At 56.5% G+C, this 55,673-nt stretch carries 62 protein-coding genes (2 of these 62 only partly in view); 23 read left to right on the top strand and 39 right to left on the bottom strand.

The features are described 5' to 3' along the window. On the bottom strand, positions 1–227 hold the beginning of the coding sequence (locus ACR0AY_RS19555; protein ID WP_170515620.1) for an SdiA-regulated domain-containing protein. The gene continues 706 nt to the left of window position 1, outside the view; the window shows 227 of its 933 coding nt (coding positions 1–227); it begins with the start codon at positions 225–227; its stop codon lies beyond the left edge, outside the window. A gap of 212 nt (positions 228–439) precedes the next feature. Between ACR0AY_RS19555 and ACR0AY_RS19550 the strand changes: the two genes are divergently transcribed. Further along, a complete protein-coding gene (locus ACR0AY_RS19550; protein WP_480454514.1) occupies positions 440–1,168 on the top strand; it encodes a DUF4956 domain-containing protein in 729 nt (242 codons plus the stop codon). On the opposite strand, the gene ACR0AY_RS19545 is transcribed toward ACR0AY_RS19550, so the two are convergent. The 7 genes from ACR0AY_RS19545 to ACR0AY_RS19515 form a co-directional block, all read right to left on the bottom strand. Then, a complete protein-coding gene (locus ACR0AY_RS19545) occupies positions 1,169–2,110 on the bottom strand; it encodes a metallophosphoesterase (protein ID WP_170515626.1) in 942 nt (313 codons plus the stop codon). Beyond that, positions 2,100–3,533: a hypothetical protein gene (locus ACR0AY_RS19540; protein ID WP_170515630.1), complete on the bottom strand. Its 1,434-nt coding sequence runs from the start codon at positions 3,531–3,533 to the stop codon at positions 2,100–2,102. Before ACR0AY_RS19540 ends, ACR0AY_RS19545 begins: the two co-directional genes overlap by 11 nt. Before the next feature lie 784 nt (positions 3,534–4,317). Then, positions 4,318–4,491, bottom strand: coding sequence for a hypothetical protein (locus tag ACR0AY_RS19535; protein WP_157054209.1), 174 nt, complete (start codon positions 4,489–4,491; stop codon positions 4,318–4,320). Positions 4,492–4,533: 42 nt separating this feature from the next. Next, the gene (locus ACR0AY_RS19530; protein WP_480454513.1) at positions 4,534–4,893 is read right to left on the bottom strand and encodes a hypothetical protein; all 360 of its coding nucleotides are present in this window, start codon (positions 4,891–4,893) and stop codon (positions 4,534–4,536) included. Beyond that, on the bottom strand, positions 4,894–5,442 hold the full coding sequence (locus ACR0AY_RS19525; RefSeq protein WP_170515633.1) for a hypothetical protein: 549 nt from the start codon (positions 5,440–5,442) through the stop codon (positions 4,894–4,896). 121 nt (positions 5,443–5,563) lie between these two features. After that, on the bottom strand, positions 5,564–6,025 hold the full coding sequence (locus tag ACR0AY_RS19520) for a hypothetical protein (RefSeq protein WP_480454512.1): 462 nt from the start codon (positions 6,023–6,025) through the stop codon (positions 5,564–5,566). Positions 6,026–6,226: 201 nt separating this feature from the next. Further along, the gene (locus ACR0AY_RS19515) at positions 6,227–6,526 is read right to left on the bottom strand and encodes a hypothetical protein (protein WP_170515639.1); all 300 of its coding nucleotides are present in this window, start codon (positions 6,524–6,526) and stop codon (positions 6,227–6,229) included. 571 nt (positions 6,527–7,097) lie between these two features. On the opposite strand from ACR0AY_RS19515, the gene ACR0AY_RS19510 reads away from it, so the two are divergent. The 3 genes from ACR0AY_RS19510 to ACR0AY_RS19500 all read left to right on the top strand — a co-directional run bounded on the left by ACR0AY_RS19510 (position 7,098) and on the right by ACR0AY_RS19500 (position 8,978). After that, positions 7,098–7,613, top strand: coding sequence for a DUF805 domain-containing protein (locus ACR0AY_RS19510; protein ID WP_170515642.1), 516 nt, complete (start codon positions 7,098–7,100; stop codon positions 7,611–7,613). 74 nt (positions 7,614–7,687) lie between these two features. Then, positions 7,688–8,458, top strand: a complete 771-nt coding sequence (locus ACR0AY_RS19505) for a hypothetical protein (protein ID WP_170515645.1) — start codon at positions 7,688–7,690, stop codon at positions 8,456–8,458. After that, positions 8,442–8,978 (top strand): hypothetical protein, encoded by a 537-nt coding sequence (locus ACR0AY_RS19500; protein ID WP_170515648.1) that lies wholly within the window; start codon positions 8,442–8,444, stop codon positions 8,976–8,978. The genes ACR0AY_RS19505 and ACR0AY_RS19500 overlap by 17 nt, the downstream gene beginning before the upstream one ends. Before the next feature lie 191 nt (positions 8,979–9,169). Here the strand turns inward: ACR0AY_RS19500 and gyrB are convergent, their stop codons facing one another. Then, positions 9,170–11,587 carry a DNA topoisomerase (ATP-hydrolyzing) subunit B gene (gyrB, locus tag ACR0AY_RS19495; RefSeq protein WP_170515650.1) on the bottom strand — a complete coding sequence of 806 codons (2,418 nt, stop codon included), beginning with the start codon at positions 11,585–11,587 and terminating at the stop codon, positions 9,170–9,172. A gap of 102 nt (positions 11,588–11,689) precedes the next feature. Then, on the bottom strand, positions 11,690–12,262 hold the full coding sequence (locus ACR0AY_RS19490) for a TetR/AcrR family transcriptional regulator (protein WP_170395383.1): 573 nt from the start codon (positions 12,260–12,262) through the stop codon (positions 11,690–11,692). A gap of 99 nt (positions 12,263–12,361) precedes the next feature. On the opposite strand from ACR0AY_RS19490, the gene ACR0AY_RS19485 reads away from it, so the two are divergent. Next, complete coding sequence (locus tag ACR0AY_RS19485; RefSeq protein ID WP_170423365.1) at positions 12,362–12,928, top strand: carboxymuconolactone decarboxylase family protein; 567 nt, start codon at positions 12,362–12,364, stop codon at positions 12,926–12,928. Here the strand turns inward: ACR0AY_RS19485 and recF are convergent. The 6 genes from recF to mutM form a co-directional block, all read right to left on the bottom strand. After that, positions 12,925–14,022, bottom strand: a complete 1,098-nt coding sequence (gene recF, locus ACR0AY_RS19480) for a DNA replication/repair protein RecF (protein WP_170515653.1) — start codon at positions 14,020–14,022, stop codon at positions 12,925–12,927. The two genes, ACR0AY_RS19485 and recF, sit on opposite strands and share 4 nt — an antisense overlap. Positions 14,023–14,061: 39 nt before the next feature. Next, positions 14,062–15,183 (bottom strand): DNA polymerase III subunit beta, encoded by a 1,122-nt coding sequence (gene dnaN, locus ACR0AY_RS19475; protein WP_010442547.1) that lies wholly within the window; start codon positions 15,181–15,183, stop codon positions 14,062–14,064. 225 nt (positions 15,184–15,408) lie between these two features. Then, positions 15,409–16,791, bottom strand: a complete 1,383-nt coding sequence (gene dnaA / locus ACR0AY_RS19470) for a chromosomal replication initiator protein DnaA (RefSeq protein WP_170408656.1) — start codon at positions 16,789–16,791, stop codon at positions 15,409–15,411. A 543-nt stretch (positions 16,792–17,334) separates the two neighbouring features. Beyond that, entirely contained in the window at positions 17,335–17,598 is a 264-nt protein-coding gene (gene rpsT / locus ACR0AY_RS19465; protein ID WP_010442545.1) for a 30S ribosomal protein S20, read from the bottom strand. 227 nt (positions 17,599–17,825) lie between these two features. Continuing rightward, the gene (locus ACR0AY_RS19460) at positions 17,826–18,602 is read right to left on the bottom strand and encodes an enoyl-CoA hydratase (RefSeq protein ID WP_170395375.1); all 777 of its coding nucleotides are present in this window, start codon (positions 18,600–18,602) and stop codon (positions 17,826–17,828) included. A gap of 66 nt (positions 18,603–18,668) precedes the next feature. After that, a complete protein-coding gene (gene mutM, locus ACR0AY_RS19455) occupies positions 18,669–19,520 on the bottom strand; it encodes a bifunctional DNA-formamidopyrimidine glycosylase/DNA-(apurinic or apyrimidinic site) lyase (protein ID WP_170515657.1) in 852 nt (283 codons plus the stop codon). A gap of 86 nt (positions 19,521–19,606) precedes the next feature. Between mutM and ubiE the strand changes: the two genes are divergently transcribed. Then, the gene (gene ubiE, locus ACR0AY_RS19450) at positions 19,607–20,359 is read left to right on the top strand and encodes a bifunctional demethylmenaquinone methyltransferase/2-methoxy-6-polyprenyl-1,4-benzoquinol methylase UbiE (RefSeq protein WP_170515661.1); all 753 of its coding nucleotides are present in this window, start codon (positions 19,607–19,609) and stop codon (positions 20,357–20,359) included. After that, entirely contained in the window at positions 20,360–21,889 is a 1,530-nt protein-coding gene (ubiB, locus tag ACR0AY_RS19445) for a 2-polyprenylphenol 6-hydroxylase (RefSeq protein WP_170515664.1), read from the top strand. It abuts the gene before it with no gap. 97 nt (positions 21,890–21,986) lie between these two features. Here the strand turns inward: ubiB and ACR0AY_RS19440 are convergent, their stop codons facing one another. Further along, a complete protein-coding gene (locus ACR0AY_RS19440) occupies positions 21,987–23,162 on the bottom strand; it encodes an acetyl-CoA C-acyltransferase family protein (RefSeq protein ID WP_170515667.1) in 1,176 nt (391 codons plus the stop codon). A gap of 112 nt (positions 23,163–23,274) precedes the next feature. Between ACR0AY_RS19440 and ACR0AY_RS19435 the strand changes: the two genes are divergently transcribed. The 5 genes from ACR0AY_RS19435 (at position 23,275) to ACR0AY_RS19415 (ending at position 27,948) form a co-directional block, all read left to right on the top strand. After that, positions 23,275–23,838, top strand: a complete 564-nt coding sequence (locus ACR0AY_RS19435; RefSeq protein WP_170395365.1) for a helix-turn-helix domain-containing protein — start codon at positions 23,275–23,277, stop codon at positions 23,836–23,838. Between the two features lie 109 nt (positions 23,839–23,947). Next, positions 23,948–25,132: a glycine C-acetyltransferase gene (locus tag ACR0AY_RS19430; RefSeq protein WP_170515670.1), complete on the top strand. Its 1,185-nt coding sequence runs from the start codon at positions 23,948–23,950 to the stop codon at positions 25,130–25,132. A 14-nt stretch (positions 25,133–25,146) separates the two neighbouring features. Then, positions 25,147–26,175 carry an L-threonine 3-dehydrogenase gene (gene tdh / locus ACR0AY_RS19425; protein ID WP_170515826.1) on the top strand — a complete coding sequence of 343 codons (1,029 nt, stop codon included), beginning with the start codon at positions 25,147–25,149 and terminating at the stop codon, positions 26,173–26,175. A 33-nt stretch (positions 26,176–26,208) separates the two neighbouring features. Next, positions 26,209–27,114, top strand: coding sequence for a tryptophan 2,3-dioxygenase (locus ACR0AY_RS19420; RefSeq protein ID WP_480454511.1), 906 nt, complete (start codon positions 26,209–26,211; stop codon positions 27,112–27,114). Positions 27,115–27,117: 3 nt separating this feature from the next. Next, the gene (locus tag ACR0AY_RS19415) at positions 27,118–27,948 is read left to right on the top strand and encodes an alpha/beta hydrolase (RefSeq protein WP_170423357.1); all 831 of its coding nucleotides are present in this window, start codon (positions 27,118–27,120) and stop codon (positions 27,946–27,948) included. 59 nt (positions 27,949–28,007) lie between these two features. On the opposite strand, the gene infB is transcribed toward ACR0AY_RS19415, so the two are convergent. From infB to pip, 6 genes are all read right to left on the bottom strand, one after another. Then, positions 28,008–30,482 carry a translation initiation factor IF-2 gene (gene infB / locus ACR0AY_RS19410; RefSeq protein WP_170395359.1) on the bottom strand — a complete coding sequence of 825 codons (2,475 nt, stop codon included), beginning with the start codon at positions 30,480–30,482 and terminating at the stop codon, positions 28,008–28,010. An 8-nt stretch (positions 30,483–30,490) separates the two neighbouring features. Further along, on the bottom strand, positions 30,491–31,114 hold the full coding sequence (locus ACR0AY_RS19405) for an RNA-binding protein (RefSeq protein ID WP_170515676.1): 624 nt from the start codon (positions 31,112–31,114) through the stop codon (positions 30,491–30,493). 22 nt (positions 31,115–31,136) lie between these two features. Next, a complete protein-coding gene (gene nusA / locus ACR0AY_RS19400; protein WP_170395353.1) occupies positions 31,137–32,750 on the bottom strand; it encodes a transcription termination factor NusA in 1,614 nt (537 codons plus the stop codon). After that, positions 32,750–33,340, bottom strand: a complete 591-nt coding sequence (rimP, locus tag ACR0AY_RS19395) for a ribosome maturation factor RimP (protein ID WP_010442531.1) — start codon at positions 33,338–33,340, stop codon at positions 32,750–32,752. The genes nusA and rimP overlap by 1 nt, the downstream gene beginning before the upstream one ends. Positions 33,341–33,500: 160 nt before the next feature. Continuing rightward, positions 33,501–34,313: an ABC transporter substrate-binding protein gene (locus tag ACR0AY_RS19390; RefSeq protein ID WP_170408665.1), complete on the bottom strand. Its 813-nt coding sequence runs from the start codon at positions 34,311–34,313 to the stop codon at positions 33,501–33,503. Next, positions 34,310–35,287: a prolyl aminopeptidase gene (gene pip, locus ACR0AY_RS19385; RefSeq protein WP_170515365.1), complete on the bottom strand. Its 978-nt coding sequence runs from the start codon at positions 35,285–35,287 to the stop codon at positions 34,310–34,312. Before pip ends, ACR0AY_RS19390 begins: the two co-directional genes overlap by 4 nt. 48 nt (positions 35,288–35,335) lie before the next feature. Between pip and ubiG the strand changes: the two genes are divergently transcribed. After that, on the top strand, positions 35,336–36,082 hold the full coding sequence (gene ubiG / locus ACR0AY_RS19380; RefSeq protein ID WP_170515679.1) for a bifunctional 2-polyprenyl-6-hydroxyphenol methylase/3-demethylubiquinol 3-O-methyltransferase UbiG: 747 nt from the start codon (positions 35,336–35,338) through the stop codon (positions 36,080–36,082). A gap of 71 nt (positions 36,083–36,153) precedes the next feature. Here the strand turns inward: ubiG and ACR0AY_RS19375 are convergent, their stop codons facing one another. Genes ACR0AY_RS19375 through ACR0AY_RS19355 form a run of 5 tightly spaced genes read right to left on the bottom strand, consistent with a single transcriptional unit; the run spans position 36,154 to position 39,224 of the window. Continuing rightward, positions 36,154–36,843: a hypothetical protein gene (locus ACR0AY_RS19375; protein ID WP_170515682.1), complete on the bottom strand. Its 690-nt coding sequence runs from the start codon at positions 36,841–36,843 to the stop codon at positions 36,154–36,156. 36 nt (positions 36,844–36,879) lie between these two features. Continuing rightward, the gene (locus ACR0AY_RS19370) at positions 36,880–37,320 is read right to left on the bottom strand and encodes a MarR family winged helix-turn-helix transcriptional regulator (RefSeq protein ID WP_170395340.1); all 441 of its coding nucleotides are present in this window, start codon (positions 37,318–37,320) and stop codon (positions 36,880–36,882) included. A gap of 14 nt (positions 37,321–37,334) precedes the next feature. Continuing rightward, positions 37,335–38,165 carry a carbon-nitrogen hydrolase family protein gene (locus ACR0AY_RS19365; protein WP_170515687.1) on the bottom strand — a complete coding sequence of 277 codons (831 nt, stop codon included), beginning with the start codon at positions 38,163–38,165 and terminating at the stop codon, positions 37,335–37,337. Further along, entirely contained in the window at positions 38,165–38,422 is a 258-nt protein-coding gene (gene grxC / locus ACR0AY_RS19360) for a glutaredoxin 3 (protein WP_170395334.1), read from the bottom strand. The genes ACR0AY_RS19365 and grxC overlap by 1 nt, the downstream gene beginning before the upstream one ends. 37 nt (positions 38,423–38,459) lie before the next feature. Next, complete coding sequence (locus tag ACR0AY_RS19355) at positions 38,460–39,224, bottom strand: ComF family protein (RefSeq protein ID WP_480454510.1); 765 nt, start codon at positions 39,222–39,224, stop codon at positions 38,460–38,462. On the opposite strand from ACR0AY_RS19355, the gene ACR0AY_RS19350 reads away from it, so the two are divergent. Both ACR0AY_RS19350 and hemH read left to right on the top strand, forming a co-directional pair. Continuing rightward, on the top strand, positions 39,205–40,035 hold the full coding sequence (locus ACR0AY_RS19350; protein ID WP_170515690.1) for a methyltransferase domain-containing protein: 831 nt from the start codon (positions 39,205–39,207) through the stop codon (positions 40,033–40,035). The two genes, ACR0AY_RS19355 and ACR0AY_RS19350, sit on opposite strands and share 20 nt — an antisense overlap. Before the next feature lie 55 nt (positions 40,036–40,090). After that, a complete protein-coding gene (gene hemH / locus ACR0AY_RS19345) occupies positions 40,091–41,140 on the top strand; it encodes a ferrochelatase (RefSeq protein ID WP_170515693.1) in 1,050 nt (349 codons plus the stop codon). Between the two features lie 76 nt (positions 41,141–41,216). On the opposite strand, the gene ACR0AY_RS19340 is transcribed toward hemH, so the two are convergent. Continuing rightward, complete coding sequence (locus ACR0AY_RS19340; protein ID WP_010442520.1) at positions 41,217–41,399, bottom strand: hypothetical protein; 183 nt, start codon at positions 41,397–41,399, stop codon at positions 41,217–41,219. A 139-nt stretch (positions 41,400–41,538) separates the two neighbouring features. Then, positions 41,539–42,138 (bottom strand): L,D-transpeptidase, encoded by a 600-nt coding sequence (locus ACR0AY_RS19335; protein WP_170395325.1) that lies wholly within the window; start codon positions 42,136–42,138, stop codon positions 41,539–41,541. 169 nt (positions 42,139–42,307) lie between these two features. On the opposite strand from ACR0AY_RS19335, the gene dalA reads away from it, so the two are divergent. Beyond that, positions 42,308–42,823 (top strand): divisome-associated lipoprotein DalA, encoded by a 516-nt coding sequence (dalA, locus tag ACR0AY_RS19330; RefSeq protein ID WP_255611997.1) that lies wholly within the window; start codon positions 42,308–42,310, stop codon positions 42,821–42,823. Positions 42,824–42,895: 72 nt separating this feature from the next. Here dalA and ACR0AY_RS19325 read toward each other — a convergent pair whose 3' ends face one another. From ACR0AY_RS19325 to ACR0AY_RS19295, 7 genes are all read right to left on the bottom strand, one after another. Continuing rightward, positions 42,896–43,360, bottom strand: coding sequence for a PTS sugar transporter subunit IIA (locus ACR0AY_RS19325; RefSeq protein WP_170395318.1), 465 nt, complete (start codon positions 43,358–43,360; stop codon positions 42,896–42,898). 59 nt (positions 43,361–43,419) lie between these two features. Beyond that, a complete protein-coding gene (gene hpf, locus ACR0AY_RS19320; RefSeq protein ID WP_039541074.1) occupies positions 43,420–43,983 on the bottom strand; it encodes a ribosome hibernation-promoting factor, HPF/YfiA family in 564 nt (187 codons plus the stop codon). Positions 43,984–44,235: 252 nt separating this feature from the next. Further along, complete coding sequence (gene lptB / locus ACR0AY_RS19315) at positions 44,236–44,994, bottom strand: LPS export ABC transporter ATP-binding protein (RefSeq protein ID WP_170395315.1); 759 nt, start codon at positions 44,992–44,994, stop codon at positions 44,236–44,238. Beyond that, a complete protein-coding gene (locus ACR0AY_RS19310) occupies positions 44,994–45,485 on the bottom strand; it encodes an LptA/OstA family protein (protein ID WP_255611996.1) in 492 nt (163 codons plus the stop codon). Before ACR0AY_RS19310 ends, lptB begins: the two co-directional genes overlap by 1 nt. Positions 45,486–45,488: 3 nt before the next feature. Continuing rightward, on the bottom strand, positions 45,489–46,097 hold the full coding sequence (locus tag ACR0AY_RS19305; RefSeq protein ID WP_170515696.1) for an LptA/OstA family protein: 609 nt from the start codon (positions 46,095–46,097) through the stop codon (positions 45,489–45,491). A gap of 4 nt (positions 46,098–46,101) precedes the next feature. After that, positions 46,102–47,064: a KpsF/GutQ family sugar-phosphate isomerase gene (locus ACR0AY_RS19300; protein WP_170515699.1), complete on the bottom strand. Its 963-nt coding sequence runs from the start codon at positions 47,062–47,064 to the stop codon at positions 46,102–46,104. Continuing rightward, a complete protein-coding gene (locus ACR0AY_RS19295) occupies positions 47,061–47,675 on the bottom strand; it encodes a ribonuclease D (protein ID WP_170515703.1) in 615 nt (204 codons plus the stop codon). Before ACR0AY_RS19295 ends, ACR0AY_RS19300 begins: the two co-directional genes overlap by 4 nt. A 143-nt stretch (positions 47,676–47,818) precedes the next feature. Here ACR0AY_RS19295 and ACR0AY_RS19290 point away from each other — a divergent pair, with 143 nt between their 5' ends. The 7 genes from ACR0AY_RS19290 to ACR0AY_RS19260 all read left to right on the top strand — a co-directional run bounded on the left by ACR0AY_RS19290 (position 47,819) and on the right by ACR0AY_RS19260 (position 54,696). Beyond that, positions 47,819–49,138, top strand: coding sequence for an MFS transporter (locus ACR0AY_RS19290; protein ID WP_170423337.1), 1,320 nt, complete (start codon positions 47,819–47,821; stop codon positions 49,136–49,138). A 56-nt stretch (positions 49,139–49,194) separates the two neighbouring features. Then, on the top strand, positions 49,195–49,623 hold the full coding sequence (locus ACR0AY_RS19285) for an Lrp/AsnC family transcriptional regulator (protein WP_170515708.1): 429 nt from the start codon (positions 49,195–49,197) through the stop codon (positions 49,621–49,623). Between the two features lie 72 nt (positions 49,624–49,695). After that, the gene (locus tag ACR0AY_RS19280) at positions 49,696–50,364 is read left to right on the top strand and encodes a lytic transglycosylase domain-containing protein (protein WP_170515711.1); all 669 of its coding nucleotides are present in this window, start codon (positions 49,696–49,698) and stop codon (positions 50,362–50,364) included. 9 nt (positions 50,365–50,373) lie between these two features. Next, positions 50,374–52,461, top strand: a complete 2,088-nt coding sequence (gene flhA, locus ACR0AY_RS19275; RefSeq protein WP_170515714.1) for a flagellar biosynthesis protein FlhA — start codon at positions 50,374–50,376, stop codon at positions 52,459–52,461. After that, positions 52,458–53,231 carry a flagellar biosynthetic protein FliR gene (locus ACR0AY_RS19270; protein WP_170515717.1) on the top strand — a complete coding sequence of 258 codons (774 nt, stop codon included), beginning with the start codon at positions 52,458–52,460 and terminating at the stop codon, positions 53,229–53,231. Before flhA ends, ACR0AY_RS19270 begins: the two co-directional genes overlap by 4 nt. Further along, the gene (flhB, locus tag ACR0AY_RS19265; protein WP_170515720.1) at positions 53,228–54,313 is read left to right on the top strand and encodes a flagellar type III secretion system protein FlhB; all 1,086 of its coding nucleotides are present in this window, start codon (positions 53,228–53,230) and stop codon (positions 54,311–54,313) included. Before ACR0AY_RS19270 ends, flhB begins: the two co-directional genes overlap by 4 nt. Beyond that, the gene (locus ACR0AY_RS19260; protein WP_170515723.1) at positions 54,310–54,696 is read left to right on the top strand and encodes a hypothetical protein; all 387 of its coding nucleotides are present in this window, start codon (positions 54,310–54,312) and stop codon (positions 54,694–54,696) included. The genes flhB and ACR0AY_RS19260 overlap by 4 nt, the downstream gene beginning before the upstream one ends. Before the next feature lie 11 nt (positions 54,697–54,707). Here ACR0AY_RS19260 and ACR0AY_RS19255 read toward each other — a convergent pair whose 3' ends face one another. Continuing rightward, complete coding sequence (locus ACR0AY_RS19255) at positions 54,708–55,202, bottom strand: flagellar basal body-associated FliL family protein (protein WP_170515726.1); 495 nt, start codon at positions 55,200–55,202, stop codon at positions 54,708–54,710. A gap of 11 nt (positions 55,203–55,213) precedes the next feature. After that, positions 55,214–55,673 carry the 3' portion of a flagellar basal body L-ring protein FlgH gene (flgH, locus tag ACR0AY_RS19250; RefSeq protein WP_170395282.1) on the bottom strand. It continues 272 nt past the right edge of the window, so only the last 460 of its 732 coding nucleotides appear in the window; its start codon lies beyond the right edge, outside the window; the stop codon is at positions 55,214–55,216.

Genomic DNA, 55,673 nt, shown 5'->3' with positions numbered 1-55,673 from the left:
CCTTCAGCGTTGGACATTGCCAAACCGGAAGGCTCTGAAAATCCCTCTGATTTGTCTGCCACCTTGAATTTATCGACCAGAACCAAACCAGCACTTTCAGCGTAGGCAAAATCGGTCCAAGGCAAGAAGGCTGCCGCAACTAAGCTGGCCGCAAAAGCGAGTCGTCTAAGTTTGCAGAAACACCGTGAAATTTCAGCTTTTGACGAAAACACTCTGTTTTCTGTCATTGGATTCTCTCGCGCTTGGACCACATCTCTGTATCAGCGTTCGTATCACAGTCCGGATACGATGTCCGAGGAATGCACTGTAATCTCTTTACCTGATCCCGCCTGTTGCGATTGAATTGAATAGGGCACGATGTGCCTTTGGTTAAGCGTAAGCCTTTGGCGCGAGCAGGAAGGAAGACAAGTTGAATACGACCCTCACATTTGTGACCGTGTTGTTGATGCTGCTGTTGCCAGGTGCTGCGGTGTCACAAGTCGACCCTGCGACGATGCTGGCCGGGGCTTCGGGGTCGGAAATCGTTATCGAACGCCGGTGGACGCAGTTTCGTGGCAAACAGGAACTGTATTTCTTTACTCTCGATGTGATCGTCACGATCATTCTGGCTGGCTTGATCGTCTATCATCCGGTGAGACGTAAAGCCCGTAGAAGCGTCCGCGACATAGTTATGCCAAGGCTTTTCTTCCTGTATGCGCTTATCGGCATGGCGGTTGGTTTTCTGGTGGTTCAGCACGGGTCAATGATCGGTTTTGTCATATTTGGAATCGGAGCGTTGCTCAGGTTCCGCTCCAATCTCGATGATCCGGTGGACACTGTCGAAATGATAATCGTGACTGTTTTTGGTCTTGCGGTCGGTTTGGGCTTGCCGCTGATGGCCACACTGGTGGCGGTTGTATGTTGGTGTTTCATTTGGCTCGGTGGACGAAACAAGGGTGTGGAAATTTCGCTCAAAGCTTCAGACGAAGAACACTCATTGAACGTCAGCGGCGCCATTGAAGCTATGGCCGCAGACGCTGGCTGGAAGCTGGTCAGAAAACACCACGTCCCCGGAAAGTCTCGCGTCTCATTGCTTTTCATCACCTCGGGAGGGCTTTCAGAAGCCCGGATAGAAGAGATGATAAACGATCTGGTCCCTGATAAAGTTGAGCTGAAACTCAACCTCTAGTCATTTCACAAGGTCTAAACGTTTCAACACAGCATTCGGGGATCTGATCTCATTTGGGAGCGACTTGAAGTTTACCGACCTTTCGAAATCGGGCCCTCGATATACTGCTATCCCAAACTCTCCGTTCGGCTGGAACGTAACATGAGTGAAGCTGTGAGGTGATCTGGCGCTATCGCCAATAAGCCGCCGCGGACCACCTCCCAAACAAGCTTGAGAGACATAAGCCACACCGTCTTTCCAACCGGGGTAGAAGGCATGATGGTGGCCTGACAGATGCAGAACAACACCGCTATCCAGGTAGATCTTTTCAAGTGTTGGGTCACCGATGATTTCGCGTTCGCGCTGAATCGCGAAGGGCCAGAGTGGGAGGTGACTGAAAGTGACAATCGGGTCTCCATTTGCCCCCAGTTCCTCAAGTCTGTCCTGCTGGTCGCCGGATAGAGGTCCCAAGGTCGTAGCGTCCAAAGACGCAAATGTTACGCCCTGCATCTCAAAAGCGTAGAAGAACGGGTAGTCATCCGAAACCAGGAAATCGACGTCTGGTTTTCTCGGAGTCCATTCCTCTGCGTATATTTTTCTTTCACGCTCGAACCCACGGTACGCAGAGGCATCATGGTTTCCTGGCGTGACCGCAAATGGAATGCCGGCAGCCTCTAAAGGATCTGATACGGCCTCGTGAAACGCCTTCCACATATCCCTGACCTGTTTGTCGGACAAGTTGGGAATGCGCTGTCCCGCAACCATATCTCCGGTCGAAATAACCAGATCTGGATCAATCTCGATTATGCGCTCAATCGCTTTGTCGACGCGGGCATCGTATCTTACCGAACCATAGCTTCCGTTCAGATCCGATATGACTATAACATCCAATGCCGCCGCTTTGCAGGCGAGCAGAGCGGTCCAAATGAACACCGCAAGAAGAGCAGAACACCTACGCTTCATAACAGTCCACAGCCTCTACCTCGGTGTCGTTTCTCAAAAAGAATGCGACAGGATCCAAGTCGAATATCAATTCGCCATTTGAACAATTGTCCTGGAGGATGGATGTTGCCAGCGCAGTATTTTTGACAACTTGTGCAATCTGACTGTCTGACAACCCAAAGCTTTGCGATAGCCAGTCATAGACTGGGCCTTGGGTTTGAAGGTCACTATTCAATGCAACCAAGCGCCGATATGTGCTTGGAGAAAAGTGGCGAATTTTCTCCAGCATTTGAGTAGATTTTGCGAAGTTGGCATACTCGACACGCCCACCAGCATCGTTGTCGTTTAGATTGCTGCGACGGATCAATAATGCCTCGGCGGGAATATCTCCATCGTTCGGCTGATGGTGCTTGGCTTTCTTATGCTTCAGCTTTCCGTCTTCGACCCAATACCAATAGGGTGTGAAGTCTATGTTTCCTACACGGTCCTGTTGGCTGAAGATGAAGTCGAGTAGAACAATCTCGGTAAGTTCTTGCATCCAAAATGCCATCTGTTGGTCGCTGACATCGGGACCGAGATCCTTGTTGATCATCCGGTCTCTTCGACCTTTTCCGACGCCCTCTACAATGGCCTCTGGCAAGGGTTTTGAAGAACGCAAAGCTAAAAAAGCGGGGGTTTCCTGGAAATCACGGTTCTGACCTTTTCCCCAACCAGATTTGCGGGTGCCGTTGATTTCCGAGCCGTATCGATGCCCAGGGCTATCAAGCAGAACACCATATATTTGCGTTCGATCTGCGGTGAATAGATCGTCGGTGGGCTGGTATGAGTCCGGGTCAGCATCTGCGGCTGCGAAGACCCGCCAGCCTTCATGGTTCATACGCCCGCCATGAGAGCCACCAGAAATCGCAAGGCCAGGCTCTGCGACTTCGGAAAAATGCGCCTGGGCGTCCATGCTACGCCAAACGGCGACTGGAACTTTGACGGTCGCGTCGAAATACCTGGAGAAATGATAGTAAAGCAGCGACGAGGTTGAAAACGTTCCACTGGTGCCTTTTTGGTTCATGGTGGACTTGAATTTAGCCACCCTGTCCTTAGCCAGATCTTTTGCCGCCTTCCCCTCCTTGCAAGCGTTTCTCTCGAATTCAGAACGGTTCCCCGTGTAGGGTCCTTCCGAAATATCGTAGACAGCCATTCCTGGGCTGGTGCTCCAGGTTTTTGGACAAATAGCAATTCCGGAGGCATAGAAATCGATCTCGCAATAGGCCGTTTCTTCCTCAAGATCGCTTTTCTTATACGCGCCCGTTGGAACTTTGTTGATCCGAATACAGCGTTCAGTAACGCCGTTGGGACTATCAAATGTCGTGGCTTCAACTAGAACATCGTCGTTCGCCCACAAGACGGTGGGTGCAATGAAAGCAAGTGACCCCAGAAGATTGAACTTCATTTGGATAGTCCTCCCAATATCATTTGGGGCAAATCGCTGCCTGTTGTTCGGTGGAGATCTCCAACTTTGGGTCGACGCTGAAGTTGGAGAATTTTGAGTCAATCCACTGGTTGCATCCGCCTGAACAAGGCGCCCCGTTTCGGGCATCATTCCAATATTCCTTGGCCTTTTCTTCCGACCAACCACAAAACTGAACGAGCGCCATCGCCGACAATGCACCTGAGGAATGAACGCCCCACATGCAGTGCACCAAGACAGGGCCTTTTCCAGGGTTTTCAATCACCTCGTGTATGGACGCCATGACAGTATCGGGTCGGGAGGATCTGGCACTTTGATAGTCAAAGGATCCGCTTCCACAACTGGTGCGACCGTATTCAGTGTTTTTGCCGAAGTCGGCATAAAACCCGGTTGAAAACCCTTCACCGCACAGAGTTTCGCGTTGACCTTCACTTAGGCCAGTTCGATCCTTGTCGCCGCCCTTGAAGCCGGATCGATACAACACTCCGCTTAAGACTGGGCGAAAGAAAGCGACACCATCAATGCCTCCGTCACCACCCTTTGAAAGCATTTGACTGTTGCTTGGACCGCCATTTCGACTGGTCACGTCAGAATTCGCAGCGGTTGCGAAAACAACAATGAATATGAGGGACGCCAAAAACCGCATGCCAAATCCTTTCTATTCTTGAACCTTTAATGCTCAAACTCTTGCGACCTGATAGTCTCTCGGAAAGGCTAGTTCATGACAACCATATCAAGTGGGCAAATAACTTTCCGCTGTGAAACTTTAAATAGGCCACACGAGATTGATGATAACGACGACTACGAAGTAGGCTAGAACAACTTTCCAGTTCCATTGGTGCTTGTTTTCTTCGTTGATCACGCCAGCCGATTTCAATGCCAGGTTAGTGATGATTAAGGCGACAACGATGACCGCCGCGTGTGCCAGGTCGAATTGCAAGTTTGGGCTCCTTCTCTTGGATTTGGGATTGATGGAAATTTGTCAGCAGTCACCTGATGGCAGCATAGCTACATCTGAGTACCTTCCCTCAGACGTTGTGATCTGAGCACATGCACCTGTATCCTTGTTAAACCAATACGAGGTCAGCCCTTCGCTTCGGATGAGTTCAAATCCGAGACTTTGGATGCCCATTTCAGCTTGGCCCGCTCTTGCCCCTTCAAATGGCGAAAGATCGCTAGAACTGCCCACAGTTGGTGCACTTGCATCCACCGATCCGCCACTCTCATCACATGCTGCCAGTGCAGAAATACATACCGCGCCGATCACCATTAGGACATTGGTTCTCATGTGTTTTTTTCCTGGCTGTTTTGGGAACGTGTTCAAGGGCTTCTGGTCGATCACCTATTCAATTCCGAAAATTACGTTGTAGTCGACAGAAGAGTTGCTGCGATTGATAACCTCCACAACATGATCACCGGATTGCCAAAGCTGCCCTCGATACTCCTTGTCCGCCGACATCAATCCCAACAGTTCAGAACCATCGGGGTTACGAATAACGTAGTCCAAGGAGCCATTTCGCGGAGCAACGCGGACGTAGAGGAACTGTTCGTTTTTGGCACCCAGAACATATTGCTGAGAGGCGCCGGGCGCGAGTTCACCAACTAGTTCGGCGCCGGTGGAGCCAGCATCGAATTTGACACGTTGGCTACCGGTAGAACCGGCGGCGCCTGCCATGGCTCCACCGCCATCATCTATCGCTTCGACAACCGACATCTCGCCGATGCTTCCATCCTTGTACGCGATGCAGCGCCAAAGCGTTCCGCCTGCGTCACGTAGCATGACGAGCGTACCAGCTTCCGAGAACTGAGAGCTTTCAATCGTTCCGGATTGACCGTCTGGTCCACCAACCTGCCGCAAATTGTCGATACAGGCGTCGTCTGCTTCAGACATTGCAAAAGCAGCTGTGCTCGCGATTGCGAACATGGGTGTGAAGAGTTTGATTAATAAGGGTTTCAACAGATGGTTCCCTGTTAGCTTGTTCTTACAGTTTTGTTCCGTACAAAGCGGAACTTCACTTCGCTTCTTGTAACTTTGACAGAAACTCATCGCATGCCTGTGCACTGCCGACGATCTCGCCCGTCGTTTCAATTCCTTGCAGTGATGCCATTTCGGAATTTACGCGGTTGAGGATCTGATCGGCTTGCTCGGCGGTGATCAGGTTCTCGGCTTGCGCTCCTTTCAATGTGGAGCAGACACCGGCGGACAAACCTGTCGCAACGCCGACACCCATCGCGGCCCCGCCACCCAAGGTCATCGCTCCAACCACGCCTAAGACGAGCCCGATCACAATACCCAAGATCACTTTTCCCATGTTTTCCTCCCTTTTGGTGAGAAAGAGTTCAGCCACCACTACTGGCGCAATCTGCGTGCCCATCTGCAAATCAAAACCAGCGCTAACAGGTTGAGCGCCGGAGCAATCGCCGCGAACCACGGCTTGGCGGAATCCGAAAATAAGTCCGCCACAAGTATCCAAGGTAGTCCCAACGGCAGCAGGAACACTCCGGACAAAGGGTCTCGTTCCTGTCCCAACCAGCCAAATGTGCCCGTCAAGAATGCAACCAACGCCAACAGGTACATGACCGCGAATACGATGATGGTGGTTCTACAAACCAAGTCGAGCCTCAGCAGATCAAGCCAGTGCTGCGCAGCCGTTTTCAGCTACGCAGCAGACAGGTCACAATGCGCCTTCGTCGCCCAGGAACTCGATACCAGCTGTCGCGCCATCACTGTAAGCAATGCAATTCCAAGGAGCACGATCCTCGCCAACGCCGACTGTGACCTGTGTTCCTGCCTCGCTAAACGCGGATGAGAGCACCACGACTTGCGAATTGTTCGTCGTGTTGGCTACATCTCGCAAACACGCCTGCTGAGCCGGCGTGAGCTCGTCGGACGCGCTTGATGTACTCGTATCGTCGCAGGCCGCAAGCAGTGCGAAACATGTCGTGCCTGCAATCATCACCATCTTGTTAGACATTTTCTTCTCCCTCTGGTTCCCTTGAAATTAGTGAAATTGGATGGGCTTGTTTGAAGTTCTCGCGTCAGAGCGGGCTATGGAACATACTTCGACCCTGTGATTTCCCTTTCCAACAACTTGTCGCGGGGGGCTTGGCGGGCAGAGCGATTTTACTTTGACTACCGAGACCGCCGACGACGTGTGAAAGCTGAATGACGACACTGGCAAAAGCTCGAGCGAATTCTGGAAATAGGGCGAGTACGTTTAGTCTGAGCATCGCGTCCTCCCAGCGCTCAATCATTGTAAAGTGCCTTCCGACCGCCAGCACTCACTCCAACAGTCGGAAGGGCTCGGCACAGCGAGCAGCAACGACAACAACGGAGTTAAAATAAAGTTGTGTCGAATTCGCATGTTTGAATCTAATTTTTAATAAATCAATATTTTTTCCGCGCGTAAAATTCACTACGCTTTCGTGCGATAGGCTTCTGCTTTCAAACAAAAAGGTAAGTGGGAGCGTCCATAAGGGCGAATGTGATCTTTTGGCTCGGCGAGGCGTTCTGAGGCCGCACAGAAACTGAAAAAGGATTGAAAGATGGGATTTGGTGAAGCCGTTAAAACGTGTTTTTCAAAATACTTCCAGTTCTCCGGCCGGGCTATACGTTCAGAATACTGGTGGTTCTTCTTGTTTGTGGTTCTAGTGAGTGCTGCTTTGGCTGTGCTGGATACGATCCTATTCGGGACTAACCCCGAGACAGGGCAAGGATCTCGGGTTCTGTCCTCTGTTTTTCAACTGGCTGTTCTCATACCTATGCTGGCCGCCGGTTGGCGAAGGCTGCATGATACAGGACGACCTGGCTGGTATTTGCTGCTGCCGATGGCGCTCAGCATTACAACGCTTTTTGTTATGCTGGGTGGCGTGGCGTTCTTTTCGGTATTGGAGCAAGGGACCGAGAACCCTGACGCATTACGAGGACCCGCGGCAGTCCTGGGCGTGACCGGTATTGTTGTTGTCTCAATTCTTCAATTGGTTCTGTCCATTCTGATGATCTGGTGGTTGACGCGCCCTTCGGAAGAAGGCGCAAACGAATACGGCGAACCTGTTTCCTGACCTGGTTGCCGGGGCAATTGGCCGGAATCTCAGGCTGAATGACAGTGCGAACCGTAACACCATGGAGAGAGAAAATGAGTTTCAAAACGATTTCCACTGGGACGCTAATGATGGTTATGGCGACCACTGCATCAGCGGAGTGGTCGTTCAACTCTGGGCCTATTCCCAATGCATTTATTCAAACCGGAAACATGACGCTGGAACTTCAGTGTAACCGTATTCGCTTTGCTCCGGCTGGATATGAGGACAGCCAGGACATTACGGACAAGCAGGGGCTTTCCATTCGTTTCTTGAAGAACGGAGCCACCGAAGTTGGAGCATTTCAGGTTGGCGCAGAAAACGCTGCCGTACAGATCGTTGATAACTATCCCGTCGAGGTCAGTTTCAATAGTCAAGAGGACTATGGTTTTGTACTGGGCCAGCTTGCGGCCAATGCATCTGTTAACCTGTCGATGATTGATCAAGATGTCAGCTACGGAATCTTTGACTTGAAAGGTTCCAGCGCGGCAATTCGGTCCCTTCGTTCCGCCTGCGATTCAGATCCTAGCCAGCGGTCCTCCTACGAACCCCCCGAAGGCATCGTATATTGTGGTGGCGGAGCGATAGAGCGCGTGATCGAACCCGTAATTTTGGACAACTCGGGGGAAGAGTGGGACGCGCGAGTAACAGTCAACGGCGAGTCGATCAGAGCCATGACTGCTTACAGTTACTTCGGAAATTCTGAGCCGCCAGCCGGATTTGTCGTGGCCCTGCTTGGGGAGGACAGGTCCGAGTTTCTGATTTTTAACGAAGGCTCGGCAAACTGGCTGGAATACGGGGACTACAGGAATGAACAATGCAACTGAAGCCACCTTCCAACCGGCTTCCCAATTGGCAAGCTACTTGAAACGTTTGGTATCTGCGATCCTGCTTGGTTCGGGCCTGGTTTGGACCTCACCAGTTGTCGCGGCTGACGTTTCGCAACTTCCAACCGGTTTGCGAGCAAAGGTTGATCTGGCGGCGCAGGCATGCGCGGAGTTCAACGACGGTCAGTTTGACTTAGATTGGGGTGCGGTTGAAAGGGTCGATCTCGACGGAGATCTACAACGCGACTGGGTTTTGAATGAGTCTGATTTTGCGTGTTCGAGCGCCGCATCTCTTTACTGCGGAACTGGCGGATGCATGTCGCACTTCTTGATTGAAGAGGAGGTTCAATCCTTGCTCAACCAGGGCTGGACGGTTGTTGATTTTGGGCGTCAACGCGTTGTTGTTGCGGATATTCATGGATCCAATTGCGACGGAATAAACCCAACGCCTTGCGTCACCGCTAGTATTTGGGATGCGGACGCTAAGACGTGGCGCTCGTCTGCTGGCGATTGGGAATAAGTTGCATTTGAGAATTGCAGATAAGCCATAGGAGCTGGTTTGTTCTATGGGTTCCCTGTGGCACGCAAACTTATGGGCAAATCGTGCAAAGTTATGCGCAAATACCGCGCAGAGTTATAGGCAATCTTCCAAGATTTTCTTCAATGAAATCAATGTTGGGAATGCAGCGTTATGAGCGCACCTACAACCGCTCAAAAATCCAAATTCTCCACGCTCAGAGCATTCTTTTGAATGAATTCACGGCGCGGCTCTACCACATCACCCATGAGTTTGGTGAACAGATCATCGGCCTCGACTATATCATCCACGCGTACTTGCAACAGGGTCCGCGCGTCCGGGTCCAGCGTTGTTTCCCAAAGTTGATCGGGGTTCATCTCTCCCAAACCTTTGTAGCGTTGCAGCGACAAGCCCTTTTCGCCTTCCTCCAGAATCGCGCGCAGCAGGTCGAGCGGGCCGTGTATGACTTGACCCCGATCGCGACGCACCAACGTTGCGGGGGTGTTGTAGACCTCTTGCAGGCTTTGGGTGAAACTGCCGGTTTTACGGGCCTCACCCGAGCGCAACATGGGGCCGTCCAGTGTGCGCACTTCTTCCACACCGCGCAGGATGCGCGCGAGGCGGATGCCGTGATCCTGTGTGATGCGGCCTTGCCAGCCGCGTTCGTATTCCAGTGCAATCAAGTCAAGGCGCGCCGCGACCTTGTCGGCCACGCCCTGCAAATCGGCATCAACAGCGCCGGGCACGAAGGCACCGGCTACAGCAGCCTGCTCCAGAATATGGCGCGGATAATGCGTTGGGAAGGCGTCCAGCACTCGCTTCAGCTGGCGCGCTTCATCCACTATGCGGGTCAGGTCCTGGCCGATGATTTCCTCGCCCGAGCCTAATTTAAGTACTGCGCCTTCGACGCCCTGATTGATCAAATAATCATCCAGCGCGGCCTGGTCCTTCAAGTAAACCTCTGATTTACCTCTAGAAACCTTGTATAGTGGTGGTTGAGCGATGTAGAGATACCCGCCCTCGATCAACTCTGGCATTTGCCGGTAGAAGAAGGTCAACAAGAGGGTGCGGATATGCGCGCCGTCAACATCTGCGTCCGTCATAATGACGATTTTGTGGTAACGCAGTTTTTCGATGTTGAATTCGTCGCGGCCAATGCCGGTGCCAAGCGCCATCACGAGGTTACCGATCTCTTGGCTCGACAACATCCGGTCAAACCGCGCCCGTTCCACGTTCAAGATTTTGCCACGCAAAGGCAGAACAGCTTGTGTCAGCCGATCCCGACCGGTCTGGGCAGAACCACCAGCCGAGTCCCCCTCGACCAGGAAAACTTCGGTCTTGGACGGATCTTTTTCAGAGCAATCCTTGAGCTTACCAGCCAGATAGTTCACATCCATCGCAGTCTTGCGGCGGGTCAGTTCGCGAGCTTTACGGGCGGCCTCGCGCGCTAAAGCTGCCTCGATGATCTTACCGACAATCCCCTTAGCCTCACTCGGGTTCTCTTCGAACCATTCAGCCAGCTTCTCGTTCATCAGACCTTCGACCGCCGGGCGCACCTCAGAGCTGACCAGCTTGTCCTTGGTCTGGGACGAGAATTTCGGGTCGGGCACTTTCACCGATAGCACGCAGGTCAGGCCTTCGCGTGCATCGTCACCGGTAAAGCTGACCTTTTCCTTCTTCGCGATCCCGCTGGACTGAGCATAGTTGTTGATCGTCCGGGTCAGTGCACCACGGAAGCCAGCCACATGGGTGCCGCCATCGCGCTGCGGGATGTTATTGGTGAAGGGCAGTACGGTCTCATGATAACTGTCGTTCCACCACATGGCGATTTCCACGCCGATATCGTCACGCTCGCCCTTGATATAAATCGGTTCGGGCATCGCCGGGGTCTTGGACCGGTCGAGATATTTGACAAACTCTTTGACGCCGCCCTCGTAGAACAGCTCGGTTTCCAGCCGCTCAGCAGGGCGTTCGTCGATTAGGATGATCCGCACGCCCGAGTTCAGGAAGGCCAGCTCGCGCAAGCGCTTTTCCAGCGTCTCAAACGAGTATTCGAGGTTCGAAAACGTGTTGGTCGAGGCCAGAAATCGTACCTCGGTTCCTGTGCGATCGCCGCACTCGCCGACGACTTTCAGATGTTCCGCCGTCTCACCGCCCTCAAAACGCGCCACATGTTCCTTGCCGGCCCGCCAAATGCGCAGTTCCAGCCAATCGGATAGCGCATTCACCACCGAGACGCCCACTCCATGCAGACCGCCTGACACCTTGTACGAGTTGCTGTCGAACTTACCGCCAGCGTGCAGTTGGGTCATGATGACTTCAGCTGCTGAAACGCCTTCCTCGGGGTGGATATCCACCGGGATTCCACGTCCATTGTCGCTGACCGAAACGCTGGAATCCGCGTGAATTTTTACAGTCACATGGTCGGCATGACCGGCCAGCGCCTCGTCAATTCCGTTATCGACAACCTCGTACACCATATGGTGCAGACCCGAACCATCATCCGTATCCCCGATATACATACCGGGACGTTTGCGAACTGCCTCTAAGCCTTTGAGAACTTTGATGGAATCAGCGCCGTATTCTTGGGGTGCCTGTGCGTCTTCGGACATGCCGTTAGTACCTATATTATTTTGGTAACTTATACGTTTTCTGGTGGGGATTGTCACGTGCTCCCCCCATATTTTGTGGTTCTGATCCGCTTAATTTGCGGATCAAAGCCGATCAAGGTCTGCTGCAATATCCTCGGCAATTTCTGCCGCGTTCACATCGTCCCGTTCGGCTGACAATCGCAACCCCAGAAGGTCGGATTGATAGCGCGCCGCCAAGCGATCCGGGTCATGACTTGGCGCGATTTCTCCGGCCTTCTGCGCGCTGCGAAAGAGGTCCGCAAAACAAGCTTTCATGTCAGCCATGTGGGTTTGCGCCTGATCAGCCAAATCATGGTCTTTGGCTTGCAATTCCGCATAAGTCTTCGCCAACATGCAGGCTTTTGTTGGCAGCTCCGACGCCTCGATCACACGACGAGGTTGCACCTTAAGAGCACCAAGCGGGCCCAATTCCTGCGCCAAAGCCTTCATATTGGCAACCCCTTCCTGAGTATACCGCTCTAACGCCAGGGCGTAGAGCGCATCTTTCGACCCGAACGCCGCGTAGAAGCTGCCCGGTTTCAGCTTCAGCTCTCGCTCGAGATCCTTAAGCGACGTCCCCGCCCAACCGTGACGCCAGAAAATATCTCGCGCCTGCGCGATAAGCGCGTCTCGGTCATATGAGGGTTTGCGGGGCATCGTTTCACCAATTCTTGAACGTTCGCTCAAATATATACTTGAGTGATCGCTCAAGAAACCCTAAATACGACTCATCGCGCCAGAAACAGGAGTTTTGACATGGCCAATTTCCCGTCTCACGACCTAGAAACCGCCCCGGAAGGGTCCAAGCCGCTGCTTGAGAAATCTCAGGCTGCATTCGGCCGCCTGCCCGGTCTTCATAAAGTAATGGCCGAAAGCCCCCAGCATCTGGAAGGCTATCAGGTTCTGCACGGCCTGTTTCTGCAGACCGATTTCAACAACGACGAAAAAACCGTTGTCTGGCAAACCATCAATGTCGAAAACGAATGCCATTACTGTGTGCCTGCGCATACCGGCATCGCAAAGATGATGAAAGTCTCTGACGAGATCACCGAGGCGCTGCGCAACGAAACTCCGCTGCCCACGGCCAAGCTGGAAGCGCTACGCACCTTTACCCTGCAAGTGATGGAAACCCGTGGAAACCCGACTGAGGAACAGCTGCAGGCCTTCTTTGACGCTGGCTATTCCCACCGTGCGGTCCTGGATGTCGTACTGGGTCTGGCACAAAAAACCATGTCGAACTACGTCAACCACATGGCCAAAACCCCGGTCGACGAAGTGATGCGCGGCTTCCTTTGGGAACGCAAAGTCGGCGAGCCTGCCTAAACGCTGACGACCGAGCCCTCGTCGCCTTCGGTAACGACCAGCGTTTGGGCTCGATCCCCCAATTCCGCAAATAGCTCAGGCCCGGTGCCCGTCATCCAGGCCTGTGCACCCAGCGCACAAATCTCATCATACAACGCAGCGCGCCGACCCGCATCCAGATGCGCGGCCACCTCATCCAGCAATACAATAGGAGGTGCTCCAACCATCTCCGCCAACGCTCGCGCGTTTGATAGGATCAGCGACACCAGCAGTGCTTTCTGTTCACCGGTCGAGCAATCTTTGGCTGGAACGCCCTTGGCGGAATATACACCATACAGGTCTGATCGATGCGGGCCGACCAAAGTCCGCCCGGCGGCCAGATCGCGAAACCGGCTTTCATCCAAAGCTTCTCGCAAGTCTTCCGCCGTCTCAGGCATTGCACCTTCGGTTTGAACCAATTCAAGATCCGCTGACGGAAAGGCCGTCTCAGCTTTATCCTGTGCTGAGCGCAGATACTCCAACGCACTCAACCGCGCGGCGTGGATGCGATGCCCCATCTCGGCCATCTGCCCTTCCAGCGCCGCGTACCAATGGGCATCGCGAACTTGTTCTTTCAGCAACCGGTTCCGCTCGCGCATCGCTTTTTCATAGGTCAGAGATGCCTCGGCATGTGCCGGATCAAAACTCAGCGCAATCCGGTCGAGGAACCGCCGCCGCCCTTCAGCCCCTTCGATCCAGAGACGGTCCATCGATGGGATTAACCAAACTACCCGCGCCAGCTTTCCCAATTCAATCTGGCTTGATGTTTTCTCATCAATCCGCACTTGCCGCGCCGCACCACCTTCGGACCAGGTTTCAATCTCGAAATTCTGTCCTTGCGCATTCAATAGCCCAATCAGCTTCCACCCCAGCGCCTCGGGGCGCCGTGTCATCTCAGCGGCGCTTGCCCGCCGCATCCCGCGCCCGGGTGAAAACAGAGAAACCGCTTCCAGGATGTTGGTCTTACCGGCACCGTTTGGCCCATGGATCGCGACTGGCCGCCCGTCCAACGACAGGCGCGCCAGCTTATGAGACCGAAAATGCGAGACCGTAAGCTCGGTCAGGGCCAATCCCATGACCCCTCTCTTTCGTTAGAGATCACCCAGTCGAGGCAATCAGACGCGCATCGGCATTACGACATATACCGCGCTTTGGTCGTTGCCTTCGCGCATCAGCGTCGGATCACCTGCCGAGTTGAACATAAACACCGCATTTTCACGATCCACCTGAGACGCGATTTCGAGCAGATACTTAGCGTTGAACCCGATCTCCAGGCGCTCATCCCCGTAAGCAACTGCCAGCTCTTCCTCAGCCGCACCACTGTCGGGTGCATTCACTGACAGAACCAGCTTATCCGCATCCAATTGCAGTTTGACGGCCCGCGACCGCTCGGACGAAACTGTCGCCACACGATCCACAGCCTGCGCGAATTCAGCCGCGTCCACTTCTAACTTGCGCGTGTTACCTTGCGGGATGACACGTGTGTAATCCGGGAACGTTCCGTCGATCACTTTCGAGGTGAGCGTGATGTCAGGCGTTGCAAACCGCACCTTGGTTTCACTGACCGAGACGGCGATGTCCATCTCGTCATCATCCAGCAGCTTGCGCAGTTCGCCCACGGTTTTGCGGGGCACGATCACGCCCGGCATATCCGCTGCACCATCCGGCAGATCCGCATCGATCCGTGCCAAGCGGTGACCATCAGTCGCCACGCAACGCAGTACCTTGCCGCCCTCGGAACCATCCGCAACGTGCATGTAAACGCCGTTCAAATAATATCTCGTCTCTTCCGTGGAAATGGCAAACTTCGATTTATCGAACAGCCGGCGCAACAATGCCGCCGACGCCGTAAAGTTCGATTGGTATTCTGAAGACGCCATAACCGGGAAATCTTCTTTCGGCAGCGTGGCCAGAGAAAAATTCGAGCGCCCCGCTTCCACGGTCAACCGCCCAGCTGCACTATCTGCGGTCAGGGTCACCAGCGCCCCATCGGGCAGCTTACGTACGATCTCATGTAGCGTTGTGGCCGCAACAGTCGTAGCGCCCGCTTTCTCGACTTGCGCGGGGGCCTTGTCGACCACTTCGATGTCCAGATCGGTGGCACGAAACAGCGCCTGATCGCCTTCGGCCTCGATCAGCACGTTGGCAAGTATGGGAATCGTGTTGCGACGTTCAACAACTGACTGGGCCTGCGAAACGGCCTTGAGAAGGGTGCCGCGTTCGATGCTGATCTTCATACCCTCTGTTCCTTTGACTTGCGTGCCGAAATAGGCGGGACTGGCACGTTAGCGTCTCAGCCCTGAGGCACAAGGATTTTTTACGGATTTCTGGGTCGGATTGCCTCGGTGGTCAAGAGCAGCGCGCGTGAAACACTCCAGATCATTCTCAACCGTGGACAATAGCGCACAAGAAAACACCCCGAACGCAATAGCCCGGGGTGTTTTTCAAAGATTCAGTGCGGTTTAGGCTTCCAAGGCCCGGCGCAGCATCTCAACATCTTCGGCAATCTGGCCATCGGTCAACTTCAGCTCTTCGATGCGCTTCACGCCATGCATGACCGTGGTGTGGTCGCGCCCGCCAAATCGACGGCCAATCTCAGGCAGCGACCGACTGGTCAGTTGCTTGCACAGATACATCGCCACCTGACGCGGACGCGCATAGGACCGCAGGCGTTTAGGGCCGATGATATCGCTGAGGCGGATGTTGTAATAATCCGAGACCTTTCGCTGGATTTCTTCGACGGTGATCTTGCGCTCGGAAGCGCGCAGTACATCGGCCAGACAATCCTGCGTCAGCTCCATATCGATCTCGCGCCCGACCAGCGAGGCAAAGGCAAAAAGGCGGGTCAGCGCCCCTTCCAGCACGCGCACATTGGTCGAGATGCGGTGTGCAAGGAACTCCAATACACCATCAGCAATGGTCAGATCGGGATAAGTGCTGCTGTACTGCTGCACTTTGTTCTGCAGGATTCCCAGACGCAATTCGTAGTCTGTGGGATGAAGATCGACGACAAGGCCACATTGCAAGCGCGATTTCACGCGATCCTCAAGGTCTTTGATTTCGCCCGGAGCGCGGTCGGCCGAAATGATGATCTGCTTGTTCTGATCCACCAGCGCATTGAAGGTGTGGAAAAACTCTTCCTGCGTCGAATCCTTGCCAGCGATGAACTGCACGTCATCGACCATCAGCACATCGACCGAACGGAACAAGTGCTTGAAATCCATCATGCGGCGTTCACGCAAGGCCTGCACAAAGCGATACATGAACTGTTCCGCTGACAGATAAAGCACGTTCAACTCGGGGTGCTTGGTTTTCAACTCCCACGCAATCGCGTGCATCAGGTGGGTTTTACCCAGTCCAACACCGCCGTAGAGCACGAGCGGATTGAAAGTTACCGGGCCGCCCTCGGATACGCGGCGAGCTGCGGCATGTGCAAGTTCGTTGGGTTTGCCAACAACAAAGCTATCAAAGGTAAACCGTGCATCCAGTGGCGCAGCCTGTAGTGCTTCAAGTGCATCATTGGCTGTATCTGTAACAGCGGGCCGGGTTTCTGGCGCGGGAGATGGCTTGGGCTCTTCCACCAATGTGGGACGGGCTGACGAATTGGCCGCTGTGCGAAACGCCAAGCGCTGAACCTTTTCGCCCGAGGTATTCAGCTCATAGAGAATAAGGTCCGCAAAATTCTGACTGACATAGTTGCCCATGAAGTTGGTCGGCACCGAGAACACCGCTACACCATCCTGCAACTCCTGAAACTCCAAGGGTTCAATCCAGGTGGTAAAATTGTTCTTCCCAACCGCCTTCATCAATTTGCTACGCAGTTGTCCCCATTTCTCTTGTGTCATTCGGCGCCTCACGCATCCCATTCATTATTGGCCTTAAGGCCTTTTTTAATGTGTCCCGAATTACGGGCCTTTATGGCGCTCACACACAAGGAAACGTTTCGCCAAACCTGATGGTCTGGCGGGTACGCTCGAATATCATCGCAGTCCAATACAGCACGGCCCCAAAATGGGGGCGCACCCGGAATCCGGGATGCGCATGATATTCCAATTTATCGACAGGGCCAGGATCTTCGGCTAACCCGAGACCCAGAGCAGATCGTCCAACTGACCGAAGCCAGCTTTCGAACATTCGTTCCTAAATCTTTCCGATGCCCGTCGGTCAGATCCTTGGAACAGCCTGTCCCCCCAAGCGAGTGAATCGCTGATTAAGTCGTAGCAAGAGCCCAAGGGTCCGGGCAACGAAACTCTGATATTGACTCGGGGTTCTGGGCGAAAGAATCTCTCGGCTTCGTGAAGACGCGGCTTTCCGGCAACAATGAAAAAGGCGTCGCAATCAGCGACGCCTTTTTCGCAAATCAACGCTTGACGCGTTTTCCCAAAGAATCAGCCCAGCGCTTTGACGCGCGCCGACAGGCGCGACATTTTGCGGGCTGCGGTGTTCTTGTGGAAGACGCCTTTGGTGACGCCACGCATCAACTCGGGCTGAGCGGCGCGCAGGGCTGCGGTAGCTGCGTCCTTGTCGCCGGATGCGATCGCTTCTTCAACCTTGCGCAGGTGGGTACGGATGCGCGAACGACGCGCTTTGTTGACTGCGAAGCGCTTTTCGTTCTGACGGGCGCGTTTCTTTGCCTGGGGCGAATTTGCCATGTGTCTCTGACCTTTTGTTCGGTACGGTTATCTTGGGTTGCGCGCCACGGACATATCCGCACCGGATCAGAAATCACGAGTGTGAGTCGGGCCAAGCGGGCCGCACGCGCATGTATGACGGCGGTCTCTAACCAAGTTTGGCAGGTTTGCCAAGCTGATTCTTCCAGTATGTGATGAGGGAAAAAGGCGGGGTCTGCCCGCCTAATATCACTAAGCGACGATTATGATCACTTGTCGCGGAACTGAGCCGCACGTTTTTCCAGAAACGCGGCCATGCCTTCTTTCTGGTCCTCTGTCGCGAACATCGAATGGAACACCCGACGCTCAAACAGCATGCCTTCGCTCAGCGGCAGCTCATAGCTGCGGTTCACAGCCTCTTTGGCCGCGATGGCCGTGATCTGCGATTTCTCTGCAATCTTCTGCGCCGCACCGGTTGCCTCTTCAATCAGCTTTTTGGCGGGCACGACACGACTGACCAATCCGGCGCGCTCGGCCTCTTCAGCGTCCATGAAGCGGCCTGTCAGGTTCATGTCCATCGATTTGGACTTACCAACGAAGCGGGTCAGACGCTGACTGCCACCAAGCCCCGCGATGACGCCCAGATTGATCTCGGGCTGGCCGAACTTGGCGGTGTCGGCAGCGATGATGAAATCGCACAGCATCGCCAGTTCACAGCCGCCGCCCAGCGCGTAACCGGCAACGGCGGCGATAATAGGTTTACGGATCGCGGAAACCCTATCGTTGGCGTCTGCAAACAGATTGACGTCGAATACATCGACAAAACTCATCTCGGACATTTCCTTGATGTCCGCACCGGCGGCAAAGGCCTTGTCCGAGCCGGTGATGACGATGCAGCGCACTTTGTCATTGCTATCCGCATCTTCCAGCGCCTCGCACAGCTCACCCAGCAACTGGGTGTTCAGCGCGTTCATCGCATCGGGGCGGTTGAGCTTGATAAGGGCGACGTGGTCTTCGATTTCGACGATGATCGTCTCAAAAGCCATGAGGTGTAAGCTTCCGGTTGTTCCGTTCAGGTACGATTCCTTATCACGCGATTTCGCTGGATCAAGTTATCTTTGGCATTGCGCGCAATAGAAGGATGAGCGACCGGACTGGGTGATTCTCTTGATTTCAGCGCTACAACCCTCAGTTCGACAAGGCTCTCCTTCGCGGCCGTAGACGTCGAAACTGTGTTGAAAATATCCAAGTTCTCCATCGGCTTGGCGGAAATCGCGCAGCGATGACCCACCCGCTTCAATCGCGTCCTGCAACACTTTTCTGATGATCGGCACAAGGGCCGCAACGCGTGGCGCAGAAATCTGTCCCGCTTTGCGACGTGGCGACACCTTGCCGCGATAAAGCGCTTCGCAGACGTAAATATTACCCAAACCGGCAACGATTCCCTGATCCAACAACGCCGATTTGACCGGGCTGTTCTTGCCTTTGAAGGCGTCTATCAGGTGCTGTTCGTGAAAATCATTACCCAACGGTTCAGGTCCCAGAACCGATAGCAGCTTGTGCTGCTCCGCCGTTGCCGTCGGCAGCAGGTCCATTGCCCCGAACCGGCGCGGATCGTTGAAGGTGATGCGTGCGCCATTAGCCATATGTAACACCACGTGATCATGTTTCTGCGCCATCGGATGCTCATGCGCATACTGTCCGAGCGGAGCGCCAGAGACCGTCATCCGCCCCGACATGCCCAGATGGATCAACAACGTCTCGCCACTGCTGAGATCCGCCAGAATGTACTTCGACCGTCGCCGCAGCCGATCCACCCGTTGCCCCGTCAGCCGCTCGGCCATGCGAGCCGGGAAAGGCCAACGCAAATCGGGGCGATTCACATCCGCCCTTTCGATCACTGCGCCCTCCATTGCAGGGCTCAGGCCGCGTCTTACTGTCTCGACCTCGGGCAATTCGGGCATTACAGGGCTCCTATTCCAAAGGGCCGCATTGTGCCCGCCTCTTATCGCCCTATAACAGAGGCGAAATTCGACAAACGGCAAGGCAAATGTCCGACACAAACGACAAGACCACCCATTTCGGGTTCGAAACCGTGCGCGAGGCTGAAAAAGCCGGCCGCGTACAGGGCGTGTTCAATTCGGTCGCCTCGAAATACGACGTGATGAACGACGTGATGTCGATGGGCATCCACCGGGTCTGGAAAGACGCGATGATGGACTGGCTTGCCCCGCGCGCCGGTCAGCGGCTTCTGGATGTGGCGGGCGGCACCGGCGATATCTCGTTCCGCTTTCTGAAGCGCGCAGGCCACGGCCATGCTACCGTGCTGGACCTGACCGAGCCGATGCTGGTCGAAGGCCGCCAGCGCGCCGAGGCCGCCCAGATGTCCGACAGCCTGAATTGGGTGGTGGGCGATGCGATGGCGCTGCCCTTCGAGGATAACACCTTCGATGTCTACACCATCTCCTTCGGCATCCGGAATGTCACCCGCCCGCAAGAGGCGCTGAACGAGGCCAATCGCGTTCTGAAGCCCGGTGGTCGTCTGATGGTGCTTGAGTTCAGCCAGTTACCCAATGACGGGCTGCAGAAGCTTTACGACCTCTACAGTTTCAATGTCATCCCGCGTATGGGCAAGCTGATCGCCAACGACTACGACAGCTATCAGTACCTTGTGGAATCGATCCGCAAGTTCCCAGACCAGGAGACATTCCTGAACATGGTCCGCACCGCCGGATTCGAAAACGCCAAATACCGCAACCTGAGCATGGGCATTGCCGCACTGCATTCTGGTTGGAAGATCTAGATGCGCGGCCCCCACAACATCATTCGCCTGATCCGGACGGGCGCCACGCTGGAACGCACCGGTGCCATGAATGTGGTGCTGGACGCGTTTGAAGCGCCGCGCGCCGTACGTATTCTGGCGCATACGCTGGGCAAACCGTTCCAATGGCTGGGCTACAAGGGCGACCCCGAGATGCCGCCCGCCACCCGTGCCCTGACCGCATTGGGTCCGGCTTACATCAAATTCGGGCAGGTGCTTTCGACCCGCCCCGATGTGGTGGGAAATGAACTGGCCGAGCAACTGCGTGTTCTGCAAGACAAGCTGCCGCCCTTTTCCAAAGCTGAAGCAATGGCAGAGGTCGAGAAAGAGTTAGGCCAACCGACGTCAGAGATATTCAGCGAGTTCAGTGAACCTATCGCCGCTGCCTCGATTGCTCAGGTTCACAAGGCCAAGCTGACCAGCACAGGCGAAGACGTTGCTGTCAAAGTCCTGAGACCGGGTATCGAGCGCGCCTTCCGCAAGGATGTAGACGCGTTCTATTTCGCCGCGCGTATGGTGCAACTTTGCGCCCCCGGAGCGCGCCGACTACGCCCGATGGAAGTGATCGAGCATTTCGACGGCGTAGTACGCGGCGAGTTGGACCTGCGTCTGGAAAGTGCCGCCGCCTCGGAATACGCTGCCAATACCAAGGATGATGCCGGATTCTGGCTGCCTCCGGTGGTCTGGTCGCTATCCGCACGCCGCGTCATGACGCTCAGCTGGGCTGATGGCATTCCCTTGGGAGATAACAACGCGCTGGACGCTGCCGGACATAATCGCCGCGATCTGGCTGAGCGCGTGCTCCGCCTGTTCCTATTGCACGCGCTACGCGACGGCTATTTTCACGCCGACATGCACCAAGGCAACCTCAAGGTCGCTGCGAACGGGGACATTATCGCCTATGACTACGGCATCATGGGTCATATCGATGAATATACTCGCCGGGTATATGCCGAGATTCTCTTTGGTTTCATCCGCCGCGACTATAAACGCGTGGCTGAAGTCCATTTCGAAGCAGGCTATGTGCCTGCCAATCAGGACGTCGACGAATTCGCCCGCGCCTTGCGCGCGGTAGGTGAGCCGATCTTCGGCATGGACGCCACCCATATCTCGATGGGTCGGCTGCTGAGCTACCTGTTCGAAGTCACTGAACGCTTTGGCATGGAAACCCGCACCGAGCTGATCCTGCTGCAACGCACCATGGTGGTGGTCGAAGGCGTCGCCCGCTCGCTTGATGATCACATGAACATCTGGGAGGTCGCCCGACCGGTGGTCGAGGATTACATCAAACAATCCATCGGCCCCCGCGCCGCCCTGCGCGATTTCGGTAAAACCGCCCTGGTGCTTGCCCGTTTCGGCCCCCGCTTGCCCGGTCTGGTGGAAAATGCCCTGATTGCCCAGACCCAAAAAGACGACCCAAAGACACCGGGTTTCATCGCAAACCTTCTGCCAGCAGCGATCGGCGCGGCCGCAGGCATAGCCGCGACGCTTGTCATCTTCGCACTCAGCTAAACCAACCCGACCGCTTCATCTGGCCAAAAATACCTTCGGGGGGAATCGCGCCCCGGCGCGATGGGGGGCAGACAGCCCCCCCTTGCCCCGGTCCAACTCAGAGCCGCTCGATGGCGAGGGCAATCCCCTGACCTCCGCCGATGCACATGGTGATCAGACCTTTCGATCCGCCAATACGCTCCAACTCATACAATGCCTTAAGCGTGATAATCGCCCCTGTGGCGCCCACCGGATGGCCCAGTGCAATAGCCCCACCGTTCGGATTCACCTTTGCAGCGTCCAGACCCAATTCCTGATTGACGGCCAGAGCTTGCGCCGCAAACGCCTCGTTGCTTTCGATCACGTCGAAATCATCCGAAGACAGACCCGTCTTTGCGAACAGGTTCTGCACAGCTGGAACCGGGCCGATGCCCATCACCTCGGGTCGCACGCCGGCATGGGCATAGCCAATCACGCGCGCTTTAGGTTTCAAGCCCGCCTTTTCTGCAGCATCCGCTGTCGCCAAAACCATCGCCGCCGCGCCGTCATTGATGCCCGAGGCGTTGCCTGCCGTCACCCGCCCATCTTTCTGGAATACCGGGCGCAATCCGGCCAGCGCCTCGGCAGTGGTGGCCTTGGGATGTTCATCGACCTTGAAGTCGACCTTGTCGCGCTTGACCTTGACCTGCACCGGCGCGATTTGGCTGTCGAAATACCCGGCCTCAATCGCCGCAGCCGCACGGGTCTGGCTGGTCAGCGCAAACGCGTCCATCTGTTCGCGGCTGATCTGGTGTTCATCCGCCACATTCTCGGCGGTCACCCCCATATGCCCGGTGCCGAATGGGCAGTTCAGCGCGCCCAGCATCATGTCGAGCGATTTGACATCGCCCATCTTCGCCCCCCAACGGGCCTGCGGTACGACATAAGGGCTGCGCGACATGCTTTCGGCACCGCCCGCCACGGCAAACTCGGCATCGCCTAGCATCAGCGCCTGCACCGCCGACACTACTGCCTGCGCCCCCGAACCGCACAGCCGGTTCACGTTCATCGCCGGAGTCCCGTTCGGAATACCCGCCTGCATTGCGGCGACTCGCGACAGATACATGTCGCGCGGTTCGGTGTTGATCACATGACCAAAGACAACATGATCAATCTGCGCGCCTTCAACGCCCGAACGCTCCATTGCCGCCTCGGTCGCCACGGTCGCCAGATCGATCGGAGCGGTCGAGGCCAACGCACCGCCAAAGGTCCCGATGGCTGTGCGCGCACCGTCCAGTATTACTATGTCCGTCATGTTTTCTCCTCCAAGTCTCGCGCCCATTATGCACCTGCAGCATGATCTTCATATTAGACTCACTGTCACGCCGGAATTGACATTACGTTGCGCAACACCCATGGATTCCGTCATGACGGAAAACACAGACGATATTCTGACGCGCCTGCCCGCCCGATTGAAAGAGGCGCGCCGCGCCAAAGGCCTGTCGCTTGAGGCGGTCGCCAACCTCAGCGGCGTCTCGCGTTCCATGGTCAGCCAGATCGAGCGTGGTGAAAGCAGCCCCACAATTTCGACTCTGTGGAACCTGACGCGCGCTCTGCAGGTGGATTTCGCCGGACTGTTGGAAGACGCCAAAACGACCGACCAGATCGAAGTGCTGCGTCAAGCAGAAGTGCCCAGTATCGACAATATGGGCGAGAAATGCCGGATTCGCATCCTCTCTCCCCCCGAAGAGGCCGGAGGACACGAGGTCTATGATATTCAGTTTCAGGCCAATGGGAGCCTGAACAGCCAGCCTCATGCGCGCGGCGCACGAGAGCAACTGACTGTGCTGGAAGGCGCCGTCCGTGTCACTTCGGGAACGGCATCCAGCGATCTGAAACAAGGGGATACCGCCCGGTATGCCGCCGATATTACGCATTCGATAAGCGCTGAAAACCCGGCCCGCGTTTTCCTGATCGTAAAAAACGCCTGAACGGGCAAGATTCCGCCTTCACGGATATTTTTCCCAAATACTGTAATTCTCCTATTTGGGAATTTCATCCGCTATGTTAGACGTGCGACTCAGATTAACGGAGGTCGCCATGGCTGATGCATTCCTGTCCCATATTTCGGATACACTCGCGCAGATTGAGGCAGAGGGTCTGTACAAGCGCGAACGAATGATCACCTCGCCTCAGGGCGGTGAGATTACAGTGGGCGACAAGCAGGTGATCAACCTGTGCGCCAACAACTATCTGGGTTTGGCCGATCACCCTGCGCTGATCAACGCCGCCAAAGGCGCAATGGAGCCCAAGGGGTTCGGCATGGCCTCGGTCCGGTTCATCTGCGGTACGCAGGACATTCATCGTGAACTTGAGCAGAAGCTGGCAAAGTTCCTGAACAAGGACGATTCAATTCTGTTCGCTGCCTGCTTCGACGCCAATGGCGGGTTGTTTGAGCCTTTGTTAGGGCCCGAAGACGCCATTATCTCTGACAGTCTAAATCATGCCTCGATCATCGACGGGGTACGGCTGTGTAAGGCAAAACGCTATCGCTACATGAACAACGACATGAATGACCTCGAAGCGTGGCTGAAACAAGCGCGCGAGGACGGGGCGCGGCATATCATGATCGCAACCGATGGCGTGTTCTCAATGGATGGCTATCTGGCCAATCTGCCGAAGATTCGCGAGCTGGCCAACAAATACGACGCCATCGTGATGGTCGATGACTGCCACGCCACCGGCTTTATGGGGCCAAACGGAGCGGGCACGCCGGACCACTTCGGCGTCGACGTGGATATTCTGACGGGAACTTTGGGCAAGGCACTTGGGGGGGCAATCGGCGGTTATATCGCCGGGCCGCAGCCAGTGATCGACCTGCTGCGGCAGCGGGCGCGGCCCTATCTGTTCTCAAACTCGCTGCCGCCGTCCATCGTTGCCGCAGGGCTTGAGGCAATCCGTCTGGTTGAAGAAGGTGACATGCTGCGCGCCCAATTGTTCGGCAATGCCAAGTACTGGCGCGCCGGGTTAGAGAATCTGGGCTTCGACCTACTTCCGGGCGAACACCCGATCATCCCGGTCATGCTGGGTGAAGCGACCCTGGCGCAGGATATGGCATCGCGATTGTTTGACGAAGGCGTCTATGTTTCGGGCTTTTTCTTCCCTGTCGTGCCGCGTGGTCAGGCCCGAATCAGAACGCAGATGAATGCGGCTCTAACTCGCGACGAATTAGACCGGGCGCTCGCGGCATTTGGCAGGGTCGGCAAAGAATTGGGGATAATCTGATGCGGCCCAACACGATGAAAGCCCTTGAGAAATCCAAGCCCGAGGAAGGTCTGTGGATGGTGCAGGCCCCAGTACCCGAGATCGGCCCCGACGAGGTTCTGATCCGCATCAACAAGACCGGGATTTGCGGCACGGATATTCATATCTGGAACTGGGATGAATGGGCTGCGGCCACCGTGCCGATCCCGATGATCACCGGCCACGAGTTCGCGGGTGAAATTGTTGAATTGGGTCGCAACGTGACAGGGATGACGGTCGGCCAGCGCTGTTCAGGCGAGGGGCATCTGATCACCCCTGACAGCCGCCAGAGCCGTGCGGGCAAGTTCCACCTTGATCCCGGCACGCGCGGTATCGGTGTGAATGAACAGGGTGCCTTTGCGCAATACCTGAAACTGCCTGCCTTTAACGTGGTGCCCCTGCCTGACGACGTACCGGATGAGATCGGGGCGATCCTCGACCCGCTGGGCAATGCCGTGCACACTGCACTCAGCTTCGATCTGCTGGGCGAGGACGTATTGATTACTGGCGCAGGCCCTATCGGCATCATGGCCGCCGCCGTTGCCCGTCATGCCGGTGCCCGGCATGTAGTGATCACCGATATCAACCCCGACCGCCTGAAACTGGCCGAACACGTGGTACCAACGGTACGCACAGTTGATGTGTCCAAAGAGGATCTGCAGGATGTCATCGCGGAACTGGGCATGACTCAGGGCTTTGATGTCGGGCTTGAAATGTCGGGCTCGCAAGCCGCGCTGGACCAGATGGTCGAAGCACTGGTGATGGGCGGCAAGATCGCACTGTTGGGGATTCCGCCCGGAAAATCTCCGGTGGACTGGTCGCGTATCGTGTTCAAGGCGATCACCATCAAGGGTGTCTATGGGCGCGAGATGTTCGAGACCTGGTACAAGATGATCGCCATGTTGCAGAACGGGCTGGATGTCAGCCGCGTAATCACCCACCAGTTCGCAGTCGATGACTTTACTCAGGGATTCAAGGCCATGAAATCCGGGCAATCAGGCAAGGTGGTTCTGGACTGGACCTAACGCTCTGGAACCGTGCGGGTTTTGTCCCTAAACATGGATAAATCCGCGCGTCTGGAGGAGCACATGGGCGACAAAGACAGGTATACAGAACGGGGAATCGAAGAGTCTCTGGTCACCGATTTCACAGAAACTCACCGCAAAAGCTATGGGGATTTTCTGCAACTTAAGACTCTGCTGAACCTGCAAAAGACCTTTCAGGACCCGGCCCAACCTGATGAGATGTTGTTCATCATCATTCATCAGGTCAGCGAACTGTGGCTGAAACTGATGCACCATCAACTTGTCGAAGTCCGCCGGTTCTTGCAGCAGGACGATTTCGGTCCCGCGATGAAGAACCTCGACCGGATCAAGGCGATCCAACGGCAGTTGATCGCCGCGTGGGAGACGCTACTGACTATGACTCCCGCGGACTACATGACGTTTCGGGACGCATTAGGCAGTTCGTCAGGCTTTCAAAGCTATGGCTATCGCCAAATCGAGTTCATTCTGGGCAACAAAGATCCCGCGACCCTGAAAGTGCATGCGCATGACCCAGAAGTGATGGAGATGCTGAACGCGGCTCTTACCAAACCCTCGCTCTATGACGAAGTGCTGCGGATGCTGGCCCGGCAAGGGTTTGACGTGCCGCATGATCTGATCGAGCGGGATTACGCAAAGCCCTATTCCGGCGATCCGCGTATCGTCAAAATCTGGGTCGAAGTGTTCCGCAACACGGAACAATACTGGGATCTTTACGCGCTGGCCGAAAAACTGATGGATGTGGAATCTCTGTTCCAGAGATGGCGATTCGATCATGCAACCGCGGTTGAGCGCGTGATCGGAATGCAGCCCGGAACGGGTGGATCTAGCGGCGTGGCCTTCCTGCGCAAGGCGCTGGAGTTGCGGTTTTTCCACGACCTCTACGACGTGCGAACCGAACTGATGTATACTGGGGAATAGGCCATGCTGTATCGCGGATTCACCCAAGAAGAGCTTGAGCAGGAGTATTCCCCTAGCTCAATGATTGGCGGTGATCTGACGCCATATCTAGCCAGCTATTCTGCCCTCAGCGCACAGGCACGGTCTGAAATTAGGATGCAGGAAAACCGTTCCTATGGCGACAGCCCGACGCAAGTTCTGGATTTCTTCCCCGCACCTGGCGCCAACGCGCCTTTGCATGTCTTTATTCATGGTGGCTATTGGCAGGCGCTTAGTCAGCGTGAGTCGGCCCCTATGGCACCGGTATTGCATGAGAACGGGCAAGCCTTTGCCACGCTGAATTATACGCTCGCCCCCGATGCCAGATTGGGGCAGATGGTCGAAGAATGCCGTACCGCCTTGTTGTGGCTTGCGTCACAGGCCGAAACACTGGGTTTTGATCCATCAAACATCACGCTATCGGGTCACAGTGCAGGTGCCCATCTGGTTGCGATGGTGATGGCGACGTCTTCGAAGGCATTTGCGCAGGCTGGCCTGCGGGTGCGCAATGTAATCCTGATTAGCGGGATCTATGACCTTGTTCCGATCAGCCTGACCTCGGTGAATGATCCGCTGCAACTGACCAAGGTCGAGATTCACGATTTCTCACCCTGCCTCAACCTGCCCGCGCCAGGACCCCGTTACAGGGTGACAGTCGCCGAGCGGGATACGCCCGAGTTTATCCGCCAAAGCCGTGACTATGCGGAATTGCTGCGCAAGGCCGGACATTCGGTCAGTTTCGATCTGCAGAAGGGCAAGCATCATTTTGACATCATCATGCCTTCGGGCACGTTTCTGTCGTCGCGCACGGACTAACCTAAATGAAAACAGCGGCCTAGTGGGGCCGCTGTTTCAAGTTTTTTTCTAGATCCGGATCAGTCCAGCGTACGCGTGACCTCTTCGCGTTCGAAAATCTCGATCACGTCGCCGGCGCGAATATCGTCGTAATTCTCGAACGCCATACCGCATTCCTGTCCCGACTGAACTTCCGCCACTTCATCCTTGAAGCGCTTGAGGGTCTTCAGCGTGCCTTCGTGGATCACCACGTTGTCGCGCAGCAGGCGTACGCCAGCCGAGCGGCGGGCAACACCTTCGGTGACCAGACAGCCGGCAACTTTGCCAACACCGGTAACCTTGAAGACCTCTTTGATCTCGGCGTAACCGATGAACTTTTCGCGAATCTCGGCGCTCAACAGGCCGGATGCGGCTGCTTTCACGTCATCCACCAGATCGTAGATCACCGAGTAATAGCGGATCTCGACGCCCTTCTGGTTCGCAGTGTTCCGCGCCGATGCGTTCGCACGCACGTTGAAGCCAAAGATCGGTGCACCAGAGGCTTCGGCCAGGCCGACATCCGTCTCGGTGATCGCACCAACACCCGAGTGCAGAACGCGTACGCGCACTTCGTCGTTGCCGATCTTCTCCATCGCCTGAACGATGGCTTCGGCAGAGCCCTGCACATCCGCTTTCATCAGAATAGGCAGCTCGGTGACGTTTTCGTCTTCCTTCGCCTTCTGCATCAGCTGTTCAAGGGTGGTCGCGGCACCAGCGGCGGCGCGTTTGTCCTTGGCGGCTTGCTCACGATAAGCAGCGATCTCACGGGCCTGCGCTTCGGTCTCGGTCACGTTCAGAACGTCACCTGCTTCGGGCGTACCGTTGAGACCCAGAACCTCGACCGGAACTGAGGGGCCAGCTTCTTTGACGCGGTCGCCCTTGTCGTTGATCAGCGCACGGACCTTACCGTACTGCTCACCCACAACGAAGATATCGCCCTGACGCAGTGTGCCGTTCTGAACCAGAACGGTGGCGACGGGGCCACGGCCCACATCCAGCTGCGCCTCGATCACGGCACCTTGGGCGGCGCGATCTGGGTTGGCTTTCAGTTCCAGAATCTCGGCCTGCAGCGCAATGGCTTCCAGCAATTCGTCCAGCCCCTGACCAGTCATGGCCGAGACCTCAACGTCCTGAACCTCACCCGACATCTTTTCGACGATCACTTCGTGCTGCAACAAGTCAGTGCGGACTTTGTCGGGGTTCGCGTCGGGCTTGTCGATCTTGTTGATCGCCACGATCATCGGCACTTCGGCCGCTTTGGCGTGGTTGATCGCCTCGATCGTCTGCGGCATCACTGCGTCATCGGCAGCAACAACAAGAACCACGATATCCGTGACCTGAGCACCCCGCGACCGCATTGAAGTAAAGGCTGCGTGGCCCGGCGTATCCAGGAAGGTCAGCGTGGTGCCGCCATCGGTTTTCACCTGATAGGCACCGATATGCTGCGTGATTCCACCGGCTTCGCCGGCAACAACACGCGCGTCGCGGATCGCATCCAGCAGCGAGGTCTTACCGTGGTCAACGTGACCCATGATGGTGATGACCGGCGGACGGGGCTGCAGATCGTCATCGCTGTCTTCGACCTCTTTGATGACGTCTTCAACATCCGAATCAGAGACACGCGTGACCTTGTGGCCAAATTCTTCGATGATCAGTTCAGCCGTGTCAGCGTCGATGGTCTGGTTCTGTGTGACCATCATGCCCATCTGCATCAGCGATTTGACAACGTCAGCCACGCGCTCGGCCATACGGTTGGCCAGTTCCGAGACCATGATCGCCTCGGGCAGCTGAACGTCGCGGATCACCTTTTCCCGCTCGACCGTGCCGCCCATGGCCTTCTGGCGCGCACGCTCCTGCTTGCGTTTCATCGCGGCCATCGAGCGTTGGCGATTGCCTTCGCCGCCAGTGGCCTGACCAAGTGTCAGCTTGCCCGAGCGGCGGTTGTCGTCACGGCCCTTGCCACGGCCACGCTGCTCACGCTCGCGATCCTGCTTGCGCGGTGCCGCAGCAGGTGCAGGCTTGCTGGATGGGCTGCGTGCGGCCTTGGGCTCGGCGGGTGCCGGGGCTGCGGCAGCACGCTGGGCTGCTTCCTCGGCCTCTTTACGCTTGCGTTCTTCCTCTTCGGCCTTGGCACGGGCACGCTCTTCAGCTTCACGCTGCTCGCGTTCCTTGGCCTCTTGTTCGGCCCGGCGGCGTGCGCGTTCTTCTTCGCGCGCCTTTTCCTGCGCCTCACGGGCAGCGGCCTCTTCAGCCTCGCGCGCTTTGGCGGCTTGCAACGCCTTCATACGACGCGCCATTTCCGCATCGGAAATACCCGCTGGGCGACGCGAAGGATCACCCGAAGGTGTCGCACCACCACTTGGTTTGGTCGCGCCCGGCTTGGGTACGACCACGCGTTTGCGTTTGGTCTCCACCACGACATTCTTGGTGCGTCCGTGGCTGAAACTCTGTTTCACATTTCCGGGGCGTGCCCCGCCACGAAGACCCAATGTCTTTTTGCCGTCACTATCGCTCATAAAGCTTCTTACCCTTCCGAGCGGCCCTTGCCGCCGTCATCCTTTTCGCGCAAGCCACGCAGGCGCTGCGCTTCCTCTACAACACGTTTGGCGAGTCCGCCAGAGGCCAAGGCCGCATGAATCACGGTTTGGCGCCCAAATGCCGCCCCAAGCTCGTCTGCGGTCAGCCAGCCGATGTATTTCCCGAAGTGCGGCGTGCTGAGTTTCGACTTGCCGCGCCCCGATCCGTCTGAGGCCTGAATCAGCACCTGGGCCTCTTCCCGGTCCAGCCACGACTTGACCTTTTCATACCCGGCGACCGCGTCACCGGACTTGCGCGCCAGACTGATCAGCTCGATCACACGACGCGCCACCTGTTTCTCGACCTCATCGGTCAGTTCCTTGGCGGCACTCACCTGTGCCTTAAACCCGCGCGAGAACAGTTTCTTGTTCACCGCCTTGTCCAGCGCCGCACGATCCGCCGCCACGTAAACCCCACGCCCCGGCAATTTCGCCGCGACATCGGGAAAGACCTGACCATCCGGCCCCGTCACAAAGCGGATCAAGCCATATTTGGGCTGAACCTCGCCCGTGGCGATGCACTTGCGTTCAGGGCCTTCCGACCGATCCTTATGGACGCCACCGCGACCCATGTCAGCCACCCGAGGCCTGAGATCAGGCCTCGACCTCCTCATCTGTTGCTTCACCGTCTTCTTCGGCCTGCTCTAGCTCGGCCGGATCGACCCAACCCAGCATGATGCGCGCGGTCATGACCAGATCCTGCGCCTCTTCCAGCGTCACGCCGAAGGGCTCCAGTACACCATCATCCTTGATGCGTTCGCCATCGACCGTGGTCCAGCCACCGGCCAGTTCCCAGTCGGCGCAGGTTGCGAAGTCTTCCAGAGTCTTCACATCATCCTTGGCCAGCGCCTCTACCATCTGGGGTGTCAGGCCCTCGAATTCAATAAGACTGTCCTCGGCACCCAGCGCACGGGCTGCATCCAGCGCCGCCTTGGCCTGAGCTTCCAGGAATTCGCGTGCACGTGTCTGAAGTTCTTGCGCGGTTCCTTCATCCACACCGTCGATGACCAGCAGTTCGTCGATTTCAACGTATGCCACTTCTTCGAGGTTGGTGAAGCCTTCAGAAACCAGCAGCTGAGCGAAGAATTCGTCCAGATCCAGCGTTTCCATGAACAACTGGGTGCGAGCCTCGAATTCTTTCTGACGGCGCGCCGATTCTTCGGCTTCGGTCATGATGTCGATGTCCAGATTGGTCAGCTGGCTGGCCAGACGCACGTTCTGACCACGACGGCCAATGGCGAGGCTCAGTTGCTCCTCGGGAACTACAACTTCGATCTTGCCAGCTTCTTCGTCCAGAACCACCTTTGAAACTTCGGCGGGCTGCAGAGCGTTCACAAGGAAAGTCGGCTGATCTTCGTTCCACGGGATGATGTCGATTTTCTCTCCCTGCAGCTCGTTTACCACGGCCTGCACGCGGCTGCCGCGCATACCAACACAAGCGCCGACGGGGTCAATCGAGCCGTCATAAGAAATCACGGCAATCTTGGCGCGCGAGCCGGGATCACGAGCAACGGCCTTGACCTCGATGATGCCGTCATAGATTTCTGGTACTTCCATCTTGAACAGCTCGGCCATGAATTCCGGCGCAGTGCGCGACAGGAAGATCTGGTGACCACGCACCTCGCGGCGAACCTCTTTGATATAGGCGCGCACACGGTCGTTCGGGCGATAGCTTTCGCGACCGATCTTGTCATTGCGGCGCAGAACGGCCTCGGCACCGCCCAGATCGACGATCACATTGCCGAACTCTTCACGCTTGACCGCACCGTTGATGATGGTGCCGGCACGATCCTTGAATTCTTCGTACTGACGATCACGCTCGGCTTCGCGAACCTTCTGCAGGATGACCTGCTTGGCGGACTGAGCTGCAATCCGGCCCATTTCCACGGGCGGGACTTCTTCAACGAAGACGTCACCAACCTCGGGCGATTCCATGTACTGGCGCGCCTGCTCGACGGTCATCTCGGCCTGATAGTTCTCAAGCTCTTCATCCTCGACCACGGTGCGGACGCGGGTGAAGGTCGCCTTGCCGGTCTTGCGGTCGATGCTGACGCGGATGTCCATCTCGGCGCCGTAACGGCTCTTGGCGGCACGGGCGAGCGATTCTTCCATCGCTTCGACAACCAGACCGGGGTCGATCATCTTTTCGCGGGCCACGGCCTCGGCGGTCTGCAGCAGCTCCAGCTGGTTGGCTGAGGTGATTGCCATCAGTTCGTCTCCTCTTCGGACCCTTCGGTCTCAATCTCGTCGAAAGCGTTTTCGTTCAGGGCACCAGCGTCTTTGCGCTGGCGCAGCATTTCCTTGATCAGGTCATCGGTCAGAACCAGCTTGGCATCGCTCAGCCAGTCAAATTGCAGACCGATGGTAATGGTCTCGTCTCCCTCGGGGATGTTGATCAGAACCTCATCCCCTTCGATCCCGGCCAATTCGCCCTTGAAGCGGCGGCGACCGTCGATCAGTTCTGCGGTTTCGATCTTGGCCTCATACCCTTCGAACGTCTCAAAATCTTTGAGACGGGTCAGAGGACGGTCAATTCCAGGGCTGGAAACTTCAAGCGTGTAGGCGTCCAAAATGGGGTCTTCGACATCCAGCGTGGCGCTGACCGCATTGGAAATCTCGGCGCAGTCATCCACTTCGATGCCGCCATCGGGCTTGTCTGCCATAATCTGCATCGTGGTGGTCTTGCCGCTCATCAGCCGAATGCGGACAAGCTCATACCCCAGATCCTCGATCACAGGGGTGATGATCTCGGCCAGTCGCCGGTCGATGGCAGCTTTGGCTATCAGGTCGTTTGTCATTCAGGTTCTCTACCCTGTTATCGGGCACAAAAAAACGGGCGCGCGGCCCGTCGAATTTTCCGGTGGAGCCCCGGACCAGAAGTCCGACGCGCCGCTGTTGCAACTGCATATACGCAGGAGTTCCTGAGTCTGCAACCCCCGGCGCAAATCGTGATCAAATTTACGCCAGCCACCACCGTTCGGCGATGCGCCCATCATCCAGCGCAGCCCGGCTGATCTGGCGCGGCATACCGACATGAGAGGCCATTGCCAACGCCATCTCGGCCTCAGACGGATGATATCGCAGCCCGCGTTGCGCGGTCAGCTCCTCACCAGCCGGGAGCGCTGCGATATCTACATATCCATCGCGCAATGCTTCGGCCCGCACCCCGGCGTCCGGGATCACGATAATCTCAAGCGTATCGACCCATCCTGCCGTTCCGCTTTTGTAGTGATTGGACACCCTGCGTGCGCGGAAATGACGTTCATCCTCGGCCCGCTCAACCCGGTAGCATCCTGTGCCGTTGGCCTGAGCCAGTGGCGTCACGCCCCCTCGCGCAATGACAAACCGTGACCCAGCCAGCAAGAATGGTAGTCCCGGGTTGCCCTCAGCCAATTGCAGCTGCACACGATCAGGTGCAATGGCCTCGGCCTGTCCAATATCTTCCAGAACAGCCAGTACGTCGTTCACGTCCAGCTTGGTGCCATCGTGGAACACAGCATCGTCGCGCAGATCAAAGTTCCAGACCCGCGCATCAGCATCGGTCTGCCAATTTGTAGCCAGCTCTCCGCGCAGGGTACCATCGGGCGCGATCTCGGTCAGGCTGTCAAAGACAGCCCCTCGCGCCACCTGTTCCAGACTGTTGTCGCGTGGCACCGCCAGTCGCAAGGTACCACCCTGTTTCGGCGTATCGGCCAGAGACGCTCCTGTCGCCGCCAGCAAAGCGGCGGCGGCGCCCGAGGCAAATAATGCGCGACGGTCTATGCGAGTCATACCGTTTCCTCCGACACGCGATCCATGATCCGAACCAGTTCCGCGCTGATGCCCGGTTCTGACAGGGCGTGACCGGCTTGCCGCACCATCTTCAGTTCGGCATTGGGCCAGCGCTCGGACAGGTTCCATGCAGCCTGCGGTGGGCAGATCATGTCATAGCGTCCCTGAACGATATGACCAGGAATATGGGCAATCCGATCCATCTGATCCAGAATTTGCCCGTCATACTCAAGAAACGCCTTGTTCGTGAAATAGTGATTCTCAAGCCGCGCAAAAGTTCGCGCGTATTCGCCGGGGCTTTCCCCGACCGACCCGTTGGTGTGGATCGAAGCCAAGGCGTTTTCCCAATGCGACCACGCGCGGGCATAGAGGATCTCGGTCGCGCGGTCGCCCGAAAACAGGCGCTTGTTGTAGGCCGCAATTGCGTCATTTACTTCATGTTCGGGCAAGAGAGAGGTGAACTTGGCCCATTGTTCAGGCCAGAATTTGCCCGCACCACCGCCATAAAACCAGTCCAGCTCGGCCTGTGTAGCCAGAAACACGCCGCGCAATACCAGCCGATTTACCCGATCTGGATGTGTTTGGGCATAGATCAACGCCAGTGTCGCGCCCCAGCTGCCGCCAAAGACGATCCAATCTTCGATGTCGAACAATTTGCGCAGACGCTCGATATCTGCCACCAGATGCCATGTCGTGTTGTTTTCGACCGACGCGGTTGGCCGCGACCGGCCACATCCGCGTTGATCAAAGAGAATCACCCGATAGGCATCCGGGTTGAAATACCGTCGCATCGCCGGGCTGCAGCCGCCGCCCGGCCCGCCATGCAGGATCACCACTGGTATCCCATTGGGATTACCGCATTGTTCCACATAAATACGGTGCCCATCACCCATATCGACCACGCGCTGATCGAACGGATCGATCGGCGGGTAAAGATATTGAACTGCGCGCTTTTGGTCCGGGTACTTATCCATTACGGCCCTATATAGTCCTTAAGCGTAAAAGAGCACACGGAGACAGGAATGCAAGCGCATCCGAACACGGTTGACCCGTCAGAGATCGCAAAATTCGAGGCGATGGCCGCAGAATGGTGGGACCCGCATGGGAAATTCAAACCTCTGCACATGCTGAATCCGTGTCGCCTGGATTATATCACACAGCAGATCGCAGGCGAGTTCGACCGTGATCTGAAAGCTCCACGTCCCTTCGAAGGCTTGCGCCTGCTGGATATCGGCTGCGGCGGCGGGTTATTGAGCGAACCGATGGCGCGTTTGGGCGCCACGGTCGTGGGCGCCGACGCCGCCGAAGGCAACCTGCCGGTCGCTCGCATCCATGCCGAGCAATCGGGGCTGCAGATCGACTACCGCCACACTACCGCCGAAGACATGGCCGCCGCAGGCGAACAGTTCGATGTGGTGCTGAATATGGAAGTGGTCGAACACGTCGCTGATCCGTTGGGTTTCCTGACCGCATCGCAGCAATTGCTGAAACCGGGCGGGTTACTGATCTGCTCAACCATCAATCGCAACCCAAAATCCTACGCGATGGCCATCATCGGGGCCGAGGTCGTCATGCGTTGGCTGCCGCGCGGCACGCACGAGTGGGACAAATTCATCACCCCGGATGAGCTGTTCGACCTGCTGCGCCAGGCCGGGCTGGAACCGGTGGACCGCAAGGGGTTCGTCTTCAACCCGATCCTGTGGAGCTGGTCGATCTCGGACCGGGATTTGAGCGTGAATTACGTGACGGCGAGTGTGAAGCCTAGGTAGGATGGGTTTTCAACCCATCTTGCAAGCATTTTCGATCTTAAGCGATGGGTTAAAACCCATCCTACGCTTGATTATTTTACGGCTAAACGGTGAAGGTAAAACGCTGAGGCAAAACCAGCTTCGTCCAACGAGTGTTTGAGACGCCCATTTAGAAAAACGCGATGTGGTACGCCCGGGTCGCGCCAAATGTCGATCCCGGACGCCGCATCTGCATTGCAGACAACGTCCCCGGGCTTGGCATCCTTCCATTCAGGAAGTCGAAAAAGGTCATCCCGGTCGGGTCGGGCTCGTCGAAGACTTTTTGACTCAGCAATGTTCAGCGTGCCGGATTTGTTTGCGATCCACAGGATCGAGTAGTCCTGCTCAATCGGTGTGATCTTGTCTCTTTCGAACAGGTTGACGGGATAAAGCCCCCCTTGCCCTAATTCGAGATTTTTGAGGATATCAGCCACATCTGATCGGATCGCCAGAATTCCAAACAAAGTGATTACAGGAGAATACTTCCCGTAGTGAGGCTCAAAATCATGATCTTCAGGAGCAACCTCTTGAAAGAAATCCGGCAAGATATCCTGCTGCTCCAGCGGCTCCCCATGGCGCTGCCAACGATACAGATTCGCATGATAACCTGATCCGGGTTGCCACCTGAAGGCATTGAAGCGTTCACTTGGTTCTTCAGGAAAATCATCGGGGACAAGCGCCCGGAATGGCCTCTGCAGGTCCATCCCGACGGTAATGTCTGAAACCCAAATTTCATCCGTCATCTTTTACGATCCTTTGGCGCAGTTGGCGTAAAGCCCCTACTCCCCCTCCAACTGCAACCGCAAATCCCGTAGCACGGGCAGCGTGCTGCGCACCCGCTCCAGCCCCAGCTCTCCGACCACGCGGTTGATCAGCGGGGCAATCGAGGAAATCGCCTGATCGCGTGCGCGTCGGCCTGCGGGGCTGATGGCGACCATCTTGCGGCGGGCGTCGTCCCAGTCGGGGCGGATGTGGATATAACCGGCCCATTCCAGCTTGGCCAAAGTGTTGGTCATCGCCCCGCGCGTCACATGGAACGTGTTGGCAAGTTGCGCCGGGGTGCGCTCGTCGCCGACAAACACCAGATGGTTCAGCACCGAGAAATGCGAGATTTCCATGCCCTTGGGCAGCACCCGGCTCAGCCGGTTGCGCAATAGCTGATCGGCGGTCAGGATCTCGCTGAACAGCGTGACCGCAAGGGCATTTTTTTCGTCAGTCATGGTCCGGTTCTGGATCAGGGTCCGTCAAAGGGGCGGACATGTGTTAGTGAAGGCACGCGTCGTCGCGCCTCTGTAACAGACCTATCATCCAAATCAAAAAAGTGAATGCCCGGATCGGTGCCTGCGTCGATCAGCACCTCTCCCCACGGGGCGACAACCATACTGTGGCCGTGTGTATATCGCGTCTTGCCACGAGTTTTAGGGTGCTCACCCGTTTGTGCCGGAGCCAGCACCCAGCAGCCGGTCTCAATGGCCCGCGCGCGTAGCAGCGCTTCCCAATGGGCCGCACCAGTGACCGGCGAAAACGCCGCCGGGACAGTGAGAATCCGCGCGCCTGCCTGCGCCAAAGCGGCATACAGGTAGGGAAATCGAATATCATAGCAGATGGTCAGTCCGACTTTATCGAAATCGGTGTCGGCAATCACCGCTTTCTGACCGGGGCGGTAGTTCTTCGATTCGCGGAAGGTCTCGGATTCCGTGACCTGCACGTCGAACATGTGAATCTTATCATACCGCGCCACGATCTGCCCCTGCGGGTCGATCATGAAGCTACGGTTGGCAAAGCGGCCATCGGCATCATGCGTTTTGATCGCTAGTGAACCGATGAGCAGCCACACACCCAAATTGGCGGCCTGTTCGCCAAGGCCCGCCAGAGTGATATCGTCTTCTTCATGCTGCAAAACCTCGCGCTGCCGAGTGGTGCTGGTTGAGACGCAATTCGTGACTTCAGGCGTCAGAATGAACTGCGCACCTTGCGCAGCTGCATCGGCCATCATGGTTCGCACCATGTCCAGATTCTCGGTCGGATCATCCGACGCGGTGATCTGCAGCAAAGCGGTTTTCATCAAGCCGCCAGCAGGCGGTCCAGCTTGCCCTGACGTTCAAGCTCGTAAAGATCGTCGCACCCACCAACATGGGTGGTGCCCACAAAAATCTGCGGCACAGTGCGTTTTCCTGCCGCGCGCTGGATCATTTCAGGTTTGCGTTTCGGATGCATCAGCACGTCGATTTCCTTGAATTCGACGCCTTTCTGTTTCAACAACCGCTTGGCCGCATGACAAAAGCCGCACAGCGGCGAGGTGTAGATTTCTACCGGCTTCATATTCCGTCCCTTTGGGTTTCGCACATTCTTGGGCGAATTAGGCATCCTTGGCAACGCGCGCCAGTACCAACACGAAAATATGATTTGCCCCTGACGCGCGACAGACACGCGCGCAGGCGTCCAACGTCGCACCCGAGGTCATAACATCATCGACCAGAAGAATATCCCGGCCTCTGATCATGGGAGCACGTTTTCGGTGCAGGGATATGGCGTTGGACAACGCAAGGGATCGCTCAACCGCAGTTTTTCCATCCAGAACAGGGGTGCGTACCGTGCGTACCAGAAGATCGGGGCAGACACTCAACTCCGCTTCCCGGCCCAGATGCCCCGCCAGCAGCGCCGATTGATTGTAGCGACGCTTGATCAGCCGGGTCCAGTGCAGCGGAACCGGTGCGATCAGCATGTTCGGGCGCAACAGCTCGTGCCCGGCTTGGGCCATCCAGCGGGCGGCAGGGCGGGCCAACTCGGACCGATCCCCGTGTTTCAGGGCAAGTATCAGCGCCTTGGCGCCCCCTTGATACAGCAATGCTGACCGACCATCCTGCCACGCGCGTGGCGCCTTTAGGCAGTCATCACATTCAATCCGGTGCCCGTCCTGCGCGCCGGGAAGTGGCATGCCGCAGCTTTCGCAGACGGTGCCACCGATGAACGGCGTGTCGCGCCAGCATGCACCGCAGAGGCCAAAATCGGATTCGGTCAGTGCTCCGCAGGACAAGCAACGCGGTGGGTAGATCATCTCGACAGCGGTTTGAATCCCCTGACGAATGCGATACTTGCGGCTTATGAAGCTTCCGTCCGACACTACACCCTCTCTGTTTGACCGCGCCGTCCTTGCGCTTCACCGCAGCCGCGCGCGGGACGACGCGCTTTTCCTGCACCGTGCCGCTGTAGACGAAGTGCAGGATCGTCTGTCCATGGTTAACAAAACCTTTAAGGCACCCGCCGTCGTGACGCCCTTTCCCCATATCTGGGAGGGGTTGTGGCCCGAGGCCCGGGTGATCAGGGATGAAGATGTTCTCGACCTAACTCCAGGAGAGCATGATCTCTTGATACATGCGATGGCACTGCATTGGGCAAACGACCCGGTCGGCCAACTGATCCAATGCCATCGCGCCCTAAAATCCGACGGATTGCTGTTAGCGGTATGTTTAGGGGGCGACACCCTAAAGGAATTACGCGCGGCCTTGGGTCAAGCCGAGATCGAGGTGACTGGCGGTCTCAGCCCCCGTATTGCTCCCATGGCCGAGCTTCGTGATCTGGGGGGGCTGCTGCAGCGGGCCGGGCTGGCTTTGCCCGTCGCCGACAAGGCGACACTGTCTGCGGAATACCGCGATCTGCTGCATCTGATGCGTGATCTGCGTGCGATGGGAGAAACCAACGCATTGGCCGATCGCCTGAAACACGCGACCCGACGTGCTGTTTTTGACAAAGCGGAAGACATCTATGCCGGACATTACAAATCGCCACAGGGCCGCCTGGCGGCAACATTTGAATTGATCTGTCTGACGGGCTGGGCCCCCGATGACAGCCAACCCAAACCTTTGCGTCCGGGATCCGCCAAGATGCGGCTGGCTGATGCGCTAGGTACGGATGAGGGCAAACTGCCCGATTGACGACCGGCCTTTTCCCTATATCTCAGGCCAGACACCACAAATCAGGAAGCTTTCAATGTTTGATGCCACTCGTCCAACCCATGCCCCTGCAGACCATCCCAAGGTCAAGATGGGCCGCGTCGGCATCCTGCTGGCTAATCTGGGAACTCCAGATGACTACAGTTATTGGCCTATGCGGCGGTATCTGAACGAGTTCCTGTCGGACAAGCGCGTGATCGACTACCCGGCGTGGAAGTGGCAGCCGATTCTGCAAAGCATCATTCTGACCAAGCGGCCTTTCAGTTCGGGTGAGGCGTACAAGTCAATCTGGAATCACGATAAGGGCGAAAGCCCGTTGATGACGATCACCAAAGATCAGACTGCCAAGCTGCGCGCAGCGATGCAGCAGCGGTATGGCGATCGGGTGATGCTGGATTTTTGCATGCGCTACGGCAATCCTTCAACTCCGTCGAAGGTCCGAGAGATGGTAGAAGAAGGCTGTGATCGCATCCTGTTCTTCCCGCTCTACCCGCAATACGCCGGTGCCACGACTGCTACAGCAAATGATCAGTTCTTCCGCGCGTTGATGAAGGAGACATGGCAGCCTGCCAGCCGAACTGTTCCGGCCTATTTCGACGAACCTGCCTATATCGATGCGTTGGCGAGCTCTGTCGAGCGCGCCTATGCAAATATGGAGACAAAACCGGATGTCCTGGTCTGCTCGTATCACGGGATGCCCCAGCGCTATTTGCAGCAAGGGGACCCCTATCACTGCCAATGCGTGAAAACATCAAGGCTACTGAAAGAGCGTCTGGGATGGACGGATGATCAGCTGATCTCGACCTTTCAATCGCGCTTTGGACCAGAAGAATGGCTGAAGCCCTACACCGTTGATCACGTGGCTGATCTGGCGCGTCAGGGTAAGAAGAACATCGCCGTCATCGCACCTGCCTTCTCTGCCGATTGCATTGAGACGCTGGAAGAGATCAACGAAGAGATCAAAGAGAGCTTCGAAGAGGCGGGTGGTGAATCGTTCACCTATATCCCTTGCCTTAACGACGATGATTCGCATATCGCCGCGCTGAGCAAGGTGATCGAAGACAATCTGCGTGGTTGGTTAGACTAATCGCGCGCTTTCACCAGACACGAAAAAAGGCGGTGGTTTGCACCACCGCCTTTTAAGTGCATAAAGTCTCGTCGACTTAGCTTGCTGCAACAGCTGCGGCAACAACAACCAGCAGGATCAGCGGCAGGATGATGCCCTGCGACGAACCTTGGGTCTCTTCGACAACAACAGGTGCTTCAACAACCGGCTCTTCCAGGTTGCCAGCATATGCGGTCGAAGCAGCAGCAGTCAGAGCAGCAGCGAGAACGAGTTTCTTCATATTAACCTCCAGAATTTGCGCGATTCCCAATAGCGAAACCACGCATCTAAGACTTACCTCGTGAGTTTTTCTAATCAGCAATGCAGGCGGATTGCAATTGCAACTTGTCCCGCAAGCGGGTTCGTGCGCGAAAATGTCGTCAAATTAGCAACACTTGCGTGCCGACCTTGGCCATAGAAAACAGTTCGGCGATGTCATCGTTGAACAAGCCAATGCACCCGTTCGACGACCGGCGTCCAATTTTACGCGTATCGTGGGTGCCATGGATGCGATAATACTTCCAGCTCAGATATAAAGCGTGTGTTCCCAGCGGGTTATCAGGACCCGGCGGAATATAATCCGGCCATTCAGGGTTGCGCTTCTTCATCGATGGCGTCGGTGACCAGCTTGGGCCTTCCACCTTGCGAATGACACTGGTGCGTCCGCGACGGGTCAATTCCTCGGTCAAAGGCACCGAAGAGGGGTACAGTTTGTATACGGATTGATCATCTGACCAATAATGCAGCGCTCTGGATACGGTATCCACCAGAATGGCGCCGTTTCTTGTGTTCGAAAAATAGGGCTGCCAGTCCAGCGCACGGAATCCCGACACATTGCGGCGTACCGGAGCTTCCGGTTCCGGGGCGGGGCGTAGCGGATCGCCCGGAATATACTGAGCCAACGCAGGCGAGGCCAAGCTAGCGGTTGCACCGGCCAGGAATCCCCGGCGCGTCGATGTAAGAATATGTTTCTTGACCATGGAGATCGGTCCTCTGCTAACAGCAAATGCAAAATCTAAGGCATTTTATGGCCAGAATGCTTCAGTCGCAAATCAAACCGGCAGAATCACGCAAGGTTGGGGCATTGTAGGTTTGCTCCGGGCGGTCAAGCAGGCTATTTCCCTTCTCGACACAATATTTAGGCCGATCATGACACGTATTCTTTCTCTACTAGCGATTTGTTTTGTCGCACTTGCGGCATGTACCGATTCGGGCACATCCGCTATTGGCGCCGATGGCAGGCCGCTGCCATCCGTGTACAAAATTCGTGGCAACCCTGAAAAGCTGCAGTTCAGAATGCTGGATTCGGTGAATGCCTTGCGGCAGGCATCTGGCCTGCAACAGGTCCAATTGAACTCGCAACTGAATGCAGCTGCCGCCACTCATGCGAAAGACATGGCGCGACAGAATCGGCCATGGCATTTCGGTTCGGACGGTTCGTCTCCGTTGGATCGCGCGGCGCGTGCCGGTTACTTCGGTACATTCCTGGGTGAAGCGATCTCGGAAACCTTTGAGACCGAGACCGAAACGCTGGCCGCATGGATGCAGGAACCCGGTCCTCGTGCTGTGATCATGGACCCGCGCGCCACCCAGATGGGATTCGCCTGGCACCAAGAAGGCGGTGGCAAGATCTGGTGGACGCTGGAAATGGGATCCGGCGGCTGATCACGCCAGCTAAAGAAACAAAAAAAGCCCCCGACAAATCGGGGGCTTTTTTTTTGTTGATAAGTGGGCCAATCAGGCAGCTTGCATCGATTGCGCTTCAGTCAGAATGGCATACAGCTTTACCGGGTCAGGGTTGGCCCGCAGCTTGGCGCAGACCGATTGCTCGCGCAGCGTGCGCGAGACCAACGCCAGCGCCTTAAGGTGTTCAACCCCCGCCTCTTCTGGCGCAAACAGGGAAAACGCCAAATCGACCGGCTGACGGTCGACCGACCCGAAGTCGATGGGCTTTTCCAGCATGACAAACACGCCCGAAACCGATTCCAGTTCGGAAAGCCGTGCGTGCGGAAGTGCAACACCATGTCCAACACCAGTTGGGCCAAGGCTCTCCCTCTCAAGCAGGCTGTCTACGATCGTCTGAGCATCCAGCCCAAGCGTCGCGGCGCCCACATCGCCAATTTCCTGAAACAAACGCTTCTTGCTGGAAGCAGCGGACAGTACACGCACCGCTTCTGGCTTTAGAATGCTCGAAAGCTCCATCATTTTGCTCCTAAGCCGTGCCCCCGGCTATTCGGGGGCAGGCCGATTTGTCTTGCCTGTTACGGATCGATCCAACCGATATTGCCGTCCTCGCGGCGATAAACGACATTCAATCCGTCCTTGTTCTCATTTCGGAACACCAGTACCGGAGCACCAGCGAGTTCCATCTGCATGACGGCCTCACCAACACTGAGCGATGGGATCTTGGTTTCCATCTCAGCCACGATCATGGGCTGCAGCGATTCGGGTTCGTCTGCCGTCTCCGATTCGTCAGAGGCGAGGATATAAGAGGACGCGCCAAAGAGTTCAACCGGCTCGGATCGATCCTTATGGTGGTCTTTCAGGCGGCGCTTATAGCGTCGCAGTTGTGTCTCCATCTTGTCGCAGCAGCCTTCGAATGCCGCGTAGATCTCGGTCGCGTGCGCCTTGGCCTGTGCGGTCAGGCCGGTCGACAGATGCACGGTGGTTTCGCATACATATTCATGCGCCGAACGGGAAAAGACGACATTGGCGTCTGTAGGCCGCTGGGCATATTTGCCCACGACCTCGCCCAGTTCGGTCTGCACATGGGTCTGCAGGGCCGCACCGATGTCGATCTGTTTTCCGCTGATTTGGTAACGCATGTGATCTCCTTCACAATTCACACCCATTCTGACGTCGCGTAACGCAACTGACTTGTTTTTATCGGGTGGGGGGTATCGGCATGTTCTGCGGTTGCCGTTGGCCCGGCCCTTCAACGAAGGGAGATCGAGATCCAGTTTGGAACCGAAGAAATGCCATATGCCAATTGAGCCAAGAGGTGAGGGAAGAGTCAATCAAAACAGGTGTGTATATACGTGATTTCCGTCATGCATCAGGCGCATCTCCGCACAACCTTATGAAATACGGAAGTTTTCACCCAGATAGACCCGGCGAACATTTTCGTTTTCGACAACTTCGTCGGGCGTGCCTGACATCAAAACCTGGCCGTCATGCAAGATATAGGCCCGGTCCACAATCTCCAGCGTTTCCCGGACGTTATGATCCGTGATCAGTACTCCGATGCCACGCTTTTTCAGATCGGCCACCAGATGCCGGATATCACCGACACTGATCGGATCGACACCCGCAAATGGTTCGTCCAACAGCAGATATTTCGGATCGGCGGCCAGACAGCGCGCAATTTCGACCCGTCGGCGTTCCCCGCCGGACAATGCCAATGCAGGCGCTCGGCGCAAGTGTTCGATGGAAAAGTCCGATAGCAGCTCTTCCAGCCGCTCCTTGCGGCGATGGGCATGTTTAACCGTGATATCTAGAACCGAAGCGATGTTGTCTTCAACGCTCATCCCGCGGAAAATCGACATCTCCTGCGGCAGATATCCGATCCCCATCCGGGCACGACGATACATCGGCAGGGTCGTGACGCTCTGCCCATCAATCGTGACCGTGCCCGCTTCGGGGAAAACCAGACCCGCGACAGAATAAAAAGTGGTGGTCTTGCCCGATCCGTTCGGGCCTAGCAACGCTACGACCTCGGAGCGGTTCAATTCCATGGACACATCGCGAATGACGGTCTTCTTGCGATAAGACTTTCGTAGCTTTTCGATCTTCAGACCGGAAGAACCTTCAGCGATGGAGAGTTCGGGCCGGTTCATCAGTTGCCACCTTGTTGCAGAATGGTTTTGACACGCCCTGACATCGTCGCGGTTCCCGTGGTCAGATTTGCAATCATCTCGTCGCCGCTGATGATACTTGGGCCCTGCGTCAGCAACACGTTGCCCTTCATCTCAATCACGCCGGAATCGATGGTGTATTCTGCCCAATCGCCCTCGGCTGCGTCGGGCGGACTGACCAGAACCACGTTTTCGGTGGCCTCCATCCTTTCGATGGCCGAGCGTTCTTCGTTATAGATGACAAGAACCCGGTCTGCCGTCAGGCGCATCTCACCCTGGATGACAATGACGTTGCCGATAAACTCGGCCGATCCATCTTCCTGATTCACGTTCAATGTCTCGGACGTCACCTCGACCGGCAGCGTCGGGTCGGCATTGACCGAGCCGAACGCCACCTGAGCCTCTTGTGCAGAAACAGGTGTGGCTCCGACAGCCACGGCAAGACACAAAAAGGCGACACGTAAATCGAACACAAGTTATCTTTCTGCTTTTTGCGGCTCATATATCAACTTCACGCCGCCTGTAAAAAGAATATGAACCGGACCGTCCTTTTTTTCGGTCCCAAACACCATTCTTCCGGCAGTAAAGTCGCCAATCGGACCGGTTCCGTCAATCTGTCCAGGGCTATCACCACGTATTTCATCCAGCGACGTATTCAACAGGTCGGTGGTGACCTGGATGCCGTCTCTGGTGGTGATGACCACATCCCCTGCAAACGTTGCAGTACCCTTGTCTGGCCTGATGATGCCTGTGTTGGATTCGAGTGTGATCTCGCCCCCATTGCTTAGTCCAAAGCGGCCCTGCACTTCGGCTGCAGTCGGCGTGTCGCCATCGCCACCCTGACTGGCCCTTCGGGCTTCGACGCGGATTTCCTCGCCCTTGCGGGTGACACCTTTATAGTCGGGCCGCGTAACCACCTGGTCTGTCAGCCGGTCGTCAATATCCTGATCAGTGAACGGCACCGAGACATTGGTGTCGACGCTGCGAGAAAGAAGAAAGACAGAAGACAGCAACAAAATCGCCACAAGCGGTAGCAGTACCTTCAGGAACTGCACCCATCGGGAATGGCGATCAACTTCAGCCATCTTCCTAACCCAATCCTACACGCAGACAGTCATGTATGTGCAGCAGACCCAAGGCTGGGCCATTTGTGTCAGGATCAACCACAAAGAGTGACGTGATCTTGCGATCGTTCATGATTGCAACCGCCTCCTCCGCCATGGCACTTGGCGCAATGGTCATTGGGTTTTCGGTCATCACCTCTTCGGTGTTTTTGCTCAATAGCCCGTCCATGTTCCTGCGCAGGTCGCCATCGGTCACAATACCCAGCAAACGACCTGCCTGATCAGTGACTCCCACAACACCAAAGCTCTTCTGACTCATGACCAGCAGCGCCTCGCTCATCGGGGTGCCAGCGGTCACCAAGGGCAAATCTTCATGCATCAGATCACGCACAGTTGACAGTTGCGCCCCCAACTTTCCACCGGGGTGGTAAGCGCGGAAATCTTCGGGTTTGAAATCCCGGTACTTCATCAGCGCAATCGCCAGCGCGTCGCCCATCGCAAGGGTCAGCGTCGTCGAAATTGAAGGCACCATCCCAAAGCCGCAGGCCTCTCCCAGTGACGGGATAAGCAGATGCACATCCGCCTGTTTCATCAAGGTGCTTTCCGGCTTGCTCGACAACCCGATCAGCGGAATTCCAAAGCGACGCGTAAAGGCCAGCAAGTTCGCCAGTTCCGGCGCTTCACCTGAGTTCGAGATCGCAAGGACCACATCGCCTTTCGAGACCATGCCCAAATCACCATGGCTGGCTTCGGCGGGATGGACAAAATAGGCGGGCGTACCAGTGCTGGCCAGAGTCGCTGCGATCTTGTGGCCAATATGGCCGGACTTGCCGATACCACTGATGATGATGCGGCCAGTGGCTTGCAGGATCAGCTGTACGGCCTCGGCGAAGTGCTCGTCCAAGCCATCGGCCAGGACATCCAGCGCACGGGCTTCGTCGGTGACAACCTGCCGGGCGGTTCTGAGGAATGCTTCGGTATCAGTCATGAATGCGCAAAAATATCGGTTTCGGGCCAGCCTGCGAGGTCAAGCTTCGCACGCATTGGCAGGAAGTCAAAACACGCCTGCGCCATTTCGGTGCGGCCTTCGCGGGCCAGACGTCCGTCCAGTGTATCCCGCAGTTGGTGCAGGTACAAAACATCCGATGCCGCATAGTCCAACTGGGCATCAGTCAGCGTTTCAGCGCCCCAATCGCTCATCTGCTGCTGCTTCGAGATATCGACGCCAATCAGTTCCTGACACAGATTCTTAAGACCATGACGATCAGTATAGGTGCGCACCAAACGGCTGGCGATCTTGGTGCAATAGACCGGGGCGGCCAAAGCGCCGAAGGTGTGATACATCGCAGCAATATCGAAGCGGCCAAAGTGGAACAGCTTCAAAACATTCGGATTTTCCAGCATCGCACAGAGGTTCGGCGCCTGCGTCTGCCCAATCTCGACCTGAACGATATGGCTGTTGCCGTCCCCTCCTGACATCTGGATCACGCACAGGCGATCTCGATGCGGGTTCAACCCCATGGTTTCGCAGTCAATGGCCACGGTGGGGCCCAAATCCAACCCGTCCGGCAGGTCATTTTTATACAGATGGTTCGCCACGGAAATGTCCTTTGTGCGCTTTCGGCCCCGAGATAGGCGGTTTGGTCCGCAAACTCAACGCCGTCCTTGGAAAAGCCGCACCCTTGACCTAATGGCCAACACGAGAACTATGGATGCGACACCGCGATTGAGAAATTCCGACAATGCTCAGCATCCTGAAAAACCGTACCTACAGACACCTGTTGGCCGCGCAGGTCGTGGCACTGACCGGAACCGGGTTGGCGACGGTGGCCCTTGGGCTGTTGGCTTTTGATCTGGCCGGAGAGTCCGCAGGGTTGGTTCTTGGTACCGCTCTGACGATCAAAATGATCGCCTATGTCACCGTTGCCCCGCTTGCTGCTGCCTTTGCCGAGCGGTTAGATCGTCGCCGGATGCTGGTTGCACTGGATCTGGTGCGCGCTGTGGTTGCGCTCTGCCTGCCTTTCGTGTCCGAAATCTGGCAGGTCTACGTGCTGATCTTTGTGCTGCAATCCGCCTCAGCCGGATTTACACCCGCGTTTCAGGCCACCATCCCGGATGTGCTGACCAACGAACAGGACTATACCAAAGCCCTGTCCCTGTCGCGGCTGGCTTACGATCTGGAAAGCCTGCTGAGCCCGATGCTGGCCGCCACCTTGCTGCTGTTCGTCAGTTTCGACAGCCTGTTTCTGGGCACCTGTGTCGGTTTTGTCGCCTCGGCCTTGCTTGTGGTGTCTGCAACCCTGCCCTCACCCAAACCCTCCCAGCCGCGTGGCATCTATGACCGCACCACGCGCGGCATTCGAATTTATCTTAAAACCCCGCGCCTGCGGGGGCTGCTGGCGCTGAGTTGGAGCGCGGCCGCGCTCAGTTCGATGGTCATCGTCAACACGGTCGTGATCGTGCGCGGCGATCTTGGTCTTTCTGAAAGCGCCGTTGCCGTCGCGCTGGCCGGGTTCGGTGGCGGTTCGATGCTCGCGGCATTTGCACTGCCACGCCTTCTTGATCACATTCCAGAGCGTCGCGTCATGCTGGGAGGTGCATCATTGGCGACGGGCACCATGGCAGCAGCGGCGCTGCTATCTGCCACCCTACCGATGACGCTGGGCTTACTGACAACGACCTGGCTATTGGTCGGCTTTGGATACTCCAGCACGTTGACGCCCTCGGGCCGCCTGCTGACACGATCCGCCCACCCCGAAGATCGACCCGCTGTGTTTGCCGCACAGTTCACTCTGTCTCATGCTTGCTGGCTGGTGCTTTATCCCCTGGCCGGGTGGCTGATGACCCGATTTGGCGCAACTGTGGCGATGGCCGGAATGGTAACTGCCGCGATTCTGGGTCTGGTTCTTGTGCTCATTGCCTGGCCACGGCGCGAAGACAATGCGGTGGTCCATCACCATCCTGACCTTCCACAGGATCACCCCCACCTGTCTGGGCCAAAACCTCATGCGCATCCGATCATCATTGATGAACTGCATCCCCGTTATCCGCACCAGCCTTGAGCCCGGGCACCAAACTACCCTAAACCGAGGCGAAGTTGCCTGAACCCGGAGCCGCAATGGACCAGCTTGACCGACGCATCATCGCCGCCTTACAGCACAATGCGCGCGACTCGACGACCCGCATTGCAACAACACTTGGCGTCGCGCGGACAACGGTGCATGAACGCATCAATCGAATGGAAGAGCGGGGCGTCATCGCTGGTTACTCGGTCGTCCTGCGCGAAACCGAAGATACGCCACGCGTTCAGATCATCGTTCTGCTTGAAGTGCAGCAGAAAGAAACCACACGGATCATCAAGCGGCTTGAAGCTTATCCCGAGGTCAAACTGTGTTTATCAATCAATGGCGAATTTGACCTGCTGCTTTCCGCCGAAGCGCCACGGATCGAAGATCTCGACATTCTGGTCGACGAACTTGCGCGCATCCCCGGCGTATTGCGTACCAACACCAGTGTGGTTTTTGGCCGAAAGATTGATCGAAACTAAGGCGCGCTAACTCTCTGTAAACAGATGATTGGATAGCTTGGCCCGGACTGATCAGAATTCCGGACCGGCAGAATGCCAACTCAAAACCTCCTGATTGCGGCGCTTATGTTTTTGGCGCAGGCCGCAGACGCGGCGACAACGGCAGCTCTTTGTGATCGCGCAGCGCAACGGGCTGCGCTGGCCGAAGGCGTTCCGCTCGATGTTCTAAAGGCAATTGCCCGCGTTGAAACAGGCCGCACGCTGGACGGGGTACTGGAACCCTGGCCATGGACCGTCAATCGTGAAGGACAGGGATATTGGTTTGCCTCCGAGGTTGAGGCAAAGTCTTACGTGTTTGAAATCTTCAAATCCGGTGTACGCAGCTTTGACGTCGGTTGCTTTCAGATCAACTATCGCTGGCACGGCAAGGCTTTTCGCTCGATCGACGCGATGTTCGATCCGGATGAAAACGCAACCTATGCGGCGCGGTTTCTGGCCCAGCTTTATGCGGAACTTGGATCATGGCCTGCCGCTGCCGGGGCCTACCACTCGCGCACGCAGCACCTTGCGGCCTCATATTCTGATCGTTTTCAGACCGTCCTGGCGCAGCTGGATGGCTCGGGCACAGCCCACGAACGCGATCCATTCACAGCATCTGCCAGTCCGCTCAACCCGCTGAACGCTCATCCGGTCGGCCAGAACGCGCTGGGGTCACTGGTTCCCGAAACCTCTACAGCCACCGCCTTTATCGCTTTCAATTAGGAGCAGATAGTGCCCCGTATCGATCCCCGCACCTTGTTCTCTCCGACCATATTGCTGGCGCTGGCGCTGATGGCGGTCATCGTGATGATGATCCTGCCCATGCCAGCCTGGGTACTGGACGTGGGGCTGGCGGCATCCTTTGCGCTGGCGATACTGATCTTCACATTGACGCTGTTCATCGAACGGCCACTGGATTTCTCATCCTTCCCGACGATCCTGCTGGCCTCACTGATGTTGCGCCTGTCGCTGAACGTCTCCTCGACCAAGCTGATCATCGGTCAGGGGCACACCGGCACCAACGCCGCTGGTGACGTGATCGAAGGTTTCGCCCAGTTTGTCATGGGCGGCAGTATCTTTCTGGGCCTTGTCGTGTTCGGCGTTTTGCTGATCGTGAACTTCATGGTCATTACCAAGGGTGCGGCCCGTATGGCCGAAGTGGGTGCCCGGTTCGCGCTGGACGGGATGCCCGGCAAACAGCTGGCCATCGACAGTGACATGTCTGCTGGAGCCATCGATCATCAGCAAGCCAAAGAACGACGCGAGCGCGAGCAGCAGGAGACCACCTTTTTCGGTTCGCTCGACGGCGCGTCGAAATTCGTCAAAGGCGATGCGATTGCCGGGTTGCTGATCACACTTCTCAACCTCGTGATGGGATTGGTCATGGGGGTCATCGTGCATGGGATGCCGGTATCGTCCGCCTTCGAAACCTATGCAATCCTGACCGTTGGGGACGGGTTGGTATCGCAGATACCAGCAGTGATCATCTCGATTGCGTCCGCCTTGCTGTTGGCGCGTGGCGGTACGCAGGGTGCAACCGACAATGCGATCTTCTCGCAGCTTGGACGCCACCCGGCGGCGTTGGGCACCGTAGCGGTTCTAATGGTGCTGTTCGCCCTGGTGCCCGGTTTGCCGTTCTTACCTTTCATTCTTGGGGCCGGGGTGCTGGGCTATGCGGCTTATTCAGGCCTCAGAAAACGCAACGCCAGCGAGGCAGCGGCTCAGACCCCCGAGGCCGAGTCTGACACTCCGGTTTCACAGGCCATCGGTGATATCCTGGACCTCGACGACGTGCATCTGGAATTCGCCCCCGATCTGGTCAGCATGGTGCTGAACCCCGGTACCGGCCTTGATGCGCGGATCGCCAACATGCGGACCTATGTCGCCTCAAGCTTTGGGCTTATCCTGCCCGAAATTCGATTGACTGACCGCGCCGATCTTCCGACCGGAACTTATGTGATCAAAGTACAAGGGGTCGAACAGGCGCGTGGTGTTCTGAATTCTGAACTTGTGCTCGCGCTGGTACAGGACGGGCACGACTTTTTACCTGATGGCACCGATGTGACCGAACCCGTCTACGGTGCCCCGGCGCGCTGGATATTGCCCAAGGACCAGGAGGTCGCCGCACTGAATGGGGCCACCATCGTCACCCCTCCTGAAATTCTGGCGACCCATCTGCTTGAGATCATCAAACAGAATTTCTCGCGCCTTATGACCCTGAAATCCCTTCGCCGCCTGCTGTCCGAGATGACGCGGCTCAGCGATCCGACCCGAGCTGAAGCCAACCGCAAAATGCTGGACGAATTGATCCCAGACAAGGTCCCGATCGACACACTGCATGCTGTTCTGCGGCTGTTGCTAGACGAACGGGTCTCGATCCGAAACATGGCGCTGATCCTTGAAAGCGTGGCCGAAGCACGATTGACCACCACCCAGCCCGAAGGGATCTGCGAACTGGTCCGCCAGCGGCTGGGCTTTCAACTGGTTGCCGACATGAAACGCGAGGATGGCTCGATCCCTCTGATCCAGCTCGCACCGGAATGGGAGGACACATTTGCTACCTACCAGATCGACGCCGCGAACACAGGTATCGACGTGGCACTGCCACCCAACCTGTTCAATAAGCTGGCCGATGGGGTTGTCGATAGCGTCGCAAAATCAGCAGATCACGGCTTGTTCCCAGCAGTCGTCACCTCGACCCGTCGACGCAGATTGCTCAGGACCATTATGCACGCGCGCGGCGTCGCCAACCCCGTCCTGTCTTTTGAAGAGATAGGGCTTGAGGCGCGCCCCGCCTTGGTCGGAACGGTGCCCGCGTGATCTCAGTCCCGTCAGAGCTTTTGCCACATCTGGGGCAAAACCTGTGGCATCTGTTTGCCGTATTTCTTCGTGTGTCCGCATTGGTTTCGCTACTACCGGCCTTTGGTGAACGCAGCGTCCCTATGCGGGTCAAACTGGGCGTGGCAGTTGCTTTCACAATGATTGTCATTCCCGCCATACCCGCATCGGGTGTTATGCCGGGCTTTCACGAAATGATTGGATTAATCACCATCGAAGTCTTGATCGGTCTTATGCTCGGCATCGGGTTGCGCCTATTTGTCCTTGCACTACAAACTGCAGGTTCAATCGCGGCGCAAGCGACATCCTTGTCTCAGATCCTGGGCGGAGCGGCCGCAGAACCTGTCCCGGCGATGGGGTATCTGCTGACGCTGGCCGGCTTGGCGCTGGCGGTATTGCTTGGCCTTCATATCCGTGCAGCGCAGTTCATGATCCACAGCTATATGCTGTTTCCGATGGGCGCGCTTCCAACTGCGCCTGGTCTGTCGCAATGGGGCGTTGCGCAAGTCGCCCACAGCTTCGGACTGGCCTTTGCGCTGGCTATGCCCTTTGTCATCGCATCGCTGATCTACAACCTCGCACTGGGCGTAATTAACCGCGCCATGCCGCAGCTCATGGTCGCTTTTGTCGGTGCCCCAGCAATCACTTTCGCAGGCCTTTTCCTGCTTTTCGCCGGGGCACCATTGATCCTGGCAACCTGGTCTGACGCTTTGTTCGCGTTTCTCCAAAATCCTCTGGGAGGGCTGAGATGAGCGCATCAGACGACAGTGATAAGTCATTTGAGGCGACCCCGCAAAAGCTAGAAAAAGCCCGCAAAAAAGGCGAGGTGGCGAAGTCCAATGATCTGTCGGTGGTGGCTGCATACATGGGACTGCTCGTCGCACTTTTGCTCACGGGGCAATTCACGGCAGAGCATCTGGGGACTCTGTTCGTGGTCTTGATCGACCAATCAGATCAATTCGCAAGCTTGCTGACCGTCGGACCCGCGACATCCACCGTCGCTGGGATTCTGAGATCAACTCTGGCACCAATCGCCGCGTTGTTTATCGTTCCGGCAGTCGCGGTGTTGCTCAGCCTGATCGCCCAGCGCGCACTGATCTTCGCGCCGGAAAAGCTGAAACCACGCGGTTCACGCATCTCGATCGTCTCAAACGCAAAGAACAAGTTTGGCCGGGGCGGGTTGTTCGAATTCGCCAAGAGCTTTGTTAAATTGTTGATCTATGGAACATGCCTGACCCTATTTTTGCACGCCCACCTGCCCGAGATTCTGACAGCCAGTGCAGCCGCCCCGAGATCCTCAATTCTGTTGATGATGAACTTACTCAGCCAATTTCTGTTTATCGTCATAATGATCGCGCTGGCGATCGGCGTGATCGACTATCTGTGGCAACATGCCGAACACCTTCGCAAAAACAGAATGTCACGCAAAGAAATTCAGGATGAAACCAAGGATTCCGAGGGTGATCCGCACGTCAAACAGCAGCGTCGCCAACGCGCGCAGGACATAGCAACCAATCAGATGATGGCGGATGTGCCCAAGGCCGATGTGGTGATCGTCAACCCGACGCATTATGCGGTGGCGCTGAAATGGTCGCGAGCAAGTGGCAGCGCTCCGGTTTGCGTCGCCAAAGGGGTAGATGAAATCGCGGCAACAATCAGGGCCACGGCCGGAGACGCAGGCATTCCTATTCATTCCGATCCACCAACAGCACGCGCATTGCACGCGACCGTCGGGATCGGACAGGAAATTACCGAAGAATACTACCGACCCGTTGCAGCAGCTATTCGGTTTGCCGAAGCCATGCGCAAACGAGCGAAGGGTCAGGTCGGATGACGCAAGATCGCATAGACAACCTTTTGACCGTCGTCGAAGCTGTTTATCAACAGGAACACCAAAAATTGCACCCTTTGTTGCAGCGCGAAGCCCAGTTGCTTCAGCAATTGACGCGTCTGGATTCTCAATTAGCCGAAGTAAAATCGACGAATTCACAGTCGGATGGCTATCAGGTCACCGGCGCAGACCTGTTGTGGCACGGCTGGGAATCTTTGACACGGCGCAACCTGAACACCGAGTTGGCGCGCCTGCGATCACAAAAGCTTGCGGCAATGGAAGAATTGCGTGGGGCATTTGGGCGCAAACTGGCCGTTGCCGATTTGTCACGCCGCCTGCAGGAACACAAGCGACGCGTGCGACAATCTAAGGCTCAGGATTTGTAACCCCAACCCGTTCAGGTATCCTGTCGGCTGACACTCATGATCAAAACTTGCGAGACATCTTCGCCCAGATCCCTTCTCGCAACCTCCAGCAACGCATTGCGCAATGCCGTCAGGTTGTCTGACCGCGTGAATGCGCCGTCAAACCCGCCGATATTGGCGTGATCAAACAGAACTTGCAGAAACCGGTCCCTTAATTTTGGCTCGATCTCATAAAACGCTTCGGCAATCCCCGGCCTCACCTCAAGGCTGAGGGACATGGTGACGAGCGCCGATATCTCGTCCTCGGAAACCACGGGGACCACGAACTGTTTGGTGAGTTTCAGATACTCATGTGTTTCTGATTGATCATCTTTGCCGGGTTTAGTTTTGTTTTTCTTGTCTTCATTGGGTTTTTGCCCAGCCTCCGCAAGATCTTCAGCTTCCCCGGAAGGGGACAATAGGATCCGGGCGCCTGCACCGGCAGCCAGGCCGAAAACCAGAAAAACGATCGGTAGTAGTTTTCCCATAAGCGCGGCCCTCAGAAAGGTAGCAAGGTATCAAGTATCTGTTGTCCATAGCGTGGTTGCTGCACATCCGTGATCTGCCCGCGGCCACCATAAGACACCCGCGCTGACGCGATCTTGTCATAGGTGATTTCATTCTGGCGCGAGATATCTTCGGGGCGGACATAGCCCGAGACCAGCAGTTCCCGAAGTTCGAAATTCACCCGCAGTTCTTGCGATCCAGAAATCGAAAGCACACCGTTTGGCAACACGTCGACGACCGTTGCCGCCACGCGCAAGGTCAATTTTTCTTTGCGTTTGACCGATCCCTTCCCTTTGCTGACCGAAGCCGAGTCAATTGAAACGGCATCATCAAGTGAGGCCCCTTCAGGTAGTCGTTCACCTGCACGCTGCGGCAAGCCGAAGAGTTCCGGCACTGCAAGGCTTTCCGACCCCGCGCGCGATCGATTGGTATCGTTGGAAATTTCGGCCTTT

The organism is Ruegeria sp. A5 (assembly GCF_056543005.1).
Note: the sequence above shows the minus strand (reverse complement) of the source record. Positions and strands in the feature narration are given on the sequence as shown.

Excerpts from the sequence above, each read along its gene's own strand:
- ACR0AY_RS19365 (WP_170515687.1), bottom strand. The coding sequence starts at position 38,165 with ATGAAAACCGCTTTGCTGCAGATCACCGCGTCGGATGATCCGACCGAG.
- ACR0AY_RS19420 (WP_480454511.1), top strand. The coding sequence starts at position 26,209 with ATGGATAAATCCGCGCGTCTGGAGGAGCACATGGGCGACAAAGACAGG.
- ACR0AY_RS19490 (WP_170395383.1), bottom strand. The coding sequence starts at position 12,262 with ATGCCCCGCAAACCCTCATATGACCGAGACGCGCTTATCGCGCAGGCG.
- ubiB (WP_170515664.1), top strand. The coding sequence starts at position 20,360 with ATGCGCGGCCCCCACAACATCATTCGCCTGATCCGGACGGGCGCCACG.
- ACR0AY_RS19430 (WP_170515670.1), top strand. The coding sequence starts at position 23,948 with ATGGCTGATGCATTCCTGTCCCATATTTCGGATACACTCGCGCAGATT.
- ACR0AY_RS19375 (WP_170515682.1), bottom strand. The coding sequence starts at position 36,843 with ATGACGGATGAAATTTGGGTTTCAGACATTACCGTCGGGATGGACCTG.
- hemH (WP_170515693.1), top strand. The coding sequence starts at position 40,091 with ATGTTTGATGCCACTCGTCCAACCCATGCCCCTGCAGACCATCCCAAG.
- rimP (WP_010442531.1), bottom strand. The coding sequence starts at position 33,340 with ATGACAAACGACCTGATAGCCAAAGCTGCCATCGACCGGCGACTGGCC.
- ACR0AY_RS19405 (WP_170515676.1), bottom strand. The coding sequence starts at position 31,114 with ATGGGTCGCGGTGGCGTCCATAAGGATCGGTCGGAAGGCCCTGAACGC.
- ACR0AY_RS19485 (WP_170423365.1), top strand. The coding sequence starts at position 12,362 with ATGGCCAATTTCCCGTCTCACGACCTAGAAACCGCCCCGGAAGGGTCC.
- ACR0AY_RS19340 (WP_010442520.1), bottom strand. The coding sequence starts at position 41,399 with ATGAAGAAACTCGTTCTCGCTGCTGCTCTGACTGCTGCTGCTTCGACC.
- mutM (WP_170515657.1), bottom strand. The coding sequence starts at position 19,520 with ATGCCCGAATTGCCCGAGGTCGAGACAGTAAGACGCGGCCTGAGCCCT.
- ACR0AY_RS19280 (WP_170515711.1), top strand. The coding sequence starts at position 49,696 with ATGCCAACTCAAAACCTCCTGATTGCGGCGCTTATGTTTTTGGCGCAG.
- lptB (WP_170395315.1), bottom strand. The coding sequence starts at position 44,994 with ATGAACCGGCCCGAACTCTCCATCGCTGAAGGTTCTTCCGGTCTGAAG.
- recF (WP_170515653.1), bottom strand. The coding sequence starts at position 14,022 with ATGGGATTGGCCCTGACCGAGCTTACGGTCTCGCATTTTCGGTCTCAT.
- ACR0AY_RS19525 (WP_170515633.1), bottom strand. The coding sequence starts at position 5,442 with ATGTCTGAAGCAGACGACGCCTGTATCGACAATTTGCGGCAGGTTGGT.
- rpsT (WP_010442545.1), bottom strand. The coding sequence starts at position 17,598 with ATGGCAAATTCGCCCCAGGCAAAGAAACGCGCCCGTCAGAACGAAAAG.
- ACR0AY_RS19325 (WP_170395318.1), bottom strand. The coding sequence starts at position 43,360 with ATGGAGCTTTCGAGCATTCTAAAGCCAGAAGCGGTGCGTGTACTGTCC.
- ACR0AY_RS19370 (WP_170395340.1), bottom strand. The coding sequence starts at position 37,320 with ATGACTGACGAAAAAAATGCCCTTGCGGTCACGCTGTTCAGCGAGATC.
- ACR0AY_RS19460 (WP_170395375.1), bottom strand. The coding sequence starts at position 18,602 with ATGGCTTTTGAGACGATCATCGTCGAAATCGAAGACCACGTCGCCCTT.
- flhB (WP_170515720.1), top strand. The coding sequence starts at position 53,228 with ATGAGCGCATCAGACGACAGTGATAAGTCATTTGAGGCGACCCCGCAA.
- ubiE (WP_170515661.1), top strand. The coding sequence starts at position 19,607 with ATGTCCGACACAAACGACAAGACCACCCATTTCGGGTTCGAAACCGTG.
- pip (WP_170515365.1), bottom strand. The coding sequence starts at position 35,287 with ATGGATAAGTACCCGGACCAAAAGCGCGCAGTTCAATATCTTTACCCG.
- ACR0AY_RS19440 (WP_170515667.1), bottom strand. The coding sequence starts at position 23,162 with ATGACGGACATAGTAATACTGGACGGTGCGCGCACAGCCATCGGGACC.
- ACR0AY_RS19350 (WP_170515690.1), top strand. The coding sequence starts at position 39,205 with ATGAAGCTTCCGTCCGACACTACACCCTCTCTGTTTGACCGCGCCGTC.
- dalA (WP_255611997.1), top strand. The coding sequence starts at position 42,308 with ATGACACGTATTCTTTCTCTACTAGCGATTTGTTTTGTCGCACTTGCG.
- ACR0AY_RS19390 (WP_170408665.1), bottom strand. The coding sequence starts at position 34,313 with ATGACTCGCATAGACCGTCGCGCATTATTTGCCTCGGGCGCCGCCGCC.
- ACR0AY_RS19435 (WP_170395365.1), top strand. The coding sequence starts at position 23,275 with ATGACGGAAAACACAGACGATATTCTGACGCGCCTGCCCGCCCGATTG.
- nusA (WP_170395353.1), bottom strand. The coding sequence starts at position 32,750 with ATGGCAATCACCTCAGCCAACCAGCTGGAGCTGCTGCAGACCGCCGAG.
- ACR0AY_RS19300 (WP_170515699.1), bottom strand. The coding sequence starts at position 47,064 with ATGACTGATACCGAAGCATTCCTCAGAACCGCCCGGCAGGTTGTCACC.
- ACR0AY_RS19290 (WP_170423337.1), top strand. The coding sequence starts at position 47,819 with ATGCTCAGCATCCTGAAAAACCGTACCTACAGACACCTGTTGGCCGCG.
- ACR0AY_RS19545 (WP_170515626.1), bottom strand. The coding sequence starts at position 2,110 with ATGAAGCGTAGGTGTTCTGCTCTTCTTGCGGTGTTCATTTGGACCGCT.
- dnaA (WP_170408656.1), bottom strand. The coding sequence starts at position 16,791 with ATGACACAAGAGAAATGGGGACAACTGCGTAGCAAATTGATGAAGGCG.
- ACR0AY_RS19510 (WP_170515642.1), top strand. The coding sequence starts at position 7,098 with ATGGGATTTGGTGAAGCCGTTAAAACGTGTTTTTCAAAATACTTCCAG.
- ACR0AY_RS19500 (WP_170515648.1), top strand. The coding sequence starts at position 8,442 with ATGAACAATGCAACTGAAGCCACCTTCCAACCGGCTTCCCAATTGGCA.
- ACR0AY_RS19255 (WP_170515726.1), bottom strand. The coding sequence starts at position 55,202 with ATGGGAAAACTACTACCGATCGTTTTTCTGGTTTTCGGCCTGGCTGCC.
- ACR0AY_RS19415 (WP_170423357.1), top strand. The coding sequence starts at position 27,118 with ATGCTGTATCGCGGATTCACCCAAGAAGAGCTTGAGCAGGAGTATTCC.
- ACR0AY_RS19260 (WP_170515723.1), top strand. The coding sequence starts at position 54,310 with ATGACGCAAGATCGCATAGACAACCTTTTGACCGTCGTCGAAGCTGTT.
- ACR0AY_RS19505 (WP_170515645.1), top strand. The coding sequence starts at position 7,688 with ATGAGTTTCAAAACGATTTCCACTGGGACGCTAATGATGGTTATGGCG.
- infB (WP_170395359.1), bottom strand. The coding sequence starts at position 30,482 with ATGAGCGATAGTGACGGCAAAAAGACATTGGGTCTTCGTGGCGGGGCA.
- tdh (WP_170515826.1), top strand. The coding sequence starts at position 25,147 with ATGAAAGCCCTTGAGAAATCCAAGCCCGAGGAAGGTCTGTGGATGGTG.
- gyrB (WP_170515650.1), bottom strand. The coding sequence starts at position 11,587 with ATGTCCGAAGACGCACAGGCACCCCAAGAATACGGCGCTGATTCCATC.
- ACR0AY_RS19335 (WP_170395325.1), bottom strand. The coding sequence starts at position 42,138 with ATGGTCAAGAAACATATTCTTACATCGACGCGCCGGGGATTCCTGGCC.
- ACR0AY_RS19285 (WP_170515708.1), top strand. The coding sequence starts at position 49,195 with ATGGACCAGCTTGACCGACGCATCATCGCCGCCTTACAGCACAATGCG.
- grxC (WP_170395334.1), bottom strand. The coding sequence starts at position 38,422 with ATGAAGCCGGTAGAAATCTACACCTCGCCGCTGTGCGGCTTTTGTCAT.
- ACR0AY_RS19540 (WP_170515630.1), bottom strand. The coding sequence starts at position 3,533 with ATGAAGTTCAATCTTCTGGGGTCACTTGCTTTCATTGCACCCACCGTC.
- ACR0AY_RS19515 (WP_170515639.1), bottom strand. The coding sequence starts at position 6,526 with ATGTCTAACAAGATGGTGATGATTGCAGGCACGACATGTTTCGCACTG.
- hpf (WP_039541074.1), bottom strand. The coding sequence starts at position 43,983 with ATGCGTTACCAAATCAGCGGAAAACAGATCGACATCGGTGCGGCCCTG.
- ubiG (WP_170515679.1), top strand. The coding sequence starts at position 35,336 with ATGCAAGCGCATCCGAACACGGTTGACCCGTCAGAGATCGCAAAATTC.
- ACR0AY_RS19305 (WP_170515696.1), bottom strand. The coding sequence starts at position 46,097 with ATGGCTGAAGTTGATCGCCATTCCCGATGGGTGCAGTTCCTGAAGGTA.
- dnaN (WP_010442547.1), bottom strand. The coding sequence starts at position 15,183 with ATGAAGATCAGCATCGAACGCGGCACCCTTCTCAAGGCCGTTTCGCAG.